Source organism: Paractinoplanes rishiriensis (assembly GCF_016862375.1).
Classification (GTDB): Bacteria; Actinomycetota; Actinomycetes; order Mycobacteriales; family Micromonosporaceae; genus Actinoplanes; species Actinoplanes rishiriensis.
On the sequence record NZ_BOMV01000015.1, the window covers coordinates 1 to 57,671 of the forward strand.

Below are 57,671 nucleotides of genomic sequence, written 5' to 3' on the forward strand. Positions count from 1 at the left end.
GCGGTGCGGGGTCGCGGTGCGGGGTCGCGGTGCGGGGTCGCGGTGCGGGGTCGCGGTGCGGGGTCGCGGTGCGGGGTCGCGGTGCGGGGTCGATGTCGAGGGCAGGAAAGCCGCGCAAATCAGATTTATCCGGCTAAGGCGCCGCGAACCTCCTCGGCGGTGAGGGGTGAGTCGGCGAGGTGGCGCTCGACGTCGGCCCGGCCGGCTGCGGCGGCATCGGCCGCCGTGGCCGAGGCGATGGCGGCGGTGCGGCCGGCCGTGACGGCCGGGACGGCGGTGCCGAGACCGGGGTGGGTGGCCGGGACGGGCGGGCTGAGGGTGGGGTCCGTGGGTGGGACCGGTGGGCCGAGGGTGGCGTCGGTGGCTGGGACGGGTGGGCTGACGGCGGCGGGGCGGGTGGCCGCTGCCGTGGTGCGGGAGAACCACCACGCCAGCGCCACCAGCAGGGCGGCCGCGGCGATGATGCCGACCACCTGCTGGAGGGCTTCCTCGGCGTTCGCGCTGCCGCGGCTCAGCTCGCGGTCGAGCAGGGTGGCCTGGTGGTCGTGCATGGCGCCGGCCAGGACCACGGTGCGGCCGAAGCGGTCCTCGCCGTCCGCGGCGGCTCGGATGTCCTGGATGATCCGCTGCTGGACCGGGTCCGTGCGGGTCAGGGCAGCCAGCGCGGTCAGGGTGCGGTCGAGTTCGGCCGCGTTGGTGTTGAAGGTCCGCTCGGCCTGCGGGTCCTGGCCGCTCAGGTAGGCGCGCTGGGTCTGGTCCGCCGCGTTCGCCACCAGGGCCAGGTGGCCCACCTCGGCCAGCACCCGCTGGGCGTGCTCGATCGGGCGCTGGGCCTCCACCAGCACGCCCAGCCGGAGCCAGGCGCCGGCGCCGGCCGCCGCCAGGGCGAGCAGGGCGATCGCGAGTACCGCAGACCGATGCAGAGTAGTCATTCCGTAACTTTAGGAAGAATGGGAGGGGGACGTCGGGCAAAGTCTCATCAGGTGCTGCTGCCCTTCCGGCGGGGGCGTGCGTAGGGGGCGAATCATGAGCAACGAGCGACCGACCGTGCTGCTGGTGGACGACGAGTCTGACATTGTCGACGCCCTCGCCCTTCAGCTGCGCCGCGACCACCAGGTGCTGACCGCGGCCGGCGGGGACGACGCCCTGCGGGTGCTGGCCGAGTCGGGGCCGGTGGCCGCCGTGATCAGCGACCTGCGGATGCCGGGCATGGACGGCGTCGAGCTGCTGCGCCGGGTGCAGCTGGAGTACCCGGACACCACCCGGGTGCTGCACACCGCGCAGAGCGACCTGAACGCGGCGATCTCGGCCATCAACGACGGTGGCGTCTACCGCTACCTGTCCAAGCCGGTGAAGACGGACGAGCTGCGGAGCACCGTGCAGGACGCGGTCGCGCTGCACGGGCGTACCACCACCCAGCGGAACCTGCTCGAGACCACCCTGAAGTCCAGTCTGCAGGCGGTCTTCGGCTGCCTCGAGCTGGCCAGCCCGGCCGCGTTCGCCCGGGCCGGCCGGATTCGCACCATGGTGGCCGACCTGTGCGTCGCCATGAAGCTGGCCTCGCTCTGGGAGATCGAGGTCGCCGCGATGGCCTCGCAGCTCGGCGCGGTCACCATCCCGCCGACCGTGCTGCAGAAGATGGACAAGGGCCTGCCCTGCACCGAGGAGGAGCAGGCCATGATCGACGCCATGCCGGGCGTCGGGGTGGAGCTGCTCAAGGGCATCCCGAACCTCGAGGACGTGCTGGAGATCGTGCGCGGCCTCGGTGCGGCCCGGCGGGGTGAGCGGCCGGCCAAACCGTACCCGCCCCTGGTCGAGGCGGCCGTCGACGTGCTGCGGACCGCGATCGACTACGAGACGCTGGAGAGCCGCGGTCTCGAGGTGGAGAACGCGATCACGGTGCTCGAGTGCCGCGAGGACGCCGCCATGCCGGTGCTGTCGGCGCTGCGGGACGTCAAGGGCATCAAGGCCAAAACCGCCGAGAAGGTACGCGGGCTCCGCGTGGTCGATCTCGAAGTCGGCATGCGGGTGGCCGAGGACATCGTGGCCTCGAACGGGCTGGTGCTGATCGGCCGGGGCATGGTGGTGACGTCGCTGCTGCTGGACCGCCTGGACAACTACGCCCGCATGATCGAGATCGTGGAGCCGGTGCTGGCGTTGCCGGGCGCCGGGCCGCTGATACCGGACTACTGGTTCAAGGACTGATCCAGCTCCTGGGCCAGGTCGTCCAGCACGCCGATGACCAGCGCCTGTTCGGCGGCGAGGCGGCCGAGCGTCAGGTCCGGGTCGGGCACGCTGCCGTTCCGGGCGGCGTGCTCCACCTCGGCGAAGATCCCCGCGAGAGTGTCCGCGCCGATGTTCGAGGCGGAGCCCTTGAGCCCGTGCGCGTGGTCGCGCAGCGCCGTCCGGTCGCCGCCGCGCAGCAGTTCGCCGAGCCGCTCGACGCCGTCCGGCGTCTTGCCGACGAACGAGCGGATCAGCCGGGCCAGCAACTCGCGTTCGGCCGCGCTCGGCTGGTCGCCGGCGATGTCGGCCATCCGGGCCCGGATCTCGTCCTCCCGGCTGCGCACATGCATGCGTACATCTTCCGTGCCGCCGGTTGCGGCGCGGGTGCAATTCCTACAGTCACTCCGCGTACGGCCGATTTCCTCAGCGTGACCGACCGCTGGCCGCCCGCACCCCGCCGCTACGTGTACGCCACGTGCGGCATCGTGGCGCTCTCGATGCTCTGGTACGTCGCCGGCCTGCTGGTCGGTGCCGGCCCGGAGATCCTGGCCTACCTACCCGCCCCGATCGCCTCGGCGGTGGGCGCGGTGGCGGTCGCCGCGCTGCTGCGCAAAATACCGATGGACCCGGCCGCCCGCCAGTTCTGGCGCCTGATCCTGGTTCTCGAGGTCTGTGTCGCGCTGGGCCGCGGGATCTTCTGCGTGCAGACTTTCGCCACCTACCCGGCCGGCCCGCCGGCGCCGCTGATTTCCATGCCGCTGCTGCTCGCCGGGCTACTGGCGGCGATCGTGGCGCTGTGCCGGGTGCCGCTGGGCCGGGTCGACCGCGCCGACCGGTGGAAGCAGTGGCTGGACCGGGCGGTCGCGTTCGGCGGTTGCATCACGCTCTTCGTCTTCGCCGTGGTGGCGCCGCTGCACCACCGTCCCGACCCCTGGTCGATGGGCGCGGTGCTGATGGCCGGCCTCACCGTGGTGATGAGCGCCATCGGCATCTGCCGGGTGGTCTCGGTGCCGGGCGGTCCGGTCGACCGGGTCGCGGTCCGGCTGGTCGCCTGCTCGGGTCTGGCCACCGCGGTGTACGCGATGCTCAACGCCCAGTTCGGCGCCGGCGCCGCGACTCTGGGCCAGGCCGTGGTCCTGCCCTTCGGCCCGCTGCTGATCGTGCTGGCCGTGCACCGGCACTGGTCCGCCGCCGGCGCCCGCACGCAGCGTGAGTCCTGGCTGCCGTATCTGACCGTGCTGGCGGTCGACGTGCCGCTGGTGGTCACCGTGTTCCTGCCGATGCACTGGCCGGACCGGCTGGTGGTGGTGCTCGCCGTGGCGGTCACCCTGCTGGCCACCGCGCGCCAGTTCGTCGCGTACCGGGAGAACCGGCGCCTGATCCGGGCCCAGCGCGAGTCCGAGGAGCGGCTGCGCCACGACGCCACCCACGACGCGCTCACCGGGCTGCCCAACCGCGGCCTGTTCCGGGAGCGGCTGGCCGCGGCCCTGGGCGCCGAGGGCGCCACCGTGGTGATCGTCGACCTGGACGACTTCCGCACGGTCAACGAGTCGCTGGGCCACGAGGTCGGCGACGACCTGCTGATCGCGGTGGCCGAGGAGCTGCGCGCGACGGTCGGCTCCGCCGGCCTGCCGGCCCGGCTCGGCGGCGACGAGTTCGCCGTGCTCGTGACCGATCCTGAGGTTTGTGCCGAGGACCTGGTCGCCCGGATCACCACCGTGCTCGGCGGCTCGCTCAGCAGGCACCGCCTGCTCATGCACGCCAGCGCCGGCATCGCGACCGCCCCGGCCGGTACCGCGTTGGACCACGTGATGCGCGACGCCGACACCGCCCTGCACGCCGCCAAGCAGCGCGGCAAGGACAACTGGGTGCGGTTCGCGGCCGGCATGGAACGGCCGGTGCACGCGGACGCCCAGCTTGGCGCCGAGCTGCGCCGAGGACTGGACGACGGTGAGTTCCGGGTGGTCTACCAGCCGCTGGTCGACCTGAACCGCAACCTGGTGACCGGGGTGGAGGCGCTGGTCCGCTGGGCGCACCCGACCCGGGGCATGGTGTCGCCGGCCGACTTCATCCCGGTGGCCGAGCGCACCGGCCTGATCGTGCCGCTGGGCCGGTTCGTGCTGCGCGAGACCTGCCGGCAGGCCGCCGCCTGGCTGGCCGAGTTCGGCCCGGAGGTGGTGCAGAAGGCCGGCCCGAACGTGTCGGCCCGGCAGTTGCACGACCCCGACTTCGTCGACGACGTCCGGGCGGCGCTTGCCGACTCCGGCCTGCCCGGCGAGTTCCTGGTGCTGGAGCTGACCGAATCCGCGGTGCTGCGCGGCCAGCAGGTGTCCCGGGCGCTGCACGAGCTGCACGGCATGGGCGTGCGGCTGGCGCTGGACGACTTCGGCACCGGCGAGTCCTCGCTGAGCCTGCTGCGCGCGTTCCCGGCCTCGATCGTGAAGTTGGACAAGTCGTTCGTCGACGGCATCGAGCTGGACGAACCCGGCTCGCCGGCGGCGATGGCCCGGCAGGCGGTGGCCCGCGCGGTGATCCAGATGGCCGGCGCGCTCGACCTGGACACGGTGGCCGAGGGCATCGAGAACGCCGAGCAGGCGGAGCGGCTGCGGCAGCTGGGCTACTCGCTCGGGCAGGGCTTCCACCTGGCCAAGCCGATGAGCCCGGAGGCGGTCACCCGGATGCTGGCCGACCAGATGCCGGCCGACCAGATGCCGGCCGACCAGATGCCGGCCGACCAGCATCACACCGCCGCGGCATGAGAATTCCTTCACCGGTGGCAAGTTTCGCCGAAACGACACAGGTGGCTCCCGAATCGCGAGTACCCCGGCTCCACCTGGCGGTAGTTGCCGCCATCGTGGCGGCGTCGGCGGTCTGGTTCGTGGTGTGGCGCCTGACCGGGATCGGCCCTGCCGGATACGGCTACCTCGCGGTGCCGGCCGGCGCCGCGGTGGCCTCGCACGCCATGTTCCGGCTGATCCGCGCGGTGCCGATGGACCCCGTGGCGCGCCGCTTCTGGCGCCTCATGGCGGTCGCCTTCGCGCTGGTGACGGCGGGCTTCTCGATCCTCGCGTGGGCATCGTTCACCGGCCCTCAGGAACTGCCGACCATGCCGATGGTGGCGGCGGCGCTGGTCGTCTCGGCGTTCCTGATGGCCATGTGGGCGGTCGGCCGGGTGCCGGTCGGCATCACCAACCGCTCCGAGCGCTGGAAGCAGTGGCTGGACCGGACCATCGCGTTCTTCGGCTGCGGCACCGTGCTGTTCACCTTCGGGATCGCCCCGATGTTCGAGTCGCCGGACCCGTGGAGCCCGCAGGCGCTCACCATGGTGGGGCTGTCCACCGTGATGGCGGTCGGCGGCATCACCAAGGTCTCCTACCTGGGCCGCGGCCCGGTGGACCGGGTGGCGCTGCGCCTGGTCGCGATGACCGGGCTGGTCGGCGCCGGGGTCGCGTTCCTGGCCGCCGACGGTTACGCCGGCATCATGCCGGGCCAGTCCGTGGTCATGCCGCTGGCCCCGCTGATGGCGGCCGCCGCGGTGCGCCGCCAGTGGACCGCCACCGGCGCCCGGCCCCGCCGGGCCAACACCTGGCTGCCCTACCTGGCAATCGCCGCCGTGGACCTGCCGCTGGTGCTGCTGCCGGATCAGCTGGACTGGTCCGGCCGGGCCGCCATCGCGGCCGCCGTGCTGGTCACCGCGCTGGTCGCGGTCCGGCAGTACGTCGCGATCCGGGAGAACGCCCGGCTGCTGCGCGAGAAGCGCGCCTCCGAGGAGCGGCTGCGCCACGAGGTCACCCACGACGGGCTGACCGGGCTGGCCAACCGCGGCCTGTTCCGCGAGCGGCTGGCCGCCGCACTGGACCGGGGCGAGGCCACCGTGCTGCTGGTCGACCTGGACGACTTCAAGACCGTCAACGACTCGCTCGGCCACGAGATCGGCGACCACCTGCTGATCGCGGTGGCCGGCTCGATGCGAACCGCGGTGGGCGCCGAGGGACTGCCGGTCCGGCTCGGCGGTGACGAGTTCGCGGTGCTGATCGACCACTGCCAGAACGGCGCGGTGGACGGCGAGGAGATCGCCGAGCGGGTGCTGGCCGAGTTCGCCGGCCCGATGAGCGCGCACCAGCTGCTGGTGCACGCCAGCATCGGCGTCGCCACGGCACCGGCCGGCACCGCGCTGGACCACCTGCTGCGCGAGGCCGACGTGGCCATGTACGCGGCCAAGCAGCGCGGCAAGGCGAACTGGGTGCGCTACCACGACGGCATGGAGCAGCCGGTGTTCGCGCACGCCCGGATCGGCGGTGAGCTGCGCCGGGCCCTGGACGCCGACGAGTTCCGGGTCTACTACCAGCCGATCATGGACCTGGCCCGGGGCCGGGTGATCGGCGTCGAGGCGCTGGTCCGCTGGCAGCACCCGACCCGCGGGCTGGTGTCGCCGGCCGAGTTCATCCCGGCCGCCGAGGGCACCGGCCTGATCGTGCCGCTGGGCCGCTTCGTGCTGCGCGAGTCGTGCCGGCAGGCCGCCGCCTGGCTGGCCGAGTTCGGGCCGGACGCGCTGCAGAAGGTGGCGCCCAACGTCTCGGTGCGCCAGCTGCACGACCCGGACTTCCGGACCGACGTCCGGGCGGCGCTAGCCGACGCCGGGCTGTCCGCCGACCGGGTGGTTCTCGAGCTCACCGAGTCGGCCGTGCTGCGCGGGCCGCAGGTGCTGCAGACCCTGCACGAGCTGCACGGCATGGGCATCCGGCTGGCGCTGGACGACTTCGGCACCGGCGAGTCGTCGCTCAGCCTGCTGCGCGCGTTCCCCGCCTCGATCGTGAAGCTGGACAAGTCGTTCGTCGACGGCATCGAGCTGGACGAGGAGGGTACGCCCGAGGCGGCCGCCCGGCAGGCGGTGGCCCGCGCGGTGATCCAGATGGCGCGCGCGCTGGACCTGGACACGGTGGCCGAGGGCATCGAGAACCAGGAGCAGGCGGACCGGCTGCTCGGCCTCGGCTACACCCTGGGCCAGGGCTTCCACCTGGCCCGGCCGATGCCGGCCGGGGACCTGACCCGGCTGCTGGCCGAGCAGCGCGACCGCGACCTGGCCGTAGCGGCCTGAGACACGACGGGGCATAGGGTACGGCGATGGACACGGTGGACGACGGCACAGCGACGGCGCGGTCGCTCGGGGACTGGCTGTCCGCGCTGCATTTCGCCGACCTCACCGAGGACCGCGCCACGGCCCGGATCATCGACGCGGTCGCGGCCTGGGGCGAGGCGCAGGGCTGGCGGGTCTACCGCCGGGCGCCGAGCGTGGTGCCGCTGCCGCCGCCGCTCAACGGCACCTCGGTGCTGGACGTGGCCTGCGCCCGTCCGGGCGGCCAGCCGATCGCGATCGAGGTGGATCGGCTCGACCGGCAGCGTACGGTCGACAAGCTGCTGGCCGAGGCCGCGGCCGGGCGGCTCGCCGTCTGGGTGCGCTGGGGCGCCGGCCCGTTCCGGTCGCCGCCGCTGCCGGTGCATCTCGTCACCCGGGAGGCCACGCGGCGCGGCGGCACCTGGCACACGGTGACCGACCTGCCCGCGCCGCGGCACTCCGGTCCCGTCGACGTCGTCGAAGCCGAGGAACTGCCCTGGGAGGCTAAGCCGTGACCGAGAACCCTCAGCACCGGGCGTGGCGGGTGACCGAGCCGATCCACGCCATGATCTACTTCGTGCCGGAGGCCACCGAGGCGTACACCCGGCTCGGCCTGACCCCCGGCGACGGCTACTTCGCGGCGCGCGGTGCCGCGTTCGGGCCGGCCGGCCCGGCCCTGGTCACCGCCACCTTCTACAACTTCAAGCCGGCCCTGGTGGCCCGGGCGCTGCCCGCGGTGTGGTCGGTGACCACGCCGGCGGCCGTGCTGGAGGCCCGGCTGGCCGCGGTGGACGCCGCCCTGACCCGGGGCCTCGGCCCGGACGTGCTGGAGTCGCCCCAGATGGCCGAGGCCGCGCGCCTGGCCCGCCGGGCCGCCGAGGCCGCCGCCGGGCACCCGCAGGGCCGCCCGCTCTTCGCCGCGCACGCCGGGCTGAGCTGGCCGGACCGCCCGCACCTGGTGCTCTGGCACGCGCAGATGCTGCTGCGCGAGTTCCGCGGTGACGGGCACGTGGCGGCGCTGATGGCGGCCGGCCTCAGCGGCCTCGAGTCGATCGTGCTGCACGCCGCGACCGGCGACGTGGACGCCAAGTTCATGCGGGTCAGCCGGGGCTGGCAGCACTCCGAGTGGGACGCCGCGGCGGACGACCTGCGCGAGCGCGGCCTGCTGGACGGCGACAAGATCAGCGACTACGGCCGGGAGCTGCGCGCCGAGATCGAGGCGACGACCGACCGGCTGGCCGCGCCCGCCTACGACGTGATCGGGAACAACGGGTGCACCCGGCTCGCCGAGCTGACCCGGCCCTTCAGTCTGAGGATTGTGAAGGCCGGAATGCTTGATCCGGCCGCCGCACTGCCTCGGCCACAGGGCCGAGGAGGCACCCCGGTGACGACCGAGACCGCGGCGCCCCCCACCGAGGAAGTGGTGAAACGGCGGTCGACGGACCACCCGGTCGACTGGTGGGCACAGTTCCCCGAGGTGTCCGAGAAGTTCGACGCCGCCCTGGTGACCGAGGGCCTGTCCGACCTGATCATGCCGAAGATCAAGTCCCCGCTGCTGCGGCGCGAGGCCGAGATCGCGTCCGCCGTCGTGGTCATGCACCTCAACAAGGCGCACAGCGAGGAACTGGCGGTCCGGGCCCGGAAGGCGGTCGGCCGGCTGGAGGCGACCGTGTCCCGGCTCGACGACCGGTCCACCTCCGACGACACCGGCACCGGCGAGGCGTACGCCCTCGCCCATGCCCTGCGGGGCCGGTGGGCCGAGGCGGCCGCCGCGGCCGAGTCGTTCGTCAGCTACCAGGAGTTGCTCCGGGTGTTCGTGTCGGCGCTGCGCCTGGAGCGGTTCGACCCGGTGCTCACCGTGCGGCTGCTGCGGGCCGGCCAGCACCCAGCCGTCGCGGTGCGGACCGGACTGATCGTCGGCAAGTACGGCTGGTGGCCGGACTGGCTGCTCAAGGTCGTCACCGAGCGGGCGGTGCACGGCCTGCTCGACGAGGACACCATCACGGCCCTCGACCAGTGCGCCTACGCCGAGCTCAGCCCGGCCCAGGCCCGGATGGCCCGGCGGCTGCTGCAGGGCGAGCCGGACCTGATCGAGGCCTCGGCGACCCGGCTCGAGGGCCTGGGCGAGGAGGAGGCGGCGGCGAAGCTGCGCGAGGGCGACCTCACCGCGGTCGCCCTCGCCGCCCGGCTCATCCCGCTGTAAGGGCTACGAGCCACCTTCGTTCAGGGTCACCGCCTGCGGCTGGAACGACGTGCCGGTCACGTCGATTCCGGCCGCCTTGGCCTGGGTGATCGCCTGGTTGATGTAGTCGTTGGTGTAGGCCAGCCCCTCCGGCGCCTTCTTGAGCACGGTGTCGCCGGTCTGGTTCTTGGCGGTCATCGAGATGTCCACGGTCTGCTTCCAGGACGCCTCGTCCACCACACCGATCCCGGCCGGCGACGGCCAGATCAGCTTGTTCACCTCGTTCATCTGCCACAGCTGGTGGCTCTTGCCGAGCTTGGAACCCTTGGCCACCACCAGGTCGCGGCACTTCTCGGCGTTGTCCCGGCAGAACGCCCAGCCCTTGATCGTGCCGAGCAGGAACTTCACGGTCTGCTGCTGGTACGCCGGATCGTTGAGCTTCTCGGTGTTGGCCCAGACCGAGTCCTGCAGCATCGCCGAGGCGTTCGTCTTCCAGTCGATGACCGCGAAGTCGTCGGCCGTGTAGAGCTTGCCGGTCTGCGGGTTCTTGGCCTCCAGCAGCTGGGCGTACTCGTTGTAGCTCATCGCCTGGGCGGCGTCGATCTCCCGCTTGAGCAGCGCCTGCATGTCGAACTGCTGCTGCACCAGGGTGACGTCCTTGCCCGGGTCGAGCCCGGCCTTGGTCATCCCGGCGAACAGCTCGAACTCGTTGCCGAAGCCCCAGTTGCCGATCTTTTTGCCCTTGAACTGGGCCGGCGAGGTGATCCCCGAGTCCTTCCAGACCACCTGGTACGTGCCGGAGCGCGCGAAGATCTGGCCGACGTCGGTGATGCCCGCGCCGGACTCGCGGGAGGCCAGCGCCTTGGGCACCCAGGCGATCGCGTAGTCGGCCTTGCCCTGGGCCAGCACGGTCTGCGGCACGATGTCGACCGCACCCTCGAGCAGCTGCACGTCGAGGCCCTGCTCCTGGTAGAAGCCCTGGTCGACGGCCGCGATGTAGCCGGCGAACTGGGCCTGGAAGAACCACTGGAGCTGGAGTTTCACCGGGGCGAGCGCCCCGCCGCTGCCGCCCGGCGCGGGCGTGGTGGTGTTCTGGTCGGCCGTGCCGCAGCCGGCGAGCAGCGCGGTAGCGACGGCAACAGCGGTAAATATACGAAATCGTGGCACAGGAACCTCCCGAGGAATGACAACAGGCCGGGTCAGGCGATCAGGCGCTGGCGCCAGGGCATCGCCAGCCGCTCCAGCAGGAGCGTGGTGAGATAGAAGGTCAGTCCGAGCAGGCAGGCGCCGACCACGAAGGCCCAGGCACGGGAGTAGGCGGTGAACGCGGCCGCGGAGGTGATCCGCGACCCGAGACCGCTCTGCAGGCCGCCGAAGTACTCGGCGACGACTGCGGCGATGACGGCCAGCGACGACGCCTGTCGCAGGCCGGTGAAGACGTAGGGGAGGGCGCCGGGCAGCCGCACCTTCACCGCGAAGGTCCAGCCGCTGGCCGCGTACGTGTGCATGAGCTCGCGGTGGATCGGGTCGACCTCGCGCAGGCCGCGCAGGGTGTTGATGAAGACCGGGAAGAACACGATGATCGCGGTGACCAGCCGGCGGGGCAGGCTGCTGGTCGACTCGAACATGTTGTTGAGGATCGGGGCCAGCGCGATGATCGGCAGCGCGTTCAGCACCGCCGCGAACGGGATGGAGATCTCGCCGATCGCCCGGAACCGGCTCGCCGCCATCGCCGCGAGCACCCCGGCGACGGCTCCGCAGATCAACCCGACCAGCGCGTTGGCGCCGCTGGCCAGGGCCGCCTCCCAGACGTTGCGGCGCTGCTCGACCAGCTGTCCCCAGATCGCCGACGGCGCCGGCAGGATGAACGGCGCGATCCGGCCGAGCGTGACGGTCAGCTCCCAGCCCACGATCGCCAGCACCCCGACCAGCAGCGGCGGGAGCCCGGCCCGCACCCACTTCATCGCGCGTCCGCCCGCTGGGACGGCACCCCGCGCAATTCCTGGCGCACCGAGGTGACGTAGCCGAAGTACCGGTCGGACTGGCGGGCCGCGTCGTCGCGGGCCGGCAGGTCCACGTCGATCGCCGCGGTGATCCGGCCGGGCCGGGCCGACATCACCACCACCCGGTCGGACAGGAACACCGCCTCGGAGATCGAGTGCGTGACGAACACCGTGCTGGTGCCGGTCTGGGCGCAGATGCCGAGCAGCTCGGACTGCAGGCGCTCGCGGGTCATCTCGTCCAGCGCGCCGAACGGCTCGTCCATCAGCAACAGCGGCGGCTGTACGGCGAGCGCCCGCGCGATGGCGACCCGCTGCTGCATGCCGCCGGACAGCTGGGCCGGGTAGTGCCCGGCGAACTCGGCCAGCCCGACCAGGGCCAGCATCTCCTCAGCACGCGCCCTGCGGCCGGCGCGGGACAGGCCGCGCAGCTCCAGCGGCAGCTCCACGTTGCGCAGCACGGTCCGCCACTCGAACAGCCCGGCCTGCTGGAAGGCGATGCCGTAGTCCTGGTCGCGGCGGGCCTGGCCGGCGTTCTTGCCGGCCACCGTCACGGTGCCGGTGGTCGGCTCGATCAGGTCGGCGATCAGCCGCAGCAGCGTGCTCTTGCCGCACCCGGACGGCCCGATCAGCGAGACGAACTCGCCGCCGGCCACGGTCAGTTCGACCTCGGACAGCGCCGTGACCTCGTCGGCACGACCCTGGTTGAAGACCTTCGTCACCTTGTCCACGACAACCGCGGTCACTGTTCCTCCTTAGCTGTGCCCTTCTGGCCCTCGCCGGCGAGGCCGTCCGTCGGTGCGGCCGGGTGCCGCTCGGTGCGGGCGATCACAGGGTGACCACCTCCACGTGCCTCCGGTGCCGCATCAGCGGCCGTTCGAGCAGGCTCACCGCACCGGCCACCAGGAGGCCGAGCAGCGCGGCACCGAGCATCGCGGTGTAGACCTTCGCGGGGTCGCTGGTCGCCTCCCGGGAGTACTCGATGATCAGGCGGCCGATCCCGCCGCGGGTGCCGGTGGAGATCTCGCCGACCACCGCGCCCACCACGGCGGCCGCGCCGGCCAGGCGGAGCGCCGGGAACAGGTAAGGCAAAGCGGCCGGCAGCCGGAGCTTGGCCAGCGTGCGCCACCACCCGGCGGCGTAGCTGCGCATCAGCTCGACGCCGCTCGCGGACGGCGACTGCAGGCCGCGCAGCATGCCCACCGCGACCGGGAAGAAAGCCAGGTAGGCGGCGATCACCGCGACCGTCATCCATTCCGCCCACAGCACGCTCCACCCGGCCACCAGCGGCGCGAGCGCCACCAGCGGCACCGTCTGGGAGAGGATCACGTACGGGAGCAGGCCGCGCTCGACGATGCGGAACCGCTGCATCACCATCGCCAGCAGCAGCCCCACGAACGCGCCCGCCGCGAAACCGGCCGCCGTGATGCCGGCCGTGAACAGGCACGCCTGCAGCACCACGATCCAGACCGGCCGGCCGCCCGTGAGTTCGGGGCGGCCGAGCCGGTCCAGCACCGTCCACAGGTGCGGCATGGACAGGTCGTCGGCGCGCGGCAGCACCCGCACCCCGAACAGCACGGTGCCGTCCGGGCTGCCGACGACCTTGTAGCCCTCCCAGAGCGCCGCGAAGAGCGCGACGCCGGCCAGGGCGAACAGCACCCTTCTCACGTGAGCGCCGGGATGATCTGCGATCCGTAGGCCGCCAGGGTCTCCTCCTTGGCGTCGTGCTGCAGATAGACCGCGAACTGGTCGACGCCCAGGTCGCGCAGTTCGTGCAGCCGTTTCAGGTGGTTCTCGACCGGGCCCAGGACGCAGAACCGGTCGACCACCTCGTCCGGCACGAACGTGGTGTGGGTGTTGCCGGCCTTGCCGTGCTGCGCGTAGTCGTAGCCCTGGCGCTCCTTGATGTAGTCGGTGAGCACCTGCGGCACCGCGCCGTCCGCGCCGTACCGGGCCACGATGTCGGCCACGTGGTTGCCGACCATGCCGCCGAACCACCGGGTCTGCTCGCGCTGATGGGCCAGGTCGTCGCCGACGTACGCGGGCGCCGCCACGCAGAACTTGATCGACATGGGATCCCGGCCGGCCCGCTCGGCGGCCGCGCGCACCGCGCCGATCATCCAGGCCGCGATGTCCGGGTCGGCCAGTTGCAGGATGTACCCGTCGCCGACCTCGCCGGTCAGGGCCAGGGCCTTGGGCCCGTACGCGGCCACCCAGACCTCGAGGCGGCTGTCCGGTGCCCAGGCGAACCGCAGCTCCCGGTCGCGCAGGCGCACCTGCTCGCCGTTCGCCAATCCCTTGATCACCTGGACCGACTCACGGAGCTGGCCCAGCGTCTGCGGCTGGGCGCCGAGCACCCGCAGCGCCGAGTCGCCCCGGCCGATTCCGCAGATGGTCCGGTTGCCGTACATCTCGTTGAGCGTGGCGAACAGCGACGCGATGACCGTCCAGTCCCGGGTGCCCGGGTTGGTGACCATCGGGCCGACGATCACCCGCTCGGTCTCGTCGAGGATCTTGGAGTAGATGACGAACGGCTCCTGCCAGAGCACGTGCGAGTCGAACGTCCACACGTGGCTGAAGCCGGCCGCCTCGGCCTTCTTCGCCAGCTCGACCACCCGCAGCGCGGGCGGGTCGTTCTGCAGCACTACACCGATGTCCATCCCCACCCCCTCACCGCAGGTAACTGGACAGCGCGCGGGGGACGTACTTGCCGCGGCCGGCCCGCCCGGTGTACTCGCCGCCGGAGCTGATCACTTCGCCGCGGGACAGCACGGTGTCGACCCGGCCGTCGATCTCCCAGCCCTCCCAGGCGGAGTGGTCCATGTTCATGTGGTGCGTCTCCACGCTGATCCGGGTGTGCCCGCCCGGGTCGTACACCACGATGTCGGCGTCCGAGCCGGGCGCGATGATGCCCTTGCGCGGATAGAGGCCGAACATCCGGGCCGGCGTGGTGGCGATCGTCTCGACCCAGCGCTCCAGCGACAGCTTGCCGTCGACCACGCCCTGGTAGAGCAGGTCCACCCGGTGCTCGACGCTGCCGATCCCGTTCGGGATCTTGGAGAAGTCGCCGAGGCCGAGCTCCTTCTGGTCCTTGAAGCAGAACGGGCAGTGGTCGGTGGACACCACGGACAGGTCGTTGGTGCGCAGGCCCTGCCACAGGTCGGCGCGGTGCGGCTCGTGCTTGCTGCGCAGCGGCGTCGAGCAGACCCACTTGGCGCCCTCGAAGCCGGGCGCGCCCAGCTGGTCCTCGAGGGTCAGGTAGAGGTACTGCGGGCAGGTCTCGGCGAACACGTTGCGGCCCAGGTCGCGGGCGGCCTTCACCTGCTCCAGGGCCTTGGACGCGCTCAGGTGCACGATGTAGAGCGGGCAGTCGGCGGCCACGCTGGCCAGCCAGATCGCCCGGCTGGTCGCCTCGGCCTCCAGCTCCTGCGGCCGGGTCAGGCCGTGGTGGACCGGATCCGTCTCGCCGCGTTCCAGGGCCTGCTTGACCAGCACGTCGATGGCCGGGCCGTTCTCGGCGTGCATCATGATCATGGCGCCGTTCTCACGGGCCTTCTGCATGGCCCGCAGGATCTGGCCGTCGTCCGAGTAGAAGACGCCCGGGTACGCCATGAACAGCTTGAAGCTGGTGATGCCCTCGTTGGCCACCAGGTGGTCCATGGCCTTGAGTGCGTCGTCGTCCACGCCCCCGATGATCATGTGGAACGCGTAGTCGATGTGGCAGTTGCCGTCCGCCTTGCCGTGCCAGGCGGCCAGGCCGTCCTGCACGACCTCGCCGTACCGCTGCACCGCGAAGTCGACGATCGTGGTGGTCCCGCCGATCGCCGCCGCCCTGGTGCCGGTGTCGAACGTGTCGCTGGCGTGGGTGCCGCCGAACGGCAGTTCCATGTGGGTGTGCGCGTCGACCGCGCCCGGGATCACGTACTTGCCGGTCGCGTCGATGACCTCGGGCCCCTCCGCAGGACCCTGGCCGGGCGCGAAGATCGCGGCGACGGTCTCGCCGTCCACCAGCACGTCGGCGGGGTAGGCGCCGGACGGCCCGACGACCGTCCCGCCCTTGATCAGGATGCTCACGGCTGCACCAGCCCGTCGTAGGAGTCGGGGCGGCGGTCGCGGTAGAACTGCCAGCGGTCGCGGACCGTCCCGAGCAGCGAGAGGTCGAGGTCGCGGACGATCAGCTCGGGGTTGTGGGTGTCGGCCACCTCACCTACGAACTTGCCCTCGGGGTCGACGAAGTAGGTCTGGCCGTAGAAATCGTTGTCGCCCAGCGGCTCGGTGCCGACCCGGTTGATCGCCCCGATGAAGTACTCGTTCGCCACCGCGCTGGCCGGCTGTTCCAGCTGCCAGAGGTAGGACGAGAGGCCGCGGCTGGTGGCCGACGGGTTGAAGACGATCTTGGCGCCGTTCAGGCCGAGCGCCCGCCAGCCCTCGGGGAAGTGCCGGTCGTAGCAGATGTAGACGCCGATCCGGCCCACCGCGGTGTCGAAGACCGGGTATCCCAGGTTGCCGGGCCGGAAGTAGAACTTCTCCCAGAAGCCCTTGACCTGCGGAATGTGGTTCTTGCGGTACTTGCCGAGGTACTTGCCGTCGGCGTCGACCACCGCGGCGGTGTTGTAGAGGACGCCCTCCTGCTCCTTCTCGTACATCGGCAGGACCATGACGAGGCCCAGTTCGGCGGCGAGGGCCTGGAAGCGCTCGGTGGTGGGGCCGGGAATCGACTCGGCGTACTCGTAGTAGGCCGCGTCCTGGACCTGGCAGAAGTACGGCCCGTAGAACAGCTCCTGGAAGCAGATCACCTTCGCACCCTGTGCGGCGGCGTCGCGGGCATAGTCCTCGTGTGCCTTGATCATCGATTCCTTGTCGCCCGTCCAGGTGGTCTGGACGAGGGCGGCACGAACGACGTCGGTCATGGCTGCTGCCCCTCTCTCGTATCGCTCGTCAGGCACGGTGGCGCGCCTGTGATCGTCTGTCTACTCCCCGTTATAGACCCTGCGCTAGAGCTTGCATGTCCGGTTCGGATGCCGTAGGACCTTAACGACACACATTCAAGCGGACAATTGCTCGTACGTAACGGAATGTTTCTGGAAGGCAAATTTGCTCGCGCTCATCACGGATGCGGTAGAGGACCGCAGCGCCCGGGGCATCGCGGCCGCCGTCGGGCGCCTGGTCAGTGCGGGCACCCTGCCGGCCGGGAGCCGGCTGCCCACCGTCCGGGACATGGCCCGGGAGCTGGGGGTCAGCCCGACCACGGTGAGCGAGGCCTGGCAGAGCCTCACCCGGGCCGGCGCGATCCGCACCCGGGGCCGGTCCGGCACGTTCGTGGCCCCGCCCGGCCTGACCCGGCTGGGCCGGCGCTACGTGCAGATGAGCGGGGTGCCGGCCGCGGTCGCCCGGGACCTGTCCACCGGGGTGCCCGACCACGACCTGCTGCCCGACCTCACCGACGCGCTCAAGCGGCTCGGCGACGGCCGGCTGACCAGCAGCTACCTGGACGCTCCGGTGCTGCCGGAGCTCGAGGAGGTGCTCCGCGAGCGCTGGCCGTCCCGGCCCGGGCAGCTCACCGTGGTGGACGGCGCGATGGACGCGCTGGACCGGGTGATCGCGACGGTGGTGCGCTTCGGCGACCGGGTGGTGGTGGAAAACCCGGCCTTCCCGCCGCTGCTCGACCTGCTGCAGGCGGTGGGCGCCACGGTGGTGGGCGTGCCGATGGACGAGCACGGCATCGCGCCCGGACAGCTGCGCGCGCTGCTCGCCGAGTTCCCGGCGAGGGCGCTGTTCCTGCAGCCCCGGGCGCACAACCCGACCGGGATCAGCATGCCGCCGGAGCGGGCCGCGGAACTGGCCGGCGTGCTGGCCGGCTTTCCCGGCGTCGTCGTGGTGGAGGACGACCACGCCGGCGATATCGCCTCGGCGGCGCCGGTCAGCCTCGGCCGGCACCTGCCGGAGCAGACCGTGCACGTGGCCAGCTTCTCCAAGAGCCACGGGCCCGACCTGCGGCTGGCCGCGATCGGCGGGCCGGCCGCGATCGTCGAGCAGGTGGCCGAGCGGCGGCTGCTCGGGCCGGGCTGGTCCAGCCGGTTGCTCCAGGCGGTGCTGCTCGACCTGCTGACCGATCCGGGCGCCACCGCGCAGGTGGCTGCGGCCCGCCACGCGTACCTCCAAAGACGCCGGCAGCTGCTCGCCTGCCTGCACCACCGCGGGGTTACCGCGACCGCCGCAGACGGTATCAACCTGTGGATGGCCGTGGACGACCAGCAGATCGCGCTGGTCGAGCTGGCCGCGCACGGCATCGCGGTGGCGCCCGGCACCCCGTTCTGTGTCACCCCGCTCGGCTCCGACCACGTGCGGGTCACGGCGGGGCTGGTCGCGGACGGGTTCGACGACCTGGCCGGCGCGCTCGCCTCGGCCGCCATCCGGGACAGCCGCGGCAGCGGTACCCGAGCCCGCCCGCATCCGCGCGGCTGGCGCTGACCCTCCGGGAGGTTCCCCCTCATGACCGACGACCTGCTGAGCCGGCACCGCGCGGTGCTGCCGGACTGGATGCCGCTCTACTACGGCGACGCGGCGCTCGAGATCGTGTCCGGCTCCGGCCGCCGGGTGACCGACGCCGCCGGGCGGACCTATCTGGACTTCTTCGGCGGCGTGCTGACCAACATGATCGGGTACGACGTCGCCGAGATCACCGAGGCGGTGCAGCGCCAGCTGTCCACCGGCGTGGTGCACACGTCCACGCTGTACCTGATCCGCCAGCAGGTCGACCTGGCCGAGAAGATCGCCCGGCTGTCCGGCATCCCGGACGCCCGGGTGTTCTTCACCAACTCGGGCACCGAGGCCAACGAGACCGCGCTGCTGATGGCCACCAACGTGCGCCGGTCCAACCAGGTGCTGGCGATCAAGAACAGCTACCACGGCCGCACCTTCGCGACCATGGCGATCACCGGGCACCGGTCCTGGTCGTCCAGTTCGCTCAGCCCGCTGAACGTGTCCTGGCTGTCCTCGGCGGACCGGCTGCGCGGCCGGATGGCCGGGCTTACCGACGGCGACCTGGCCGAGGCGGCCGTCGACGACCTGCGCGAGGTGCTGGCCACGGTCACCGCGGGCGACGTGGCCGCGCTGATCGCCGAGCCGGTTCAGGGCGTCGGCGGCTTCGTCGCGGCGCCGGACGGCGTGCTCGGCGCCTACCACAAGGTGCTGGCCGAGCACGGCATCCTGCTGATCGCCGACGAGGTGCAGACCGGCTGGGGCCGCACCGGCGAGCACTTCTGGGGTTACCAGGCGCACGGCGTCACGCCGGACCTGATCACCTTCGCCAAGGGCATCGGCAACGGTTTCGCGCTCGGTGGCGTGGTCGGGCGGGCCGCGGTGATGAATGCGGTGCCGGCGATCAGCTTCTCCACGTTCGGCGGCAACCCGCTGTCGGCCGCGGCCGGCAACGCGGTCCTCGACTACGTGCTCGACCACGACCTGCAGGCGAACGCGGCCCGGGTGGGCGCGATCCTGCTGGACGGCCTGCGCGCGCTGGCCGCCGCCATCGTGGGGGAGGTGCGCGGCAAGGGGCTGATGGTCGGCGTCGAGTTCGTCCGGCCCGGCACCCGCGAGCCGGACCCGGCCGCCACGGTGCGGGTCTTCGACGAGTGCCGGGCCGGCGGCCTGCTGGTGGGCAAGGGCGGCCTGTACGGCAACGTGGTGCGGATCGGCCCGCCGCTGACCCTGACCGAGGACGAGGCGCGGGAGGGGCTGGCGGTGCTGTCGGGCGCGATCGGGCGGGTCGACAGCGAATATCACTTAGCGTAGCCACGGGACGGATCGGTCGAGCAGCCCGCGGGACTGCAATTCGTGCCGCAGCGGGATCTTCTCGTCGATGTATCCGTCCCAATTCACGCCCCAGTAATTGGCGGTGTGGGTCGCCTCGCCGAGCAGTTGCCGCTGGACCGGCGTGCGATTCAGCCACCAGTCGCCGGTGCGGTCGATAGGCATTTCGTCGAGCGGCCGGATCCACCGGTAGGTGTACCCGACGAAGAGCATCTTGCGGGTCACCGCGCTGCGGTTGACCGACCGCGAGTGCCACAGCCGCCGGTCGAAGACGAACGCATCGCCCGGGTTCGCGGTGATTTCCACGGTGCCGCGCGGGTCCGCTCCGCCGGTCGTGCGCTCGAGGGTGTTGCTCAGATGGCTGCCCGGGATGACCTTGGTGGCGCCGCGTCCGGTCCGGGACAGATCGGACAGCACGTAGGCGACCTTGAGCGACAGCATCGGCCGCGGCTGGCCGACCGCCTCGGTATCCGAGTTCTGCCGGTAACCGTCCTGGTGCCAGCCCCAGACTTGAGAATGCTCGGCAGGCGGCTGCTCGGCGAGCGCGGGCGGGGTGACGTCGAGGTGGTTGTGGTGCGAGTAGATGTTCCAGCCGGCCAGGCCCCAGACGTACGGGAACGTGCCGGGGTGGGTCAGCAGTTCGCCGAACTCGTCGTCCCGGTCGAGGAAGCCGAGCAGGTGCAGGCTGCCGTCCGGCTTGACCCGGCCGGCGGCGCGCTCGGCGGCGTAGACCCGGTCGACCGCGGCCTCGAGCCGCGCCCGGTGCTCCTCGGTGAGTGCCCGGCGAATTAGCAGAATGCCCTGCTGCTGGAAATCTGTCCGCTTTTCCGGCGTGATGGCGTCGAACATTTCCGGTCCCCCCATAATCGTCGTCATGGTTCCCCGGGGAATCGGTTCTCAACGGTGAAGACGGGGTCGGCGGCGGGCCACGTTGCACCTGGTCGTCAAGAAATCGCAAATAGCAGACGGTGATCACTCAGGGTGTTTTGTACGACAAGGGCGAACTTTTGCTGGATCTGAAGAAACTTGGCTTCACTGTGGACGAAACATATCGGTAATCTGCCGGTGGACGCCGTTCAAAGGAGACCGCAATGCCGCCGTCATTGAACCGCCGCCAACTACTCGGTGCCGCCGCTGCAGCCGGCGCCGCCACCTCCCTCGCCGCCACCGCACCGGCCTCGGCCGGCGGCCGCGGCGGCGCGCTGCACCGGGTCCCGCGTGACCAGATCAGCGTGCAGCTTTACACCCTGCGCGGCCAGCTCAACATCGACCTGGAGGGCAGCCTCGCCGAACTGGCCGAGATCGGGTACACCCGGGTCGAGCACGCCGGCTTCGTCGGCCGCACCGCCGCGCAGTTCCGCGCCGCCCTCGACGCCGCCGGCCTGCGCGCCACCTCGGGCCACGTCGGCATCCCGCAGCCCTTCGACGCCGCCGCCTGGGAGCGCGCGCTCGAGGACGCCAACATCGTCGGCAACAGGTTCATCGTGCACCCGTTCTTCGGGCAGACCTCGTCCGGCCCGGTCCGCGACGCCGCGGTCTACCTGGCGTTCGCCCGCGACCTCAACCGGGCCGGCGCACTGGCCCGCCGGGCCGGGCTCAGCTTCGGCTACCACAACCACCAGGCCGAGTTCCTGCGCCAGTCCGGCACCGACCGGACCGGCTTCGACATCCTCACCGGGGAGACCGACCCCCGGCTCGTGCACCTCGAGGTGGACCTGTTCTGGGCGTTCCGCGGCGCCAGCGACCCGGTCGACCTGATCCAGCGCAACCGCGGCCGGATCAAGCAGGTGCACGTCAAGGACCTGGGCGTGAACGGCAGCTTCACCGACCCGGGCGACGGCCTGATCGACTTCGGCCGGATCTTCGCGCGCTCCCGGGAGGCGGGCCTGATCGAATACATCGTCGAGCGGGACGACGCGGGCACCCCGCCGCGCACGCCCGCGGACGCGCTGATCACGGCGGAGGTCGGCTACGACTACCTGGCCGGGCTGCGGTTCTGATGTCCCGCTTCTTCGGACTCGTGAGTTTTGTCGGCGTGGCCGTCCTGGCCGTGCCGACCGCGGCCGTCGCCCACCCAGGGCACGAGTTGCCGCCGGACACCGACTTCCAGAAGGTCACCCTCAACGACTTCCCGGGCGAGCCGATGGCGCTCGCCGTGCTGCCGGACGGCCGGGTGCTGCACACCGCCCGCACCGGCGAGGTGCGCGTGCACGAACCGTCCACCGGCCGCAACGTACTGGCCGCCACGATCCCGGTCTACCAGCACGACGAGGAGGGCGTGCAGGGCGTCGCGGTCGACCCGGACTTCGAGCGCAACAAATGGGTGTACGTGTACTACTCGCCTCCGCTGGACACCCCGCGCGACGATCCGTCCACGCCCACGGTGAACGAGGGCGACGCGCCGGCCAACGGCACGGCCGCCGACTTCGCGCCGTTCCAGGGCTTCCTCCGGCTGTCCCGGTTCAAGCTGGCCGGCAACACCCTGCGGCTGGGCACCGAGCAGAAGATCATCGACGTGCCGACCGACCGCGGCCAGTGCTGCCACGTCGGCGGCAAGATCGATTTCGACAGCCGGGGCAACCTGCTGCTGTCCACCGGGGACGACACCAACCCGTTCTTCTCCGACGGCTACGCGCCGATCGACGAGCGGCCCGGCCGCAACCCGGTCTTCGACGCGCAGCGCTCCGCGGCCAACACCAACGACCTGCGCGGCAAGCTGCTGCGGATCACGGTGGGCCGTACCGGCGGGTACACCGTCCCGCGCGGCAACCTGTTCAAGCCGGGCACGCCGCAGACCCGGCCGGAGATCTACGCGATGGGCCTGCGCAACCCGTTCCGGTTCACCGTGGACCCTTCCAGTGACGTCGTTTACATGGCGGACTACTCGCCGGACGCGCGTAACCCGAACCCGGCCCGCGGTCCCGCCGGGCACGGCCGCTGGATGGTCATCGACAGGCCGGCGAACTACGGCTGGCCGTACTGCGTCGCGCCGGACATGCCCTACGTGGACTACGACTTCGGCACCGGCACCTCGGGCGCGCCGTTCAACTGCGCGGCACCGGTCAACGACTCGCCCAACAACACCGGCCGGCGCAACCTGCCACCGGTGGAGAAGGCCGAGGTCATTTACTCGTACGGGCTCAGCAGTGAATTTCCCGGGCTGGCGACCGGCGGCATCGGGCCGATGGGCGGGCCGGCGTACGACTACTCGCCGCGGAACCGGTCGCGGATCAAGTGGCCGGCCTCGTACGACGGCCTGCCGCTGTTCGCCGAGTGGACCCGCGACTACGTCAAGGCGTTCCACCTGGACCGCCGCAACCGGGTGACCCAGATCGACGCGGTGCTGCCGTCGCTGGTCTTCGACAACCCGATGGACCTGGAGTTCGGGCCGGACGGCGCGCTCTACGTGCTGGAGTACGGCGACGGCTTCTTCAACGAGAACCCGGACGCCCAGCTGTCCCGGTTCGACTTCGTGCGCGGCAACCGGACCCCGATCCCGCGGGCCGCCGCCACACCCGCGTCGGGCGAGGCGCCGCTCACCGTGGCGTTCTCCAGCGCCGGCACCACCGACCCGGACGGCGACGCGCTGCGCTACGCGTGGGACTTCGACGCCGACGGCCGGGTCGACTCGCGCTCGCCGAACGCCACCTACACGTTCACCGAGAACGGCAACTACCGGCCGACGCTGAAGGTCACCGACAGCACCGGCCGCTCCGCCTCGGCCGAGGTGATCCTCCCGGTCGGCACGCTGGCCCCGGTGGTCACCTTCGTGACGCCGACCGAGGACGACGCGTTCGCCTTCGGCGACACGGTCACCTACCAGGTCTCGGTCGTCGACGACCAGCCGGTCGACTGCGCCCGGGTCACGGTCAGCTACATCCTCGGCCACGACGAGCACGGTCACCCACTCTCGCAGAGCTCCGGCTGCACCGGCTCAATCACCACTTTCGTCGACCCCGGCCACGCCGGCGCCGGCAACCTCACCGCGGTCTTCGTGGCGTCGTACACCGACACCGGCGTACCGCCGCAGACCGGCACCACCGAGGTGGTGCTCACCCCGACGGCCGGGTAGTGAGTGCAGGGCCAGGACACCGGCCGGTGTCCTGGCCCGCGGAGGTGAGCCGTGCGCGGTCAGGCACCGGCGCGCTCGATCCGCACCGTGAACCGGCGGCCTCACCCGCGCCGTGCGGTGCGAGGAAGTCACTGACGATGGGTGTACTGCTGGTAACTCGCAGGCCGGCGGCGCTCGCCGTACCGTCGGGGTCGTGGACAACCGAGCCGAGGTGCGCGACTTTCTCACCTCCCGCCGCGCGAAGATCAACCCGGAGCGGGCCGGTCTCCCGGTCACCGGCCAGCGCCGGGTTCCCGGGCTGCGGCGCAGCGAGGTCGCCGCGCTGGCCGGGATGAGCGTGGAGTACTACGCGAAACTTGAACGCGGCACCCTCGCCGGTGTCTCCGCCGGTGTGCTCGACGCGATCGCCCGGGCCCTGCAACTCGACGAGGCGGAACGCGCGCACCTGCTGCGCCTCGCCCACGAGGCCGACGGCAGCAACGCCGTGCTGCGCCCGCGCCGGCGGCCGAAACGGTGGCAGGTCCGGCCCAGCCTGCAGTGGTCGCTCGACGCCGTCACCACCGCGCCGGTGATCGTCGGCAACAACCGCTCGGACCTGCTCGCGGCCAACCCGCTCGGCCGTGCCCTGTACTCCGAGCTCTACACCGGTCCGGCCGGCCCGCCGAACTTCGCCCGCTTCACCTTCCTGGACAGCGCGGCCCGCCGCTTCTACCCGGACTGGGGCCTCGCCGCCGACATGACCGTCGCCAACCTGCGCACCGCGGCCGGCAAGGACCCGCACGACAAGAGCCTGCACGACCTCGTCGGCGAACTGTCCACTCGCAGCGACGACTTCCGCCGCCGCTGGGGCTCGCACGACGTCCGCACCCACGGCACCGGCGTGAAACACTTCCACCACCCCGTGGTCGGCGGCCTCGAACTCGCCTACGAGAGCATGGACCTCCGCGCCGAACCCGATCTGACCATGACCATCTACGCGGCCGAACCGGATTCACCCACCGAGGACGCGCTCCGCCTGCTCGCCTCCTGGGCCGCCTCGCAGCAGCCGGTCGCGGCCGAGCGGCCGGCGAACGGAAGATGAACGGGACGCTAACGGCCGGGTTCGGATGAATCGGGCCGTTAGCTGACCGTGAGGTTTTGGCAACGGATGGGCGACTTTAGGGAAACATGAGGTTAACGAAGGCCGAACTTCGAAAAGGCTGTGTTCACCCTCTAGAAAACCGCTGGTCATCCGGGCGAAGATCGCCCGCGTGACACAAGCTACGGTTGTGCTCGCTCTGGTCGTCGTGACTGCCCTGGCATTCGATTTCACCAACGGCTTCCACGACACGGCGAACGCGATGGCCACGTCCATCGCCACCAAGGCCCTCCGGCCCAAGACCGCAGTTGCCCTCTCCGGGGTGCTCAACCTCATCGGCGCCTTCCTCTCGGTGGAGGTCGCGCTCACGGTCACCAACGCGGTGGTCAAGATCCAAAATTCGGACGGTACGCCCCGGGAGTCGCTGACGTCCGACGGTGGCACAGCGCTCCTGCTGATCATCCTGGCCGGCCTGGTCGGCGGGATCATCTGGAACCTGCTCACCTGGCTGTTCGGCCTGCCCTCCAGTTCGTCGCACGCGCTGTTCGGCGGCCTGGTCGGCGCCACCATCGCGGGCCTGGGCTGGGCCGGCGTCAACTGGAACGGCAACGGCTCGAAGCTGGACGGGGTGGTCGGCAAGGTGCTGCTGCCCGCGGTCATCTCGCCGGTGATCGCCGGTGTCGTCGCGGCCCTGGGCACCTGGTTCATCTACAAGCTCAGCGTCGGGATCGCCCAGCGCTTCACCGACCAGGGCTTCCGGTGGGGCCAGATCGGCAGCGCCTCGCTGGTCTCGCTGGCGCACGGCACCAACGACGCGCAGAAGACCATGGGCGTCATCACGCTCGCCCTGTTCGCGACCGGGGACTGGACCGACACCCACAACATCCCGTTCTGGGTCAAGGTGTCGTGTGCCGTCGCCATCGCGCTCGGCACCTACCTGGGCGGCTGGCGGATCATCCGCACCCTGGGCAAGGGCCTCACCGACATCGCCCCGGCGCAGGGCATGGCCGCCCAGTCCGGCGCCGCCGCGGTGATCCTGGCGTCCAGCCACCTCGGCTTCGCGCTGTCCACCACGCACGTGGCCACCGGCTCGGTGCTCGGCTCCGGCGTCGGCCGGGCCGCCAAGGTGCGCTGGTGGGTGGCCGGCCGGATGATCGGCGCCTGGCTCGTCACGCTGCCGGCCGCCGGCCTGATCGGCGCGCTGATGTGGTGGATCGGGCACGCCGTCGGCGGCCTGGCCGGTGCGGTGGCCGTGTTCCTGCTGCTGATCGCGGCGTCCGGCGGCATGTGGCTGCGGTCCCGGCAGGCGCCGGTCGACCACGACAACGTCAACGACGACTGGGACGCCCCGGCCGAACCGGCCGGCACCGCGAACCGCGTACCCGCCACCGCGGTCAGCTAGGGGGACAGCATGCACAATCTGGGTTTCGCCCTCGACGGGGCGTGGCGGGTCCTGCTGGCCGGGCTGCTGCTCGGCGCCGGGCTGCCGATCCTGTTCACCCTCGGCATCCGCTCGCTGGCCTGGTCGGCGGCGAGCGGGCCGGCCCGGCAGGTGGGCCGGGCGACCGGTTACGCCCTGTTCGGGGTGGTCGTCGTCGGCGTCCTGCTGGGCATCGCGTTCATCGTTGCCAGCGGGTTCGGAATGCGTCTCAGTTTCGAGCACCTCTACCCGACGGTCGTACCCAAGTAAACTCCTCCGCCGCGGTGCCGAAAGGGCTAGTCGAACACGCCACCGTTCGGCTGCCCTTGGAGGATTTTCGTGGCGACCCTGTTGTACCGGCTGGGCCGGTTCTCGTTCCGCCGGCGCCGGCTGGTAGCACTGCTGTGGGTGGCGGTGCTGGCGGTGCTGGGAGTGGGCGCCGGCACGCTCTCCGGGCCGACCAGCGACGCCTTCACGATCCCGGGGACCGAGTCGACCCGGGCGCTCGACGTACTGCGCGACAAAATGGGCATGGGCGCCGACAACGCGCAGGCCACGGTCGTCTTCGCGGTCGACGGCGGCAGCACGCTGACCGGCCCGGCGCAGCACGCCGCCATCAGTGGCGCGGTCGCTGCGCTGGCCAGGGCGCCGCACGTGGCGAGCGTCACCGACCCGTTCCAGACAAAGGCAATTTCCCAAGACCTCCGGACCGGGTACGCGACCGTCACGTACACGATCGGGCAGCCCGAGGTGACCGAGGCGGACCGCGCCGCACTGACGGCCGCCGGCCGGACCGCCACCGGCGCCGGCATCCGGGTCGAGTTCGGCGGCACCGCGCTGTCCAGCGAGGGCGAGCCGGACACCACCACCGAGGCGCTCGGCGTGGCGATCTCCGCGGTGGTCCTGGTGATCACCTTCGGTGCCCTGATCGCGGCCGGCCTGCCGCTGCTCACCGCGCTGCTCGGGGTGGCCGCCGGGATGGCCGGCATCCAGATCGCCACCGGCTTCTTCGACCTGTCCTCGTCCACCTCGGCGCTGGCCACCATGCTGGGCCTCGCGGTCGGCATCGACTACGCGCTGTTCGTGGTCTCCCGGTTCCGGCACGAACTGGCCGAGGGGCACGAGGGCGAGGAGGCGGCCGGCCGGGCCACCGGCACCGCCGGGTCCGCGGTCATCTTCGCCGGCCTCACCGTGATCATCGCGCTGGCGGCGCTGGCCGTCACCGGCATCCCGTTCCTGGCCGCCATGGGCTTCGCCGCGGCCGGCACGGTCGCGGTGGCCGTGCTCATCACGCTCACCCTGACCCCGGCGCTGCTCGGCTTCGCCGGCCACCGGGTGATCGCCAAGAAGCACCACAACCGGCCGGCCACCGCGCCGACCGGCAAGAAGCTGCCGTTCGGCCAGCGCTGGGCGATCGCCGTGCTGCGGAACCGGGTGGCCGCCCTGGTGCTCGCCCTCGGCGTGCTCGGCGCGCTCGCGGTGCCGGCGCTCGACCTGCGCCTGGCCCTGCCGGACGACTCCACGGCGGCGCCGGACACCACCCAGCGCCAGGCGTACGACCGGCTGTCCGAGGGCTTCGGAGCCGGCTTCAACGGCCCGCTGATCATCGTGATCGAGGCCGCGGCCGGCTCGGCGCAGGCCGCGGGGGAGCAGGCCCGGGAGGCGCTCACCAAGCTCGAGGACGTCGTGTTCGTCACCCCGGCCGCCGCCAACCCGGCCGGCGACACCGCGATGCTGACCGTGATCCCGGGCAGCGCGCCGAACAGCGACGCCACCAAGGACCTGGTCGCGGCCATCCGCGACCTGCACCCGGCCACCGGTGCCCGGCTGTCGGTGACCGGCACGACGGCCCTGAACCTGGACGTCACCGACAAGATCACCACGTCGCTGATCCCGTACCTGGCCATTGTGGTTGGTCTTGCTCTGATCCTGTTGATGCTGGTGTTCCGCAGCATCGTGGTGCCGATCAAGGCGACGCTCGGCTTCCTGCTGAGCGTGGCGGCGACCTTCGGCGCGGTGGTCGCGGTGTTCCAGTGGGGCTGGCTGGCCGACGTCTTCGGGGTGTCAGCCACCGGGCCGATCATGAGCCTGATGCCGATCTTCCTGATCGGGATCCTGTTCGGCCTGGCCATGGACTACGAGGTCTTCCTGGTCACCCGGACCCGCGAGGAGTTCGTGCACGGCGCCACCCCGGACCAGGCCGTGGTCTCCGGCATGAAGCACGGCGCCCGGGTGGTGACCGCCGCGGCCCTCATCATGATCAGCGTGTTCGCCGGCTTCATCTTCGCCGACGACTCGATCATCAAGACGCTGGGCTTCGCGCTGGCGTTCGGCGTGGCGGTGGACGCCTTCCTGGTCCGGATGACGATCGTGCCGGCGGTGCTGTCGCTGGTCGGCCGGGCGGCGTGGTGGCTGCCGGGGTGGCTGGACCGGGCCCTGCCGAACGTGGACGTCGAGGGCAACGGCCTGGCGGCCGGCCTGGCCGCCACCGAGACGCCGGCCCCGCCGCCGGCCGACGAGGAAGAGGAACTCGCCCGGGCGGCGTAGCTCGGGAAGGGTGAAAGCAGTGGGGGCGGGGCCGAGCGGCTCCGCCCCCACTGCGCTGTCAGCTCTTAAGTGGGTCCGCGGGTGACCGATCAGGTGCAGGTCATCGACCGTACCGCCGAGAGGGAACCATGCCCACCCGCCCCGTGCCGATCGCGCACCTGTGCCTGGCGCTGTTGTACCTTGCCGTGCTCATCCTGTCGTTCGCGGCCATGGACGGCGGCCTGGTGCTGTACGAGGCCGTCGCCGGGCCGGCCCGCGTCGCGTTCGGGCTGATCGGGTTGACGGCCGCGGTCAAGGCCGCGCGCGAGGCGGACCTGCCCGCCCGCACCCGGCAAGCCTGGTGGGTGGTGTCCGCCGGCTTCGCGGTGCTGGCCGCCACGCCGCCGGTGCTGGTGCTGCTGGACGCCGGCGACCTGCCGGCCGGCGCCGACGTGGCGCACCTGGCCTTCGTCGGCCTGGTGCTGGTGGCGCTGTCCCGGTTCCCGCTGCGGGCCACCAACCGGCGCGGGCGCTGGATGACCGCGCTGGACGCGTGCACCGTGGTGGTCGGCGGCTCGATGGTGCTCTGGTACACGGCGTTCGGCCCGTACCTCCGCGACCACGACCTGTCCATCGCGGTGCCGGTGACTGCCAGCCTCTACCCGGTCGTCGACCTGGCGCTGCTGTTCACCGTGGCCCGGGTACTCATGCACGGCACCGACCGGTCGTCGCAGCGGGCCCTGCGCCCGCTCGCGGCGGGTGCGCTGGTGCTCTTCGTCGGCGACGCGATCCACATCGACGTGTCCCAGGCCGGTAGCCTCACCGCCCACTCGTCGTGGCAGTTCGTCTGCTGGATGACCGGTGACGCGCTGCTCGCCGCCGCCGCGCTGGAGCAGGTCCGGCAGTCGGTCCGGGCGCGCCCGGCCGGTCGCCGGGGACGCAACGTCTCGCGCTACCTGCCCTACCTCGCGGTGGTCGTGGCGCACGCTCTCATGCTCGATGCGGCCGTACGCGACGGCGAGTTCTTCCCGTGGGGCGGCCTGGCCGTCGGTGGTGCGCTGCTCAGCGCGCTGGTGCTGGCCCGGCAGACGCTGGTGCAGCGGGAGAGCGACGAACGGTCGGTCACCGACCACCTCACCGGCCTGGCCAACCGCAGCCGGGTGCGGTCGGTGTCCGAGCGGTCCCTGGCCCGCAACGCCCGCACCGGGCGGCACACCGCGGTCCTGGTGATCGACATGAACGGCTTCAAGGGCGTCAACGACACCCTCGGGCACGCGGCCGGCGACCAGCTGCTGGCCGAGTTCGCCGAACTGCTGCGCCGGTGCGTGCCGAGGCCCGGCCTGCCGGCCCGGCTCGGCGGCGACGAGTTCGCCGTGGTGCTGCCCGACCTGACCGCGCCGGAGCGGGCGTACGACGTGGCCGGCCGGATCGCCGCCGAGCTGGCGCCGGTGCTCGTCGAGGGCCGGCTGGTGCCGATGGCGGCCAGCATCGGGGTGGCCGTGTCGGGGCCGGGCGAACTGAGCCACGACGAGGTCGTGAACCGCGCAGACCAGGCCATGTACCGCGCCAAGAGGCACGCCCCGGACACCCGGTGGGCGGCCTGGCGGGAGTCGGACGAGCCCGAGCCCCTGCCGGCCGCCGCCTGACACTAGACCGTGAGGGTCCAGGTGTTGAGGTAACCGGTGTCGCCGGAGGCGTTGTCCTTGAGGCTGAGCCGCCAGGAGCCGTTCGCGGTCTCCGCGGAGAGGTTGGCGGTGTAGGTCGTGTTCACGTTGGCGGCGCTGTCCGTGGTGCTGGCCGCCTTGAGGACGTAGTAGGTGCCGTCCGGGGCGTACAGGTAGATCGACACGTCGCCGCGGAACGGGTGCACCACGTTGACGTAGACGGCGGCCGAACTGGACGCGGCCCGGGCGCAGCCGGAGATGGTGATCGTGCTGGTCACCGCGGCGCCGGCGTCCGGGATCGTGACGTCGGTGCCGTTCGTCCCGGTGCAGGCGCCGCCGGTCGGTCCGGTCGTCGGGCCAGTCGTCGGGCCAGTCGTCGGTCCGGTCGTCGGTCCGGTCGTCGGTCCGCTGCCGAGCACCACGTCGACCGTGACGGTGCTGTTGGTGCAGCCGTTCGCGTACGAGGTCAGCGAGGACTTCTCGGCCGAGTCCACGGTCAGCCCCCAGCGGGTCTTCACCGCCACGAACTCGGTGATGTACCGGCACCGGACGCTGGTCACCGACGGCATCCACTCGGCCGGGTCGGCGTCGCTCTTGGACTGGTTGACGTTGTCGGTGACCGCGGCCAGCGTGCGGGCGTCGCCCAGGTCGTTGGCGAACGCCTGGCGCTGCGCCGAGGTCCAGGTGCGCGCGCCGGAGTCCCACGCCTCGGCCAGCGGCACCATGTGGTCGATGTCGACGTCGGCCGGCAGCGTCCAGGTCGCGCCGTCGTAGTAGGAGAACCAGCGGCCGCCGGTCAGCGAGCAGCCGGACCCGACGGTCGGCTTGGTGGTGGCCTCGGCGATCAGCACCTCGTAGCGGGTGTTGCAGCCGTCGCCGTCGGCGTCGATCCAGTGGTTGAACAGGTCCCGGTTGTACCCGGTGCGGTTCTCGGCGGCGACCGTGAGGCCGGCGACCATGCTGCGCAACGGCAGCGAGACCGTGGCGGCCTGCGCCGGCCCGGCGGTCACCACTGAGACCAGCAGCCCGGCGATCAGGGTGGCGGCCGCGGTCAGCGCGACAGCCAGCAGGCGCCGACGGCGGCCCGATGTCGTGGTGCGGGTGGTGCCGGAGGTGCCCGGTGCCTGCGTGCGGAGGGTGCGGTTCATCGAGGCTCCCTTGCGGCTGGGGGGTGCGCTGATTCTCGGTCCGCCGAGGCACGGAACACCTCATGCCACTTGCGTCATACTTCTCGGCGTATAGCTGATATTGCCGGACCGAAAGCCACAGGCCCGGCGGATCGCTGCCGATGGGAAGACTCGTGCAATCCAGTCGGCGCCCCCTCGTGCAGAACGGCGTCTGGCTGCTCTGTCTGGCCGCGCTGACCAGCCTGCAGATCGTGCCGGCGCAGGCGCCGCGGCTGCACGCCGTGATGATGATGCTGGTGACCGTGGGTGGCACGGTCTTCCATGTGGTGCGGGCGGTCCGCTTGCGCGGCCACGCCCGGCGGGTCTGGTCACTCACCGCGGCGGGGCTGGCGTGTTGGGCGTACGCCGAAGTCGCCGTCGGGATCGACTCGTTGCGCACCGGTGTGACCGTCGAGCGTGACCTGCCCACCAACCTGCTCAACATGATGGCCCTGGTGTTCGCGGTGGCGGCCATGCTGGCGATCCCGACCGCGCCGGGCAGCGCGGCCGGCCGGCTGCGGATGCTGCTGGACGGGCTGATCGCGGCGTCCGCGCTGTTCGGCGTCGTCTGGGTGCTGGTGCTCAAGCCGATGATCAAGATCGTCGGCGAGACGACGGCGATCTGGGACATCACGTATCCGGTCGCCGCCATCGCCGTGCTCGCGGTCGGCGTGGTGCTGATGGCCGGAACCCGCCGCCGGGACGCCGGTGCGATGGTCGCGCTCACCGGCGGCGTGCTGGTGGTCACGGTGGCCCTGCTGATCGAGCTGACCTCCGAGATCACCCTGCGGCCGGACCTGATGACGTGGGCGCTGGACGGCTACATCCTGGCGGCCGGGCTGATCGCCGTCGCGCCGCGGTTCGCGCTGCCCCGTCGGGAGCACCGCGAGTGGCGCCCCGCCTCCACCGCGTTCGGCGTTCTCCCGTACCTGCCCATGGCTCTTTATCTGTTGGTCTGCCTGGTGCCCACCTTCGCCGGACAGGATCTGGACCGGCCCGCGGTCTGGGCCGGCACCGTGCTGGTGTGTGCCGTGCTGGCCCGGCAGTTCCTGACCATCCGGCGCAACATCGCGCTCAGCCGGGACCTGGCCGAGGAGCGGGCGCGGTTCGCCTACGAGGCGGCGCACGACCCGCTGACCGGGCTGCCGAACCGGGCGCAGCTCAACGAGGAACTCGACCGGGCGCCGGCCGGCGCGGTGCTGCTGATGATCGACCTGGACGGCTTCAAGGCGGTCAACGACACGCTCGGTCACGCGGCCGGCGACCAGTTGCTCGTGGTGATCGCCGACCGCCTGAACACCGTGGTGGCCCCGCACGGCGCCCTCTGCGCCCGGCTCGGCGGCGACGAGTTCGCGGTGCTGCTGCACTACGGCGGCCTGGAGGGGGCCCGCGACCTGGCCCGGACGCTGCTCGAGCAGTGCGCCGCGCCGGTGCCGCTGGACGGGCGGATCGCGACGGTGCGGGCCAGCATCGGCATCGCGGTGGCCGGCGCGGGACGGCCCGCGGCCCTGCTGCGCGAGGCGGATCTGGCGCTGTACGAGGCGAAGCACCGCGGCAAGGGCCAGTTCCGGGTCTTCGACCAGCACCTGTCCGCGGCCGCCGAGGAGCAGCGCCGGCTCGAGGCGGAACTGGGCGCGGCGCTGGCCGGCGGGCAGTTCGCGCTCGCCTACCAACCGGTGGTGGACCTGGCGACCGGCCGCACCACCGGCGTCGAGCAGCTGCTGCGCTGGCACCATCCGCGGCTCGGGGTGCTCGGTGCCGAGGCGTTCCTGCCGGCCGCCGCGGACGCCGGGCTGCTGCCCGAGATCGACCGGTGGGTGGTCGACGCCGGGGTGGCCGACCTGGCCCGGTGGCGCGCGGCCGACCCGGACTTCCAGATCAGCCTGCACCTGTCATCGCGGTATCTGTCCTGCGGCACGGTGGCGGACGACCTGCGCCAGGCGCTGGCCGTGCACCGGCAGCCGGCGACCAGCGTCTACGTGCGGATCGGCGACGGCAGCGACCTGGCCGAACTGGCGCCGGTGCTGGCCGAGGTGCGGGCCATCGGCGTGCGGGTGGTGCTGGACAGGTTCGGGGTCGGGCACTCGGCGGTGGCGCACCTGCGCGACCTCGAGGTGGACGGAATCAAACTGCACCCGGCCTTCCTGCGCGAGGTGGCGACCAGCCCGGAGTCGGCGGACCTGCTCGGCGCGGTGATCGCGCGGGCGGCGAGCCTCGGGCTGGCCTGCGTCGCGGGCGGGGTGACGTCGGCGGCGGACGCCGAGCACCTGCGCCGGATCGGGTGCCGGGCGGCGCACGGGTCGCTGTTCGGCGAGCCGGTGCCGGCGGGCAGGGTCCCGGTCCAGGACCAGATCACGTACGCGTAGATCCCTCGCCCGGGGCGTCGATTCCGCTTATGACCCGTTCGACCGATGGTGGCGCAATGTGTGTTCGTCCTCATTGGAGAGAAGGTTCTTGCTGATGGGCTGCGGGATCGGCTGATGGGCTGATGTGGCCCGCCAGCGCGCCGCCCGTAGCGTTGCACACGGTCATGCTTCCGCTACACAGGGGAGGATCCGTGCTGAAGAACGATTCATCACCCAGCTATGAGCAGCTGTTCGGCGAGTTGAACTTCAGGACGGACGACGACGCGAGATCCGTCTTTTCCCCGGCGGCCTACCTGGTCGAGCTCCTCGGGCTGCTCGAGGAGTCCTTCGACCGGCCGTCCCTGTTGGACCGCCGGCCGGATCTGCGCCGCGTCGTCCTCGACGCCGACAACACGTTCGTCGAGTCCCCCTATCTGGACATCGTCAACGAGGTCCTCGAACGGCTGGTCGGCGCCAACCCTTACCAGACGCTGCGCACCAGCATCCACCCGTTCGGGCTGCCGTTCTCGTTGCGCAACGAGCGGCTCCGGAGCTGTCTGGACCATCTGCGGGTGACGCCCGAGGAGCTGTACCGGCTGTTCGCGGCCGAGGTGGACCACGACCTGGTGGCGCGGGAATACCTGCGCCTGTCCGCCGAGGACGTCGCGGTGGTGACGACGGAGCTGCCGGACGAGTCCGCCGTGAAGACCGCCTACGGGCGCCCCGACGACGGCACCCTCTCCGATCTGCAGGACGTCGTACGCTTCAGCGCCGCCACCGGCCTCGCCGGCGCCCAGGTGCGGGAGCTGGTCGCGGTCAGCCCGGACGCGGTGACGATGGCCGCCGGCGGCACGCGGATCGAGCCGGCCGCCGGCGCGGGTGCGGTGGGGGTGGGCTGGTTCGAGCGGGCCCACCGGCTGATCCGGCTGGCGCGGATGACCGGGCTGACCCTGACCGACCTCGGCCTGGTCGTGACGAGTTGCTGCGCGGGCCGCATCGACGCGGCGGCGCTGCGCACCGTCGCGGTCGCGGTGCGGCTGCGGCGCGACCACGACCTCACCGCGGCGCAGGTCTGCGAGCTGGCGGGTGCCGTGGACCCGGCGGTGATCGAAGGGTGCTCGGGCGACATCATGGCGTCCCGCAACCGGCACTACCGGGCCCGGCTCGCCGCCGCTGCCGGCGTCGCCGAGGGCGACATCGCGGCCACCGTACGGCGGTACCGGGAACGGTACACCGGGGCGGAGCCGAGCCCGTTCGACCGGGGGGAGATCGGGCAGCCGGAGATCACGCTGCTGCGCCGGGTGGCCCGGCTCGCCGCGGCTCTCGGCATCGCGGTCGACGAGCTGTTCGACGTGCTGGTGGCCTTGGAGAGCGACCCGTCGCTGCACCGGTACAGCACGTTCGTGGTGCTGGGCGCGGCGCCGGCCGGGGCTCGCGACTACCACCGGGTGCTGTCCGGCGGCGATCCGGCGGCCGGGCTGTGGCTTACCCAGCTGCTCTTCGCCGTGGTGACCTGGATGCGGGCCACCGGCTTCGCCGCGACCGAGCTGGCCGAGATCCTCGGCGGCCGTCCGGGGCCGGCGGACGCCGATCAGGTCGCGGTGCTGGATGCGATCAAGCGCGCCTTCGACCCGGCGGCGTTCACCGCCGGGGTGTTCGTCTCGGACCGGTTCTCCGAACGCGCCGCGAAGGTGATCTACGACGTGCTGACGGCGTACGACACGACGGTGGTCTCCGCCCGGGACGACCGGCTGCTGCGCGTCGACCCGGCGGGGGTGCCGGCCGCGGCGTCCGACGCGGTGCGCGACCTGGGCGTGATCGCGGCGGAGGACTTCGCCGGGCTGGGCCTGGACCAGCGGCTCACCGCGAAGATCTGCGCCAACCTGGTCCACCTCGGCGTGCTGCGGGCGGACGGCACACTCGCCGTCGACGCCACCGCCGGCCTGCGCCTGGCGAGCGACTTCAGCGGGTGCGCCGAGATGCTGTTCAAGACGATCAGCTCGGTGGTGAACGGCACCGCGTCGCTGTTCCCGTCGGACCTGGTGGCGCTGGACAACCTGTCGCCGCAACAGCAGGCCGAGCTCTACGACAACCTGATCTTCAACGGCTACCTGAACGAGGAGGGCGACCTCCGGCAGCCGGACTTCTTCCTCGACGCCGGAAACCTCGCGGACTTCGCCGTCAACGTGGACCTCGCCGACGTCGCCGGGGCGGTGTGGCAGCTGCTCGACGGCCGGATGGCCAGGTTCCGCGCGGAGCCGCTCCCGATCGACCCGGAGATCTTCGCCGATCTGCGGCTGACCGGGGCGCAGCTCGCGGCACTGATGGAGAGCCTGCGGTTCAACGGTTACCTGGACGCGGCCGGCGCCTACCGGGACAAGGCGGCCCTGAACCGGCTGGCCGTCGCCGACTTCCGGCTCGCCCTGCCGTTCTACCCACACCGCAGAGCCGTCCTGGACGCGATGCGGGCACAGGTCGCCGCGTTCCGGGCCGAGCTGTACACCGTCACCGCGGACGACTTCGTCCGGCTCGCCGACGACGCGATGGGCGAGCGGGTGCTCGCGGCGCTGGACGGCACCTACCTCGCGAACGGGCGGGTGCGGGACGAGGCCCTGTTCGCCGATCCGGACGGCGCGCTCGATCTCGGCACCGCCTTCACCGAGGCGGAGCAGGCGACCGTCTTCCGGCAGATCGGCACGGTGCTGGCCGACCAGCGGCCGTACCGGATCGGCGCCGAGGCCCTCGCCGAGCTCGGCCTCACCGCCGACGAGCCGGACCAGCTCGTCGCCCAGCTGACCGGCATGGGCCTGTTGGACGAGGGCCGTGCGGTGGCGCCGGACCGGCTCGAGTATTTCCGGAACGCCGGCAACGCGCTGGACTTCGTGCTGCCGGGCCTGGAGGACTACAGCACCGACATCTTCTTCCTGCTGCACGCCGCGGCGACCGAGCAGCAGGCGGCGATCACCGAGATCGGCCGTTGCCTGGCCGACCTGGCGCAGGCGCAGCGCGCCGCCTTCTCCGGCGCGCTGGCCGACGCGTTCGGCGTGCCGGCCGGCACGGCCGCGGCGATCAGCGAGGCGGTGACCGGCGGCCCGGCGGAGGCGCTCGACGTCCTGCTGGCACCGGTGCTGGCCACCGCCGACGCCACCGCCGGCGAGGTGACGGCGGTCCCGGCCGACCCGCACTTCCGGCTCGCCTTCCGGCGGGTGCGCCGCTTCGCGCTGCTGGCCGGCAAGCTCGGCCTGGACCCGGCCGAGATCGCCGCCGTGTTCACCGACCAGGACCTGGTGGGCAAGTTCCCCGAGCACCTGGTGCTGCCGCCGGGCGTGACCCGGTTCGACACGCTGCTGGAGAGCTTCGACGGCACCATCTACGCGTTCGGCGCCGGCGGCTACTGGACCTACTCGGCGACCACGTACGTCCTCACCGACCCGGCGCCGAATCCGCTGCCGGAGCTGTCCGTCCAGTTCGGCGGCCTGGTGCGGATGGACGCCGCATTCCGCTACGACGCCGGCACCGAATGGCTCATCGGCCGGGACGCCCACGGCACCTCACATGCCTTCACCCGCGCCCGGGGCAGCACCCGCTGGGTGCCGCGCGAGCAGCTCTGGGGCCGGATCCGGAACAACTTCGACGACCCGGCGCGGATCGACGCCGCCCTCGTCGACGCCGACGGCCGGACCTACCTCTTCTGCGGCGACCAGTACGTGCGCTACACCGGCACCGCCTTGGACGTGGTGGACGAGGGCTACCCACGCGACACCGCGCAGTGGTGGGAGCGGGAGGAACTGGGCGCGCCGTTGCCGGCCGGCTTCCGCGCCTCGATCGACGCCTGTTTCCAGGGGCTGGACAACCGGATCCACCTGTTCGCCGGCGACCAGTGGCTGGCCGGCGGTGCCGGCCGCACCGCGCAGCCGATCGCCGAGGTCTGGGGGAAGGTCCGCAACAACTTCGACCACGCGAGCCGGATCGACGCGGCCGCGGCCGACGGGCCCGTGGTCCGGTTGTTCGCGGGCGACCAGCAGGTCACGTACTCGGACTGCGTCGAGAACGACGGCGTCCGGGTGGACGAGGGCTACCCGCGCCGGATCACCGACGTTCCGCCGGCGTTCGAAGGCCGGGTCGACGCGGCGTTCGTCGACGCCGACGGGGTGACGCACCTGTTCCAGGACGACCGGACGGTCGCGCTGAGCGGCCCGGGCAGCGTGGTGGTCCCGACCGCGCAGCGGTGGGGCGTGCTGCGCCCGGCGCTGCCCGGCGGCAAGGTGGACGCCGCCTTCGTGGGGCTCGACGGCAGGACCTACCTGTTCAGCGGCGAGACCTATCTGCGCTACTCCACGGCCGACTACTCCGCGGTCGACTCCGGCTATCCGCGCCTGATCCGCCGGGACTGGGGCGGGCTGGACCGGGTGGACGCGTCGGTGGTGCTGGACGGCCGGGCCTACCTGTTCGGGGTGGGCGGCCCGCTGTTCGACCTGCCGCCGGGGCTCGACCCCGGCACCGTGACCCCGGCGCTGCGCAATCGGCTCGCCGAACACGGCCTCACCCCGGCCAAGGCGGAGGGCGCGGCGCCCGAATGGCGGATACACACCGAGCAGGGCGTCACCCTGACGGTCCGGCAGGAAGGCAGGCGCACCAAGGTCTTCGGCGACGGTTCCCGGTTCTACGTCCGCTACTCCACCCCCGACTACAGCACCCCCGACGCCGGCTATCCGAAGCCGCAGACCGACAACTGGTGGAACCTGCCGGACGGTATCGAGTTCGGGCCGGTCGACGCGGTCTTCACCGGCCGCGACGACCGCACCTACCTGTTCTCCGAGGGCCGGATCGTCGTCTTCGACGCCCGGCACCGCTGGTGGTCCGAGCCGCAGAGCCTGCGCGGGCATTGGGACAGCTTCCCGTTCGAGACGGTGGACGCCGCGTTCGTCGGGCCGGACGGCCGCACCTACCTCTTCCACGACGACCAGTACGTGCGCTACTCGGGCAGCGACTACACCGAGGTCGACGACGGCTATCCGCGGACGGTCGGCACGTTCTGGGGCCACGTCGTCAACCACATCGCCCGCACCGGCCGGGTGGACGCCGCGCTGGTCACCGACGTGACGGAGACCGTCGACGGGGTCGAGGTGCCGCGCACCTACACCTATCTCTTCTCCGGCGATCAATACGTCCGGTACGGCGCCGGCGACTACGCGGTCGTGCAGGACGGATACCCGCGCGCCGTCCGGCAGCTCAACGGCGAGCCGGGGCTCGCCGCGCTCGAGGTGACGCTGGACGGGGTGGACGCCGCGTACGCCGACCGGCGCAACACCTACCTGTTCCGCGGCGACACGTGCCACGTGGTGTCGGCAACCGCCTACCGCCGCTACGACGACATCCCCTGTCTGCCGGGAATGAGCTGCGCCTTCATCGAGAACGGCTCGGTGCTGGTGCAGAAGCCGGAGGGCTGGATGCGCCGCTCCGCCCTCGAAGGGCGGGCGGTCAGCGCGACACCGTTCCGGCCGCGGACGCTGCGCGCCGTGCCGGCGAAGTTCCGCACCGGCCTGGACGCGGTCCTGACCGGTGCGGACGGCAACACCTACCTGTTCCAGGGGCCGTCCTGCTTCAACGTCCGGCTCAACCGGGAATACCCGCTCGCCGAGGAGTGGGGCCGGCCCCGCAACATGATCTTCCAGAACAACGTGGTGGACGCGGCGTTCGTGGGGCGGGACGGGAAGACCTACCTGTTCAGCGACGACCAGTTCGTGGTCTATCCGGACGTGGCCGGCACCACGATCGAGGGCGACCCGCGGCCGATCGGCGACCACTGGGCCGGCCTGACCAGCGTGGGCCTGGCCTACGTGCGGGGCGGCGTGACCTATCTGTTCGAGAAGCCCGACGGCGCGGGGCGGATGCGGTGCGTGGCCTACTCCGGCACCGGCTACGGGCAGCCCGACGAGGGATACCCGACGACCGTCGACGCGGGCTTCTGGCCGGCGCCCGGTCACTTCGGCATTCCCGACGCGGTCCTCTTCGAGGGCGAGACCATGCTGCTGCTGCGCGGCCGGCACTGCCTGTCCTACAACGAGAAGACCGACGCGTGGTCCTATCCGCGGCCCATCGACCGGGTGTGGCCCGGCTTCGGCCGGCTGGCCGGCCGCGACGAGGACCGGCTGCACACCGCCTTCACGGCGGCCGACGGCGCGACCTACTTCTTCGCCGGCGAGCGGTACGCCCGGTACGCCGACGGCGTCTTCGGCGCACCGGCCGAGGTTCGCGAGCGGTGGGGCCTGTCCCGCAACCCGTTCATCCCGGCCGGCAGCGGCGCGACGGTGGACGCCGCGTTCGTGTGGCGCGGCGAGCAGACGTTCCTGTTCTCGGGAAACCACTACGTCCGCTACACGGGACCGGACTATCAGTACATCGACACCGGCTATCCGAAGCGGATCGCCGGTCACCTGCGCACCGAGGAGCCGTTCGCCAACCTGCCGGAGTCCTTCGAGGACGCCCTGGGCGGGCCCGGCGAGCCGAGCGGGATCGATGCGGTGGTGGCCAACGACCGCACGGTGTTCCTCTTCCTCGGCGGCACCTGCCACGCCGTCTCCCGGACCACGACCGGCACCGTCCGCGTCGGCGCGCTGGGCAAGGTGCGCAACACCATCGCCGAGCGGCAGCGGGTGGATGCGGCGCTCGTCGCCGACGGGTGCACCTACCTGTTCTCCGGCGACCAGTACGTGCGCTACTCGGGCCACGACCACACGACGGTGGACGACGGCTATCCGAAGTCGATCGGCGACAGCCTTCCGCACGAGCTGAGCCTGACACCCCTGCCGGACGAGTTCGCCGACGGGCTGGACGCCGCGTTCCACCTGCCGGACAAGCGGACCTACCTGTTCAAGGGCCGCGACTTCCTGGACCGCGGCACCCTGCGGCCGGTCAAGGGCGCGTGGGGCACCGTCGGCAACGCGTTCACCACCGGCCGGCCGGGCATCGACGCCGCCTTCCGGTCGCCGGCCGGCGACCTGTACGCGTTCCGGGCCGGCCAGTACGTCCGGTATCCGGCCGGCGCGCTCGCCGGTGATCCGGATCGGCCGGCCCTGGCCGAGGAGGGCTTCCCCCGCACCGTCACCGACGACTGGGGTGACCTGCCGGACGACTTCGAGGAGGGCCCGGACGGCGCCTTCACCTTCGAAGGCCGTACCTACCTGGTCAAGGGCGACCGCTACGTGCGCTACGCCGGCGACCGGTACGACCGGGTCGAACGCACCTTCCCGCAGGAGTTCGCGCGCCGCTGGTCGTCCACGGCCGACTACCGGCTGAGCGACGTGCACACCATCGTCCGGTTCGTCGAGCTGGCCCGGGCACATCCCGGCCTCGCCGCGTTCCTGGACACCGGCGCCGAGGACCCGTACGCGTACCTGTCCGGACTGTTCGGCCGGGACGCCGAGGAGGTGCGCTGGGCCCGCCGCAACAGCGCTCTGATCAACCCGGTCACCGCCGAGGAGTCGCGGTTCGAGATCGAGTTCCTGCTGGCGCTGGTCGACGCGTTCGCGCTCACCGACCGGCTGGGTGTGCCGCTGAGCGAGGTACACACCGACGTCTGGTCGAACCTGTACGGCACCACCGTGGACGTGGACGCCGCGGCGGACGCCCTGCACCGGATGCTGGAGCGCCGCACCGGCGCCGCCGACTGGATCACCCTGTCCGCGCAGATCCACAACGAGCTCAACGTGCGCAAGCGTGATGCCCTGGTCCCGTCCGTGATCCACCTGCATACCGAGTTCAGCACCTCGCGGGACCTGTTCGAGCGGTTGCTCATCGACGTCGACATGGGCAGCGCCGGCACCACCTCACGGGTGCGGGAGGCGATCGCGGCGACCCAGCTGTACCTGCACCGCTATCTGCTCGACCTGGAGCCGGTCACGCTGCCCGCCGGCGCCGACCCGGACGAGGTGCGGCAACGGCTGAAGCGCTGGTGGAGCTGGATGCGCAACTACCGGGTCTGGGAGGCCAACCGGAAGGTCTTCCTCTACCCGGAGAACTATGTGCGCCCCGAGCTGCGTGGCCACAAGACACCGGCCTTCCGCGCCCTCGAGAACGACCTGTTGCAGGGCGAGATCACCGACGACGCGGTCCGCAAGGCGTACAAGCGCTACCTGGACGAATACACCGAGGTCTCCCGGCTGGCCATCGCCGGCGGCTACGTGTACGTCCCGGACGACGTGCCGGCGGGCACCCGCCGCCTGGTGGTCTTCGGCCGCACCCGCACCGAGCCGCGGCGCTATTACTACCGCAGCGCCGAATTCCGCGACGGGGAGAAGACCTCCGCCTCCTGGGACCCGTGGCTCAAGGTCGACGTGCAGATCGACGCGGAGCGGGTCGACCCGGTCCACGCGTTCGGCCGGGTGTTCGTCTTCTGGCCGGTGGTCGAGACGGTGCTGCCCGACGACCCGGCGAAGACCACCATCGTCGCCACCCGCGACGGCGACGCGCAGAAGGTGACCGCGCCACCCCCCAAGTACCGGGCGCGGATCCTCTACTCGTTCGGCAACCTCAACCAGGAGTGGGTGCCGGCCCAGGTGCTCGCGGTCGACACCGCGCAGGACGGCCCGATCTCCGAGGTCACCCTGAACGTCCAGGCGTCCCGGACCGTGCCGGGCGGGCCGCCCGGCGACCACGACGCCATCGTGGTCACCTGCGCCTACACCGTGGCGGGCCGGACGGTCGGCTCGTGCTTCACGCTGACCCCCGAGCTGTACGGGCTGCGATCCGGCGATCCGGTGTTCCCGCCGAAGACCGCCGACCTGAGCCGGATCTTCGCCGGGCCGGACGCCGGCTCGATCGACCCGGCGCGCGTGGTGCGGTTCAACGCGCCGGCCGACTCGGACGACGGGCCGTGGGCCAGCATCGATCACAAGGGCGGCAGCTTCCTGTGCCGGCCGATCATCGCGCCCGCCGAGGCGAAGACCCTGCAGGGGCTGCGGGGCAACGACCTGCGGCTGCCCACCACCTGGGAACGGATCAACGCGGCTTTCCAGCTCGCCGACACCACCCTGGTGTCCTTCGACAACACGAACGGGCGGTTCGTCCTGGCGCCGCCGGACAAGGTGAGCACCGGCCGGGCCACCCAGGCGATCGGCGAGCGGTGGGGCGTCATCGACACCAACCTGGTCCGGACCAAAGTGGTGGACGCCGTGCTGGCCCGGCGCGATCACATCTTCGTGTTCTCCGGCGACGAGTACTACCGGTATCCGGCGGACGACCTGGGGCGGCTCGACGCCGGTTACCCCAAGCCGATCGGCTCCAACGAGGAGAACCTGCCGCCCTGGTCGCGGATCGACATCGCCTGCACCGACGAGGACGGCACCGAATACTTCTACTCGCGGCTGGCGAACCTCGTGTCCACGTCTGCCGACCTGACGGTGGGCCAGGAGCTGAGCGAGGTGTGGCACATCGCACCGGAGCTCAGGCCGGACACCGCAGCCTACGCCCGCGGCCGGGCCTTCCTGATCTTCGGCGACCAGTATCTGCCGGTGGCACCGGCCGGCGACGTCGCGCTGCTGCCGCTGGCCGGGAACCAGGTCGGCCTGCCCGAGACGGCGCCGCCCGGCCCGTCCGTGCCGTACCTGCGTGGCCTGGTGCAGTTCCTCAGCGCCGACAACCTGTGGGTCGTGCGGGCCCCGCGTCAGCCCCGCCACGAGCGGCCGAACTTCAGGCTGGGAATCATCCCGACCACCATCAACCGCGAGAACCGGGTGGACGCGGCCTACCGCGACGGCGAACACCTCTACCTCACCGCGGGCGACGAGTTCGTCCGGTACACGGTGACCCCGGACTCGATCCCCGACTTCATCGACGACGGTTACCCGAAGAAGATGGCCCAGCCGATCACCGGGTTCTTCCGCCGCAACGGGCAGCGTTACGTGCTCAGCGGGTCCCGGTACGCGCTGCTCCCCGACGGCGCCGAGCTGGACGTGCCGCTGTCGTTCGCGCCGATCCTGGGGAGCTGGCGAGGGCTGCCACCCGAGATCCCGGGCCTGCTCACCGGCACCATGGACACCGACGACGTGCTGTGCTTCTTCTTCTCGGGCGGCCAGTACGCCGGGTATCCGGTCTCGTCGGCCTCGCCCTACGAGATCGCGGCGCTGCCGCACGAGATCATCCGGCTGACCTCCAGCACCGCGTACGAGCTGAACCGCCGGCTGCTGGTCGGCGGGGTGGACGCGCTGCTCACCCCGCAGACCCAGCAGATCGACGAGTTGCCCGGGTTCAGCGCGACCCGGTCCGACGCCACCACCATCCAGGTGTCGCCGACGCTGACCACCGGCGTGCCGGCCAGCTCGCACCTGGACTTCACCAGCTCCAACGGCGGCTACTACTGGGAGATCTTCTGCCACGCGCCGCTGCTGATCGCCCAGGCGCTCAACGACGCCCAGCGGTTCGCCGACGCGCGGCGCTGGTACGAGTACGTCTTCGACCCGACCGAGCGCACCGACTACTGGCGTTTCCTGCCGTTCCTCGCCGTCGACGTGGACGCCCTGGTGGCCGGCTGCCGGGGCGACCTGGACGACCTGGGCGACGACGCGGTGCGCGAGCTGATGGAACCGGTACTTCGGATGGTGGCGGCGATGGCCCCGGCCTTCCACCAGGCCCGGGAGCTGACCGCCGCGGAGCAGTCCGACCTGGCCGGCCTGGCCGCAGCCGGGCTGGACGGGGTGACCGCGGCGCTGGCCGGGCTGGCACCGACCGAGGTGGTGCGCAGCCTGCGGGAGCGGGTCGCGCTGATCGCCCGGCTCGGCCGGCAGTACGACGTGATGGGCGACCGGGGAAGTCTGGTCAAGGCCTACCTGGACGACCCGTTCGACCCGCACGCGATCGCCGAGCTGCGCCCGGCGGCCTACCGGCGCGCGGTGGTGATGGCCTACATCGACAACGTGCTCGACTGGGCCGACATGCTGTTCCGGCAGTACACCGCGGAAAGCCTCGACGAGGCGCGGATGCTCTACATCCTCGCCTACGACCTGCTCGGCCCGCGGCCATATGACCTGGGCGCGCGGGTTCTGCCGCCGGCGGCCAGCCCCGAGACGCTCGACGCCGTGCCGGCGGGGGAGACGGCCGCGGTCGACCACCTGACCGGCGACGGCACGTTGCTCGAGGGCGCCGGATCGGTGCACGCCGGTGTCGCCGGACCGTACTTCTACGTCCCGGACAACAGCACGTTCTTCGAGTACTGGACCCGGGTCGAGGACCGGCTGCGGAAGATCCGGCAATCGCTGGACATCATGGGCGTCAGCCGGCCGGTACCCCTCTTCGAACCGCCGGCGGACGTGCTGGCGCTGGTTCGCGGCGCGGCCACCGGCGCGGCGCCGGACGAGGTGGCGGCCGGCGCCGCCGTGCCGCTGCCGCATTACCGGTTCGGCGTCCTGTTCCGCAAGGCGCAGGACCTGGTCGACCGGCTCCGCCAGTTCGGTGGCGACCTGCTCGCCACGACGGAGAAACGGGACGCCGAGGAGCTGTCCCTGCTGCAACAGCGCCACGAGACGGCGATCCTGGCCCTGACCCGCGGCATCAAGGAGGCCGAGGTGACGATCGCCGCGCAGCACCTGCTGGAGATGCGGGCCGCACGGGACGGCGCCGCCGTGCGGGTCCAGCACTACGAGCAGCTCCTCGCCGCCGGACTGTCCCCGGTGCAGCAGGCACAGATCGAGATGATGGCGCACGGCGCCAACGCGCATTTCGCCGCCAGCGGGCTGAAGATCGGTGCGGCGATCGCCAAGGGCATGCCGGAGGCGCTGCTCGGGCCGTTCATCATCGGCATCAAGGCAGGCGGTGAGGAGTTCGGCGGCGCGCTGGAGGCGGGGGCGGACGTCGCGTCGACGCTGGGCGAGGGCCTCAGCCTGCTCGGCGAGATCCTCGGCGTCCGGGCCGACCAAGCCCGCTCGGTGGAGGACTGGACCGTGCAGCTGGCCACCGCGCGCACCGACGTGGTCCAGACCGGCTACCAGGTGGCGGCGGCCGAGCAGCAGGTGGCGATCGCGCAGCGCGAGCTCGACATCCTCAACCTGCAGGCGGCGAACAACGAGGCGGTCGCCACTTTCCTGACCGGTAAGTTCGCCGGTGCCCAGCTCTACCAGTGGATGGCCGGCCGGCTCTCCACCATGTACTTCCAGACCTACCACCTCGCGTACGAGACGGCCCGTGCGGCCGAGCGCGCCTACCAGTTCGAGCAGGGTGCCGACAGCACCGGCGGCTTCATCAGACCCACCTCCTGGGAGAGCCGGCGCCAAGGGCTGCTCGCCGGTGAGAGCCTGGCGCTGGACCTGGAGCGGCTCGGCAAGGCGTACGCCGACGGGAACCGCAGGGGCCTGGAGATCACCAAGCGGGTCTCGCTGCTCGTCCTGGACCCGCTGGCCCTGCTGGACCTGAAGAACACCGGGCGGTGCGAGTTCGCCCTGACCGAGGCGCTGTTCGACCGGGACTTCCCCGGCCACTACCGCCGTCAGATCCGGACGGTGAGCGTCTCGTTCGACACCGGCGAGGGGCCGGTGGGGGTGAACGCCACCCTGACCCAGCTGGACAACAAGACGGTGGTCTCGGCCGATCCGAGGGCGGTCAAGTTCCTGCTGGAGCCGAAGGGGTCGCCGCCCGCGACGGTGCGCGGCGACTGGCGGGCCAGCCAGCAGATCGCGCTGTCCGACATCGACGAGGGCCGGGACAACAACGGCCTGTTCGAGCTGCGCTTCGACGACGACCGGTATCTGCCGTTCGAGGGCACCGGCGCGGTCTCCCGGTGGCGGCTGGACACCGGCGGCCACCTGCCGACGGTGGAGCTGCTGGACGTGGCGGTCACCGTCAAATACACCGCCGAGGCCGGCGGGGAGGCCTTCGCCACCGCGGTCCGGGGCATGCTCAAGCCGCACCCGGCGGCCCGCTTCTTCGACGTGGCCACCGAATTCCCGGACGCCTGGCAGGAGTTCCAGAGCAACGGCACCGGCGAGCTGGTGCTGCCGATCACGCCCGACCTGTTCCCGGGCATCAGCGGCCGGCAGATCACCGGCATCTACGCCAGATACCAACTGGCTCAGGGCGGCGCCGCCCGGTTCCTGCTCGACGGTGACCGGCAGACCGCGTTGCCCGACGGCAAGCTGCTGCGGACATCCGGTCTGGCCCTCGGCGCGAACGGCTTGACCCTGCAGCTGGACGGCGACAAGACCGCGCTCTCCGGCGTCGGCCTGGTGCTGACCTACCGAGCCGGCGTCTGAGCAACGGAGGAAACGGCATGTCACTCATCGGCCCCAAGAAGTCGTCCCGGGCGAAGCAGCGCAAGTTGGGCAAGACCCCGCCCGAGAAGACCCCGCCCGAGAAGGCCCCGCCCGAGAGGACCCCGCCCGGCAAGAGGTTCGCCATCGACGAGGGCGCGACCAAGATTCCGGCCGTTCCTCCGAAGCCCGTCGCCGCCGCGAAGCGTCCCTGGTTCCCGGCCCGGCCGGTCGCCGGCGACCCGGCGGCGCGCCCGTTGAACCTGACGAGAGGTGCGCAGAACGCGCCGATCACGCAGCCCGTCGACGTGACGAGCGCGGTCGTCACCGGCACGCAGCAGGACATCCGGGACATCGGTGCCATCCGGTCGTCGCACGCCCCGGGAGTCGCGAACGCGCTGACCAACGAGCTCACGGCTCTGCAGAACAACCGGCGCACCATGACCGACGCCGAATGGGAGGCGGCGGTTCAGGCGTTCTCGACCAAGGTCAACGAGATCAAGGGATTGTTCCCGGAGGTCCGCACGTTCATCAACGACCGTCCACTGCAGCGCGCCAAGCTTCTCGCAATGCTGATGAACGTCACGGACCCGTTCGGGGCCGCTCGCGTGCGCCAGAAGCTCCAGGAGCTCCGCGTCCGGGCGGCTGAGGAGTCTGGTGACATCGTGACCGAGATCGAAGGCGCTACCAAGGCCGAACTCGACAACCTCGAATTCGACGAGAAGGTCAGGATGCTCAACACCCTTCGTGCCGGGAGCCTCTACCGGCCGGAGACGCGGCGCAAGGCGGCCATCGCCAAGCTGTACATTTCCCTCCCGCTCGACACGACCTTCGCCACTCGGGACCGGGAGCTGCGGGACCGGGTCCTGGCGAGGCTGCGGACCGAACTGCACACCGAGAACCGGAACTGGACGAAGATGACGCCGGCTCAGCGCATCGCCGCCCTGAAGCGGGTCATCGAGATCCAGTGCGACGAGATGGGCCTGCCTGCGGGCGAGCGGCCGGCCCTGCGGATCATCCCTAACCTGACCTCGAAGATGCCCGACGGCACGGTGGCGAAACTCAGTGGCAGATACGTGCACGGCACCCGCACCATCGAGGTCAGTGACGATTCGATCAACAAGTTCGACAAGTCTCTGGAAACCGTGATTCACGAGAACACCCACAACTACCAGCATTGGCTGGTCAAGCAGCTCGAAGACGGAACGATCGGGCCGAACGACCCGAGCTACGTGCAGGCCCGCCTGTTCCTGGTGAACCTGGGCGCCTACCACCAGGGCTACACCAAGCTGCTCCCCCCAGCCGACGACGTCGCCGCCTACGTCGGGCAGCCGGTCGAACGGCACGCCTGGAAGGCTGGTGTTGAGGCTCGGCGTCTGTTCCGCCGGGACGCCCGCCTGCAGGCCACCGAACTGGCGAATCAGATGCGAGCCTTCTCGGCGGGGGACCAGGCCACCGCCGCTCAGCAGACTCAGCTGGCCGCGTTCTGCCAGATCATCGACCGCCTGCTCCAAGAGCCCAATGTCACGTCGACCCAGCTCTTCATGGCGGTGGACGTGATCGGTCCGCAGTACCGTGCGATGAGTGCACCGCGGCACGTTGCCGACCAGGACGATGTCGAACTGACCCGACTTCAGCTCACTTGAGGATCTTCACATGGCAGACGAAACCGCAACAGCCGCCGTCTACGGCGTTCAGCGTGTCGACCAGTGGAGCGGTCAGAACGTCGACATCGGCGCGCTGCGCTACGACCGCGGGCACCTCGAGGTGGTGTCCGCGGACCCGGACTACCGGACCTACCTGGCCGACGTCGTCGACACCGTGAACGCGACCGAGCAGTTGTCCATCATGGTTCCGCCGCCCCCCGACGCGGAACAGTTCAGCGTCTGGTTCCGCGACGTCGACCGCTCGGCCCCGGACTACCTCGAGGCGCTGCGCACGTACCTGGAACGTGATTTCGACCTGATCCTGGCGACGGAGTCGTCGCCCGGGTGAGCGGCTCCGGTTGACCATGGGAGCGCTCCCAGTTATGGTTCGATCTGCATCGATACGCGCTGGCCGCCGGGGCCTATAGCTGGCGACTGCGGCTGCGGGCTTCGGATGGTCACGCGACGGGCGACGCCCCCTCTGCCCCTCAACCGAAGCGGATCCCCATGCGAAGATTCAAGATCGCCAGCGCCATCTCCATCGTCGGCGCTCTCGCCGTCGCGCTCGTCATCACCGCCCTGCCGGCCAGCGCGGCCACCGCCGCGTTCACCATCGTGAACAACTGGGGCAGCGGATATCAGGGCAAGTTCACCGTCACGAACAACACGTCGTCGCAGATCACGTCGTGGCGGGTGCAGTTCGACCTGCCGGCCGGCTCGACGATCAACAACTCGTGGGGTGCGCAGCAGGCCACCTCGGGCAACCGGTACACGTTCACCAACGCGGCCTGGAACGGCGCGGTCGGCGCGGGCGCGTCGACGTCGTTCGAGTTCATCGTGAACGGCAGCGGCACCCCGACCGCCTGCACCATCGACGGCGCCTCGTGCGCGGGCGGCAGCGCACCGACCACCGCTCCCACGACCGCACCCACCACCGCGCCGACGACCGCCCCGACGGTCACGCCGACCACCTCGGCGCCGACCGGCAACACCCCGGTCGCCCGCAACGGGCAGCTGCGGGTGTGCGGTGCCGCGATGTGTAACCAGAGCGGTGCGCGGGTTCAGCTGCGCGGTATCAGCAGCATGTGGCTGAACTGGGAGACCCAGCCGTACGCGGAGAACCTGCAGGCGTTGACCTGGATGCGTGACAACTGGAACCTGCAGGTCATCCGGGCCGCCATGGGCGTCGAGCCGGAGGGTGCCTACCTGAGCAACCCGGCCAAGGCCAGGGGCCAGGTTGAGCAGATCATCAACAACGCGGTGACCGCGGGTGTGTACGTGATCGTGGACTGGCACGACCATGCGGCGGAGAACCACCGGGCGCAGTCGGTCGCGTTCTTCTCCGACCTGGCCCGGCGTTACGGCCACCTGCCGAACGTGATCTGGGAGCCGTACAACGAGCCGCTGCAGGTCTCCTGGACCAGCGTGATCAAGCCGTACCACGAGGCCGTCGTGTCCGCGATCCGCGCCGCCGACCCGGACAACATCATCGTGCTCGGCAACCCGACCTGGTCGCAGGACGTCGACGTCGCCGCGCAGAGCCCGGTCTCCGGCACCAACCTGATGTACACGCTGCACTTCTACTCGTGCACGCACGGCGCGGCCCTGCGCGCCAAGGGCGACGCCGCGATCCGGGCCGGGCTCGCGCTGTTCGTCACCGAGTGGGGCGCCAGCCACGCCGACGGTGGCCTCGACGGCCGGATCTGCCAGCCCGAGGCGCAGGCCTGGATCGACTGGATGCGCACCAACAGCATCTCCTGGACCGCCTGGAAGCTGGACGTCGGCACCGACACGACGAACCTGCTCTCGCCGGGCGCGCCGGTCACCGGCGGCTGGACCAACTACCTGCGCGGCCACGGACCGTTCGTGGTGCAGAACCTGCGGTAGTACCGATGTGACGGCGGACGCCGGCGACCCCGCCAGGGGCGCCGGCGTTCGTCATACCCGGAACTGGCTCACCAGCGCCCGGAGGCCGTTGCTGAGCTCGGACAGCTCCTGCGTCGCGTGTTTGATGTCGATGACGCCGCTGGTTGTGGTCTGCGTGCCCGAGGAGATGGCGGCGAGGTTGGCGGCGATGTCCGCCGAGTTCACGGTCGACGCGCTGATGGTGCGGCTCATTTCGTCGGTGGTGGCGGTCTGCGCCCGGACCGCCGCGGCGATGGTGGACTGGAAGTGACCCAGCCGGCCGGCGATCTCGAGGACCTCGGCGATCGCCTCGGTGGCGGTCGCGGTGTCCTGCTGGATGCTCTGCACCTTGGCGGTGATGCCGTCGGTGGCGCCCTCGGTCTCCTGCGCCAGTTCCTTCACCTCGCCGGCCACGACCGCGAAGCCCTTGCCCAGCTCGCCGGTCCGGGCCGCCTCGATGGTCGCGTTGAGGGCGAGCAGGTTGGTCTGCTGGGCGATCGCCGTGATGGCCCGGACGATCTCGCCGATCTCCTGGCTGGAGGTGGCGAGCCGGCCGATCACCTCCCGCGCCGCGTGCGCCGCGGTCAGGCTCTGCTCGCAGACCTGGCCGGCCTCCGCCGCGGTCCCGGCGATCCGCTGCAGCGAGGCGCCCATCGAGGACGTGCTCGCCTCCACCGTGCGCACGCCGGCGGCCACCTCGTCGGCGGCGAGCACCACCTCGCCGGACTCCCGCGACGTCGCCTTGGCCTCCACCATGATCTGGATCGCGGTGGTGGTGAGTTCCTCGCTGGCGTGCGCGACCGTGGAGGCCGAGTCGCCGATCTCGCGCACCGTCGCGGCGATCTTGTCGACGAACCGGTTGAAGGACCGGCTGACATCGGTGAACTGGTCGTGCCCGCCGGTCTGCAGCCGCCGGGTCAGGTCGCCGTCGCCCTCGGCGATGTCCGCGAGGCGATCCTGGAGCGCGCCCAGCGGCCGGATGATCGACAGTGCCAGGAGCACGGCGAGCAACACCGAGACGAGCAGGGCCAGGCAGCCCACCAGGGTGGCGACGTCGCGGGTGCGGTCGGCCGTCCGCTCCGCCCGGCGGTGCGCGTCGGCCTCCTGCTGCCGCGCGCTCGCCAGCAACCGGTCGACGCCGCCGGCGATCGTGGCGTACAGCTCGAGTCCCGGGCCGGCCACCAGGTGGTTGGCCTTCTCGGTCGCGGCACGGGTGCCGGCCCGGTAGGCCGCGATCACCTCGTCGTCCATGTCCGCGAACTGCTGGAAGGCCGTCCGGATCGTCGCCACGTCGGCCTGCTCGGCGGTGGTCAGCGGCAGCCCCGCGAGCCGGTCCACCTCGATGACGAAGCTGTCCATCGCGGCCAGGAACGCGGCCCGCTCGGGCGCCGTGTCGGCGGTCGCGTTGTCGGCGCCGCGCACGATGTTGAAGGCGTAGCCGGCCTGCCAGCCGCTGATGTCGGTGACCCGGAACTTGAGCTGCTGGGCGGCGTCGAGCTGGCCCTGCGACCGGGCCAGGGCGCGGGCCACGTCCCGGGTGCTGTCCGCCGACCACACCGCGGCCGCCCAGATGGCCACCACGCACAGCGCCATGAGCAGAAAACCCGCCACCAGACGCGTGGTGACCCGCATACGGCGAAGCAGCTTCACGTCCTGCCCTCCGTCGAGATGCTAACCCGGCGCCCCACCGGGGGATCCGCCAACGGGAAACTCCAGGTTCGTGTTTGCGTCAATGCACTACTTCTAGCCGGTCGCCGGGCCCGGCCGGTCGCACCATCGGACTCGACCCCGAGGAGGACCGATGGAGAAGTCAATTCCGCTGATCGGGCGGGACGACGCGATGCGGTGCTTCGTCCAGCTGCTCGGCCGGGCCGCGCCCGGCCGGCCCGTCGTGCTGGTCGTGGACGGGCCACCGGACAGCGGGCGGGCGCGGCTGCTGCGCGAGTTCGTCTCGGCCGGTCGAGGTCGGGGCGCCGCGGTGGCAGCCACCCGCGAGTTCGTCATCCTGGTGCGGGACCACCCGGAGCCGGTCGACGCCGGCGATCCGGACCGGCTGGCCGCGCGTGCACCGGTCCTGGTGGTGACCACCGGGCGTTCGTTATTCACCGGCATTTCGGCGGAGGTGCACCGGATCTGGCTGACACCGCTGACCGCTGCCGACGTCCAACGCCTGATCACCGCCCTGCTCGGAACGCGACCCGGCGAATGGCTGCTGGATCTCGCCCGGGCCGGGGCCGGCCGGCCGGGGGCGATCGTGCGGCTGATCACCGCCCTGCGGGAGGACGGCCGGACACCGGTGGCGCGGCTGCCGGAGCGCACGCGGGCGCGGCTGGCCGAGCGGGTGGCGACGCTGTCGCCGCCGGCCCGTCACCTCGTGCAGGCGGCCACCGCACTGCGATCCCCGTTCCCGCCCACCCGGCTGAGCGCCCTGCTCGGCCGCAGCCTGGTCACCCTGCTGCCGGACATCGAGGAAGCCCTGGACTCCGGGCTGCTGGTCACCCAGGGGGACACGCTGGCGTTCAGCCACGAACAGGTCCGGTTGATCGTCGAGGCGTCGATGCCCGTACCGGTGGTGGCGGCCCTGCGGCGCGAACAGCGGCAGCGAACGGCGCCGACCCGGCACCGGCCACCCCGGGAGGCGCCGCGCGAGGTGGACTGGGCGCTGCTCAGCGACCGCGAGCTGCAGGTCGCCGAGCTGGTCGGCATGGCGCTGACCAATCAGCAGATCGCGGTGCGGCTGAGCCGGTCGCCGCACACGGTCAACTACCACCTTCGTCAGATCTTCCGGAAGCTCGGGCTGGCGTCCCGCGTCGAACTCGTGTCGCACCTGCGGAAAAGGGAGGCCACCCGGTACCCGTAGAGCCAGTCGTGCGAATCCGGCGGCGCGGCCGCCATCGCGCGGTCCCGCGCCCGCTGCTCGTCGCCGTCCTCGAGGTGGAAGGCGCGGGCACCGGCCCGGGACAGCGCCGCCACCTCGTCGACCCGGTGCCTGCGCAGCGCCTCGAAGTGCGCGAGAGCGTCCGGGCGCCGCGCGCACCGGGCCAGCGTGGTGGCGTCCTCGACGGCCTGGGCCGCGCCCTGCGAGATGAACGGCAGCATCGGGTGGGCGGCGTCGCCGATCAGCACGACACGTCCGCGATGCCAGCGCGGGATCGGCGGCCGGTCGTGGAGTGCCCGTAGCTCGGCCTGACCGGCCAGCCCGATGAGCTCGCGGACGGCCGGATGCCACCCGTCGAACCCGGCCAGGAGTGCACCGCCGGTCACCCGGGTGGGCCGGGCCGGCGGGTCGGCGGCGGGCCCGACGACGACGAGGTTGAGATGCCTGCCGTGGTCGACGGGGTACGCGACGCAGTGCCGCTGCGGCCCCAGCCACACCGTCACCCGAGGCGGCGCCGCGATCGGCAGGACCGCGCGGGCCGCCACGAATCCGCTGTACCGCGGCCGGTCCTGGGCGACCAGGCCGCGGACCACCGAGTGCAGGCCGTCCGCACCGACCACGGTGCCGGGGTGTTCCACCGAACCGTCCGCGAAGCCGAGGCTCTCCTCGGTGACGGACACGCAGCGGCGGCCGAACTGGATGACCGCCCGGCGCAGGGCGCCGATCAGCGCGCCGCGCCGCATCGTGTAGTAGGGGACGTCGTAGCGGCCCAGGTCGGTGCGGGTGATCACGGCGTTGTCGTGCCAGCGGCGGATCTCGCGGTGGGCCGGGCGGGCCGCCGTGTCGAAGGCCGCGCCCAGGCCCAGCTCGCGCAGCTCGGCAGCGGCGTTGGGGGAGATCTGGATGCCGGCTCCCTCGTCCGGGAGCGCGGCCTGTTGCTCGAACACCACAGACTCGATGTCGCGGCGGGCGAGCGCGAGGGCGGCGGTCAGACCGCCGATGCCCGCGCCGACGATGGCGATCCGGTCCACGTTGCTGCCTTTCAGTAGTAGCGCAGGGCCCTGTCCCAGTTCTCGTCCGCGGTGAACAGGCCACGCGGTTTCATGACCTCCGGCAGCGCGGTCAGCACGGCGTCGGGCACGAGGGTGCCGGGTGGCACGGCGTCCACCCGGGCCTCGATCCCGTGGGCGGCGCCGACAGCCGCCCTCAGGTCGCGGGCCGCCGCGGCGCCGTGTTCCGGGGCCACCTCGATCTGCGCGTGCAGTCCGTCCGCGGTGTGCCGGGCCCGCCAGAACATCACCCCGTACCCGGCCGGCAGGCGGAACACCAGGTCCTCGAGTCCCACCTGGGTGAGGCCGGCGCCGGTGCCCGGGCGGCCGAGCACCCGGACGGTCGGCAGCGCCCAGCCGCACGGGCAGTCCGCATAGGTCACCTCCACCCGGTCGCCGAGGTGGTAGCGCAGCAGTGGCATCGCCTCCCGGAACAGCGGCGTGACCACGAGCTCGCCGGCGCCATCGGGCGTTGTCCGGCCGGTGGCCGGGTCGTGGACCTCGAAGATCGCCCGGTCCGCCCACAGGTGGAGATGCCCGTGCGGGCACTGGCCGGCCAGTCCGCCGGTCTCGCTGGCGCCGTATTCCTCCACCACCGGCGCGCTCCAGACCTGCGCGATGCGGGCGCGCCGCGCCGGGCTCAGCGGCTCACCGGCCACCAGCAACGCGCGCAGGGCCGGGAAGTCGCGGCCGGGCTGCAGGCCGGCCCGGGTCGCCGCGGCCGCCCAGAGCAGGGCATCGGTGGGCAGCGACCAGGTCAGCGTCACCTCGAGGTCGTGCAGGAGGCGGACCACCTTGGCGTACGGGGTGGCGAGCGACCGGTTGTCGGCCGGAACCACCGTCGCGCCGCAGGCCCGTGCCGCGGCGTGCGCCACGTGCCCGGTCAGCATCAACGCGTACGGCGTGCGGACCATCACCGTGTCCGACGGTGCGATGCCGATGTGCATGCGCGCGTAGCGGTCGATCAGGTCGGCCCAGTCCGCCTCGGTGTAGTAGGAGGCGGTCGGTGTGCCGGTGCTGCCGCTGGACTCGTGGTAGGTGGCCAGCCGCGACCGGTCCACCGCGAGCATGCCGAAGGGGTAGGCGTCGCGGAGGTCCGCCTTGCTGGTCAGCGGGTAGCCCGCGAGCTCGGCCGCGGTCGCCGGCACCGTGCCGCGCGCCCGGTAGAAGGGTGATCCGGCGGCCGCCGCCAGCGCGGCCGGCAACAGGGCGTCCTGCAGCTTCGCCAGCTCGGCGAAGTCGCCCCAGTCCCCGAGGCGCGGCCGGTCAGAGCTCATGGCACAGCTCGTCGATCGGATAGCCGACGTGCCGTTCCCGGCCGGGCAGGAAACCGAGCACCTCGTCGCCGGCCGTCAGCTCGGTCGTGTTGTGCACGACGCCGCCCGGCCCGAGCACCCGTACATGCCAGTCGTCCTGCACGATGAGGTTCAGCAGCTCCCCGCTCGGCGCCACGGCGTCGATGGCGAGCAGCGGCCGCGTCTCGATCTTGACACGGCCGACCGTGACCGGCCGGCTGCGGCCGTCCGCGCGCACCGCGAGCACCGTGGAACCCGCCTGCAGCTCGCACAGATAGCGCGTCCGTTCGTGGTCGGCCAGGGTGTACGACATGACCGCGCCGGCGTTGACCCGGAACGGGCGCATCGGCATATAGGGCAGGGGATGTGTCTCGCTGACACAGAGCAGCAGGCCGCGGGAGCGCGACCCCACCAGAATCCCCTCGTCCGGGCTCAGGTACGAGCAGGTGTCCACGCAGGCGCGCTCGCCCGAGCCGCAGTGCCGCACCCCGGTGACGGTGAGGGTGACCAGGTCGAGGTCGGGCGAGCGGTGCCGGACCACCTCGGTGAGCTTGGTGGCGTCGCCCGGGCCGCCGGGCCGCAGCAGCACCCCGTCCGGCCCCCGCTCCAGCACAGTCAGGTGCACCGAGGCCTCCTCGACCCCGCCGACCTCGGTGATGATCCGGCCGGACGCGCCGTCGGCGGCGGCCAGCACGATCTCCAGCGGGATGTGCGTCGGGTCGTGGAAGCGCAGCACCGTGAGCTCGTCCCGGCGGACCCGGTCGCAGGCCAGCTCCAGACTCGCGGCGTCGACGACGTCCACCCGGGTGCCGAGGCGCAGGTCCGGGCGGTCCACCATGGCCCGCCGGGCCGGGTCGACCAGCAGGACGTCGGCGGTGCCCGGATCGTCCGGCAGCTCGCCGGTGACGACGAGCACGCGGGTGATGGAGGGCGGCAGGCCGGCGAGATCCGCCGGGTCGTCCGCGACGATGGCGTCGAAACGCAGGTGCAGGGCCTCCTCGCTGACCTCGCGCCGCCACGGACCCGCCCCGCGCAGGTCCAGCCAGCACTCCCGGCCCGGCCGTGCCGCGCTCATCGGACGGCCGCCGGCGTGCGGTCGTGCACCACGGCGGCGAGCCGGCGCACCATGGCGCCCGGGTCCGCGGCGGTGAACACCAGCCGGCCCACCGCCACCCCCGCGGCGCCGGCGCGCATCGCGGCCGACATCCGGCCGAGGACGGCGTCCGGGTCGGATCCCGGATCGCCACCCGCGGCCAGCACCGGGGTTGCGGCACCCGCGAGGATCCGGGCCGTGGCCGCGGGGTCGTCCGGCAGCGCGGTCTTGACCAGGTCGGCGCCCAGTTCGGCGGCGACGGCGAGGGCGTGCGCCACCAGATCGGGGGCGCGGCCGTCGCGGACCGCGGGACCGCGCACGTACATCATCGCCAGCAGCGGGACGGACCAGCGTTCGCAGGCCTCCGCCACCGTGGCCAGGTGCGCGATCTGCGCCGCCTCGGTCCGGGAGGCCGCGTTGACGTGCACGCTGACGGCGTGCGCGCCGAGGCGCAGCGCCTCCTCCACGGTGGCCACCGGGTATTTCGCGTCCGGGTCGTGCGCCATCCGGGTGCTCGCGTTGAGCTGGCACACCAGGGACAGGTCCCGGAACCGGGCGGGCCGGACCCGGCGTGCGGCGCCCTTGTGCAGCACCACGCCGTCGGCGCCGTGCTCGGCCAACTGGCCGATCAGGGTGTCCAGGTCGCCGTCGGAGCGCAGCGGACCGGCGCCCACGGCGTGATCGAGGGGGATGAGGAGCAGACCGGAGCCGCCGCGGCGGCCGAGGTGGCCGAGACGCACGCGCCGCCCGAACGATTCGCTTGTGTACATACCATCTCCTTGGCTGGTGGTCGACACTGACGAAGTCCGAAGCTAACGACGCCGCCGATCCCGGCCTACTGCTCGAGAAGGTGGGCGGACTCCGGAATCCGGAGTCAATGCAGGTCGGCGCGCCGGTCGGAGAATTTCCCTGATCGAATGAGTAGTTGACAGCAAGATCAGCCATTCCTGATCATCACTC

General features: G+C 71.8%; 36 protein-coding genes. 20 read left to right on the plus strand and 16 right to left on the minus strand.

What is annotated here, in order from left to right; genetic code table 11:
• Positions 1–125: 125 nt before the first annotated feature.
• Positions 126–932 (minus strand): CHASE3 domain-containing protein, encoded by an 807-nt coding sequence (locus Ari01nite_RS10185; protein ID WP_203780910.1) that lies wholly within the window; start codon positions 930–932, stop codon positions 126–128.
• Positions 933–1,026: 94 nt separating this feature from the next.
• On the opposite strand from Ari01nite_RS10185, the gene Ari01nite_RS10190 reads away from it, so the two are divergent.
• Entirely contained in the window at positions 1,027–2,205 is a 1,179-nt protein-coding gene (locus Ari01nite_RS10190; protein WP_203780911.1) for a response regulator, read from the plus strand.
• Here the strand turns inward: Ari01nite_RS10190 and Ari01nite_RS10195 are convergent.
• Positions 2,187–2,576 carry an Hpt domain-containing protein gene (locus Ari01nite_RS10195; protein WP_203780912.1) on the minus strand — a complete coding sequence of 130 codons (390 nt, stop codon included), beginning with the start codon at positions 2,574–2,576 and terminating at the stop codon, positions 2,187–2,189. The two genes, Ari01nite_RS10190 and Ari01nite_RS10195, sit on opposite strands and share 19 nt — an antisense overlap.
• 78 nt (positions 2,577–2,654) lie before the next feature.
• Between Ari01nite_RS10195 and Ari01nite_RS50845 the strand changes: the two genes are divergently transcribed.
• Genes Ari01nite_RS50845 through Ari01nite_RS49735 form a run of 4 tightly spaced genes read left to right on the plus strand, consistent with a single transcriptional unit; the run spans position 2,655 to position 9,545 of the window.
• Complete coding sequence (locus Ari01nite_RS50845; protein WP_275410837.1) at positions 2,655–4,985, plus strand: putative bifunctional diguanylate cyclase/phosphodiesterase; 2,331 nt, start codon at positions 2,655–2,657, stop codon at positions 4,983–4,985.
• A gap of 41 nt (positions 4,986–5,026) precedes the next feature.
• A complete protein-coding gene (locus Ari01nite_RS10205; RefSeq protein ID WP_239162630.1) occupies positions 5,027–7,324 on the plus strand; it encodes a putative bifunctional diguanylate cyclase/phosphodiesterase in 2,298 nt (765 codons plus the stop codon).
• Between the two features lie 26 nt (positions 7,325–7,350).
• Positions 7,351–7,857, plus strand: a complete 507-nt coding sequence (locus Ari01nite_RS10210) for a hypothetical protein (RefSeq protein WP_203780915.1) — start codon at positions 7,351–7,353, stop codon at positions 7,855–7,857.
• Positions 7,854–9,545 (plus strand): SCO6745 family protein, encoded by a 1,692-nt coding sequence (locus Ari01nite_RS49735; protein WP_239162631.1) that lies wholly within the window; start codon positions 7,854–7,856, stop codon positions 9,543–9,545. Before Ari01nite_RS10210 ends, Ari01nite_RS49735 begins: the two co-directional genes overlap by 4 nt.
• 3 nt (positions 9,546–9,548) lie before the next feature.
• Here Ari01nite_RS49735 and Ari01nite_RS10220 read toward each other — a convergent pair whose 3' ends face one another.
• The 7 genes from Ari01nite_RS10220 to Ari01nite_RS10250 form a co-directional block, all read right to left on the minus strand.
• Positions 9,549–10,691 (minus strand): ABC transporter substrate-binding protein, encoded by a 1,143-nt coding sequence (locus Ari01nite_RS10220; RefSeq protein ID WP_203780916.1) that lies wholly within the window; start codon positions 10,689–10,691, stop codon positions 9,549–9,551.
• 32 nt (positions 10,692–10,723) lie between these two features.
• Positions 10,724–11,488 carry an ABC transporter permease gene (locus Ari01nite_RS10225; RefSeq protein ID WP_203780917.1) on the minus strand — a complete coding sequence of 255 codons (765 nt, stop codon included), beginning with the start codon at positions 11,486–11,488 and terminating at the stop codon, positions 10,724–10,726.
• A complete protein-coding gene (locus Ari01nite_RS10230) occupies positions 11,485–12,270 on the minus strand; it encodes an ABC transporter ATP-binding protein (protein ID WP_203780918.1) in 786 nt (261 codons plus the stop codon). Before Ari01nite_RS10230 ends, Ari01nite_RS10225 begins: the two co-directional genes overlap by 4 nt.
• Before the next feature lie 82 nt (positions 12,271–12,352).
• Entirely contained in the window at positions 12,353–13,192 is an 840-nt protein-coding gene (locus tag Ari01nite_RS10235) for an ABC transporter permease (protein ID WP_239162632.1), read from the minus strand.
• Positions 13,189–14,184, minus strand: coding sequence for a TIGR03842 family LLM class F420-dependent oxidoreductase (locus Ari01nite_RS10240; RefSeq protein ID WP_203780919.1), 996 nt, complete (start codon positions 14,182–14,184; stop codon positions 13,189–13,191). The genes Ari01nite_RS10235 and Ari01nite_RS10240 overlap by 4 nt, the downstream gene beginning before the upstream one ends.
• A gap of 10 nt (positions 14,185–14,194) precedes the next feature.
• Positions 14,195–15,598, minus strand: a complete 1,404-nt coding sequence (gene hydA / locus Ari01nite_RS10245; RefSeq protein ID WP_203780920.1) for a dihydropyrimidinase — start codon at positions 15,596–15,598, stop codon at positions 14,195–14,197.
• The gene (locus Ari01nite_RS10250; RefSeq protein ID WP_203780921.1) at positions 15,595–16,434 is read right to left on the minus strand and encodes a nitrilase-related carbon-nitrogen hydrolase; all 840 of its coding nucleotides are present in this window, start codon (positions 16,432–16,434) and stop codon (positions 15,595–15,597) included. The genes hydA and Ari01nite_RS10250 overlap by 4 nt, the downstream gene beginning before the upstream one ends.
• A gap of 184 nt (positions 16,435–16,618) precedes the next feature.
• Between Ari01nite_RS10250 and Ari01nite_RS10255 the strand changes: the two genes are divergently transcribed.
• Together Ari01nite_RS10255 and Ari01nite_RS10260 are read left to right on the plus strand one after the other, a co-directional pair.
• Positions 16,619–17,995 (plus strand): aminotransferase-like domain-containing protein, encoded by a 1,377-nt coding sequence (locus tag Ari01nite_RS10255; protein WP_203780922.1) that lies wholly within the window; start codon positions 16,619–16,621, stop codon positions 17,993–17,995.
• Between the two features lie 21 nt (positions 17,996–18,016).
• A complete protein-coding gene (locus Ari01nite_RS10260) occupies positions 18,017–19,318 on the plus strand; it encodes an aspartate aminotransferase family protein (protein ID WP_203780923.1) in 1,302 nt (433 codons plus the stop codon).
• On the opposite strand, the gene Ari01nite_RS10265 is transcribed toward Ari01nite_RS10260, so the two are convergent.
• Positions 19,310–20,185 carry a phytanoyl-CoA dioxygenase family protein gene (locus Ari01nite_RS10265; RefSeq protein ID WP_239162633.1) on the minus strand — a complete coding sequence of 292 codons (876 nt, stop codon included), beginning with the start codon at positions 20,183–20,185 and terminating at the stop codon, positions 19,310–19,312. The two genes, Ari01nite_RS10260 and Ari01nite_RS10265, sit on opposite strands and share 9 nt — an antisense overlap.
• A 242-nt stretch (positions 20,186–20,427) precedes the next feature.
• On the opposite strand from Ari01nite_RS10265, the gene Ari01nite_RS10270 reads away from it, so the two are divergent.
• The 7 genes from Ari01nite_RS10270 (at position 20,428) to Ari01nite_RS10300 (ending at position 30,078) form a co-directional block, all read left to right on the plus strand.
• Positions 20,428–21,336 (plus strand): sugar phosphate isomerase/epimerase family protein, encoded by a 909-nt coding sequence (locus Ari01nite_RS10270; RefSeq protein WP_203780925.1) that lies wholly within the window; start codon positions 20,428–20,430, stop codon positions 21,334–21,336.
• Positions 21,336–23,408, plus strand: coding sequence for a PQQ-dependent sugar dehydrogenase (locus tag Ari01nite_RS10275; protein WP_203780926.1), 2,073 nt, complete (start codon positions 21,336–21,338; stop codon positions 23,406–23,408). The genes Ari01nite_RS10270 and Ari01nite_RS10275 overlap by 1 nt, the downstream gene beginning before the upstream one ends.
• A gap of 193 nt (positions 23,409–23,601) precedes the next feature.
• Positions 23,602–24,489, plus strand: a complete 888-nt coding sequence (locus tag Ari01nite_RS10280) for a helix-turn-helix transcriptional regulator (RefSeq protein ID WP_203780927.1) — start codon at positions 23,602–23,604, stop codon at positions 24,487–24,489.
• A gap of 169 nt (positions 24,490–24,658) precedes the next feature.
• Positions 24,659–25,888: an inorganic phosphate transporter gene (locus Ari01nite_RS10285; RefSeq protein WP_203780928.1), complete on the plus strand. Its 1,230-nt coding sequence runs from the start codon at positions 24,659–24,661 to the stop codon at positions 25,886–25,888.
• A 9-nt stretch (positions 25,889–25,897) separates the two neighbouring features.
• A complete protein-coding gene (locus Ari01nite_RS10290) occupies positions 25,898–26,176 on the plus strand; it encodes a hypothetical protein (protein ID WP_203780929.1) in 279 nt (92 codons plus the stop codon).
• Positions 26,177–26,245: 69 nt separating this feature from the next.
• Positions 26,246–28,453 (plus strand): MMPL family transporter, encoded by a 2,208-nt coding sequence (locus tag Ari01nite_RS10295; protein WP_203780930.1) that lies wholly within the window; start codon positions 26,246–26,248, stop codon positions 28,451–28,453.
• A gap of 128 nt (positions 28,454–28,581) precedes the next feature.
• Positions 28,582–30,078, plus strand: coding sequence for a GGDEF domain-containing protein (locus tag Ari01nite_RS10300; RefSeq protein ID WP_203780931.1), 1,497 nt, complete (start codon positions 28,582–28,584; stop codon positions 30,076–30,078).
• A 2-nt stretch (positions 30,079–30,080) separates the two neighbouring features.
• Here the strand turns inward: Ari01nite_RS10300 and Ari01nite_RS49740 are convergent, their stop codons facing one another.
• Positions 30,081–31,244, minus strand: a complete 1,164-nt coding sequence (locus Ari01nite_RS49740) for a proprotein convertase P-domain-containing protein (protein ID WP_239162634.1) — start codon at positions 31,242–31,244, stop codon at positions 30,081–30,083.
• Between the two features lie 152 nt (positions 31,245–31,396).
• Here Ari01nite_RS49740 and Ari01nite_RS10310 point away from each other — a divergent pair, with 152 nt between their 5' ends.
• From Ari01nite_RS10310 to Ari01nite_RS10330, 5 genes are all read left to right on the plus strand, one after another.
• A complete protein-coding gene (locus Ari01nite_RS10310; RefSeq protein WP_203780932.1) occupies positions 31,397–33,628 on the plus strand; it encodes a putative bifunctional diguanylate cyclase/phosphodiesterase in 2,232 nt (743 codons plus the stop codon).
• 191 nt (positions 33,629–33,819) lie between these two features.
• A complete protein-coding gene (locus tag Ari01nite_RS10315) occupies positions 33,820–46,848 on the plus strand; it encodes a hemopexin repeat-containing protein (RefSeq protein ID WP_203780933.1) in 13,029 nt (4,342 codons plus the stop codon).
• A gap of 65 nt (positions 46,849–46,913) precedes the next feature.
• Positions 46,914–48,491 carry a hypothetical protein gene (locus tag Ari01nite_RS10320; RefSeq protein WP_203780934.1) on the plus strand — a complete coding sequence of 526 codons (1,578 nt, stop codon included), beginning with the start codon at positions 46,914–46,916 and terminating at the stop codon, positions 48,489–48,491.
• Positions 48,492–48,501: 10 nt separating this feature from the next.
• Positions 48,502–48,840, plus strand: a complete 339-nt coding sequence (locus tag Ari01nite_RS10325) for a hypothetical protein (RefSeq protein ID WP_203780935.1) — start codon at positions 48,502–48,504, stop codon at positions 48,838–48,840.
• 158 nt (positions 48,841–48,998) lie between these two features.
• A complete protein-coding gene (locus tag Ari01nite_RS10330) occupies positions 48,999–50,378 on the plus strand; it encodes a cellulase family glycosylhydrolase (RefSeq protein WP_203780936.1) in 1,380 nt (459 codons plus the stop codon).
• 51 nt (positions 50,379–50,429) lie between these two features.
• Here the strand turns inward: Ari01nite_RS10330 and Ari01nite_RS10335 are convergent, their stop codons facing one another.
• Positions 50,430–52,046, minus strand: a complete 1,617-nt coding sequence (locus Ari01nite_RS10335) for a methyl-accepting chemotaxis protein (RefSeq protein WP_203780937.1) — start codon at positions 52,044–52,046, stop codon at positions 50,430–50,432.
• A gap of 151 nt (positions 52,047–52,197) precedes the next feature.
• Between Ari01nite_RS10335 and Ari01nite_RS50850 the strand changes: the two genes are divergently transcribed.
• Entirely contained in the window at positions 52,198–53,256 is a 1,059-nt protein-coding gene (locus Ari01nite_RS50850; protein ID WP_275410838.1) for a helix-turn-helix transcriptional regulator, read from the plus strand.
• Here Ari01nite_RS50850 and Ari01nite_RS10350 read toward each other — a convergent pair.
• Genes Ari01nite_RS10350 through Ari01nite_RS10365 form a run of 4 tightly spaced genes read right to left on the minus strand, consistent with a single transcriptional unit; the run spans position 53,172 to position 57,481 of the window.
• Positions 53,172–54,305 (minus strand): FAD-dependent monooxygenase, encoded by a 1,134-nt coding sequence (locus tag Ari01nite_RS10350; RefSeq protein ID WP_203780939.1) that lies wholly within the window; start codon positions 54,303–54,305, stop codon positions 53,172–53,174. The genes Ari01nite_RS50850 and Ari01nite_RS10350 overlap by 85 nt on opposite strands.
• 11 nt (positions 54,306–54,316) lie before the next feature.
• Positions 54,317–55,600, minus strand: a complete 1,284-nt coding sequence (locus tag Ari01nite_RS10355) for an AMP-binding protein (RefSeq protein WP_203780940.1) — start codon at positions 55,598–55,600, stop codon at positions 54,317–54,319.
• Positions 55,590–56,693, minus strand: a complete 1,104-nt coding sequence (locus tag Ari01nite_RS10360) for a 3-dehydroquinate synthase II family protein (protein ID WP_203780941.1) — start codon at positions 56,691–56,693, stop codon at positions 55,590–55,592. Before Ari01nite_RS10360 ends, Ari01nite_RS10355 begins: the two co-directional genes overlap by 11 nt.
• Entirely contained in the window at positions 56,690–57,481 is a 792-nt protein-coding gene (locus Ari01nite_RS10365) for a 2-amino-3,7-dideoxy-D-threo-hept-6-ulosonate synthase (RefSeq protein WP_203780942.1), read from the minus strand. The genes Ari01nite_RS10360 and Ari01nite_RS10365 overlap by 4 nt, the downstream gene beginning before the upstream one ends.
• Positions 57,482–57,671: the final 190 nt, after the last annotated feature.

What these genes read in the sequence shown, in the direction of transcription:
- Ari01nite_RS10210 (WP_203780915.1), top strand. Translation starts at nt 7,351, where the DNA reads ATGGACACGGTGGACGACGGCACAGCGACGGCGCGGTCGCTCGGGGAC.
- Ari01nite_RS10360 (WP_203780941.1), bottom strand. Translation starts at nt 56,693, where the DNA reads ATGAGCGCGGCACGGCCGGGCCGGGAGTGCTGGCTGGACCTGCGCGGG.
- Ari01nite_RS10275 (WP_203780926.1), top strand. Translation starts at nt 21,336, where the DNA reads ATGTCCCGCTTCTTCGGACTCGTGAGTTTTGTCGGCGTGGCCGTCCTG.
- Ari01nite_RS10250 (WP_203780921.1), bottom strand. Translation starts at nt 16,434, where the DNA reads ATGACCGACGTCGTTCGTGCCGCCCTCGTCCAGACCACCTGGACGGGC.
- Ari01nite_RS10185 (WP_203780910.1), bottom strand. Translation starts at nt 932, where the DNA reads ATGACTACTCTGCATCGGTCTGCGGTACTCGCGATCGCCCTGCTCGCC.
- Ari01nite_RS10260 (WP_203780923.1), top strand. Translation starts at nt 18,017, where the DNA reads ATGACCGACGACCTGCTGAGCCGGCACCGCGCGGTGCTGCCGGACTGG.
- Ari01nite_RS10325 (WP_203780935.1), top strand. Translation starts at nt 48,502, where the DNA reads ATGGCAGACGAAACCGCAACAGCCGCCGTCTACGGCGTTCAGCGTGTC.
- Ari01nite_RS10330 (WP_203780936.1), top strand. Translation starts at nt 48,999, where the DNA reads ATGCGAAGATTCAAGATCGCCAGCGCCATCTCCATCGTCGGCGCTCTC.
- Ari01nite_RS10270 (WP_203780925.1), top strand. Translation starts at nt 20,428, where the DNA reads ATGCCGCCGTCATTGAACCGCCGCCAACTACTCGGTGCCGCCGCTGCA.
- Ari01nite_RS10300 (WP_203780931.1), top strand. Translation starts at nt 28,582, where the DNA reads ATGCCCACCCGCCCCGTGCCGATCGCGCACCTGTGCCTGGCGCTGTTG.
- Ari01nite_RS10355 (WP_203780940.1), bottom strand. Translation starts at nt 55,600, where the DNA reads ATGAGCTCTGACCGGCCGCGCCTCGGGGACTGGGGCGACTTCGCCGAG.
- Ari01nite_RS49740 (WP_239162634.1), bottom strand. Translation starts at nt 31,244, where the DNA reads ATGAACCGCACCCTCCGCACGCAGGCACCGGGCACCTCCGGCACCACC.
- Ari01nite_RS10265 (WP_239162633.1), bottom strand. Translation starts at nt 20,185, where the DNA reads ATGTTCGACGCCATCACGCCGGAAAAGCGGACAGATTTCCAGCAGCAG.
- Ari01nite_RS10290 (WP_203780929.1), top strand. Translation starts at nt 25,898, where the DNA reads ATGCACAATCTGGGTTTCGCCCTCGACGGGGCGTGGCGGGTCCTGCTG.
- Ari01nite_RS10190 (WP_203780911.1), top strand. Translation starts at nt 1,027, where the DNA reads ATGAGCAACGAGCGACCGACCGTGCTGCTGGTGGACGACGAGTCTGAC.
- Ari01nite_RS10195 (WP_203780912.1), bottom strand. Translation starts at nt 2,576, where the DNA reads ATGCATGTGCGCAGCCGGGAGGACGAGATCCGGGCCCGGATGGCCGAC.
- Ari01nite_RS10225 (WP_203780917.1), bottom strand. Translation starts at nt 11,488, where the DNA reads ATGAAGTGGGTGCGGGCCGGGCTCCCGCCGCTGCTGGTCGGGGTGCTG.
- Ari01nite_RS10365 (WP_203780942.1), bottom strand. Translation starts at nt 57,481, where the DNA reads ATGTACACAAGCGAATCGTTCGGGCGGCGCGTGCGTCTCGGCCACCTC.
- Ari01nite_RS50850 (WP_275410838.1), top strand. Translation starts at nt 52,198, where the DNA reads ATGGAGAAGTCAATTCCGCTGATCGGGCGGGACGACGCGATGCGGTGC.
- Ari01nite_RS10240 (WP_203780919.1), bottom strand. Translation starts at nt 14,184, where the DNA reads ATGGACATCGGTGTAGTGCTGCAGAACGACCCGCCCGCGCTGCGGGTG.